At 65.2% G+C, this 54,873-nt stretch carries 58 protein-coding genes (2 of these 58 cut by a window edge); 30 read left to right on the top strand and 28 right to left on the bottom strand.

Annotated features, from left to right (window positions below):
• From U5A65_RS07630 to U5A65_RS07620, 3 genes are all read left to right on the top strand, one after another.
• A protein-coding gene (locus U5A65_RS07630) for a hypothetical protein (RefSeq protein WP_321934102.1) crosses the window boundary here: on the top strand, positions 1-54 show its end. The gene continues 108 nt to the left of window position 1, outside the view; the window shows 54 of its 162 coding nt (coding positions 109-162); its start codon lies beyond the left edge, outside the window; the stop codon is at positions 52-54.
• 256 nt (positions 55-310) lie between these two features.
• Entirely contained in the window at positions 311-742 is a 432-nt protein-coding gene (locus U5A65_RS07625; protein ID WP_321911447.1) for a DoxX family protein, read from the top strand.
• Between the two features lie 70 nt (positions 743-812).
• A complete protein-coding gene (locus U5A65_RS07620) occupies positions 813-1,082 on the top strand; it encodes a hypothetical protein (protein ID WP_321911446.1) in 270 nt (89 codons plus the stop codon).
• Between the two features lie 51 nt (positions 1,083-1,133).
• Here the strand turns inward: U5A65_RS07620 and U5A65_RS07615 are convergent, their stop codons facing one another.
• Complete coding sequence (locus U5A65_RS07615; protein ID WP_321945952.1) at positions 1,134-2,609, bottom strand: MFS transporter; 1,476 nt, start codon at positions 2,607-2,609, stop codon at positions 1,134-1,136.
• A gap of 136 nt (positions 2,610-2,745) precedes the next feature.
• Complete coding sequence (locus U5A65_RS07610) at positions 2,746-4,047, bottom strand: MFS transporter (RefSeq protein ID WP_321911442.1); 1,302 nt, start codon at positions 4,045-4,047, stop codon at positions 2,746-2,748.
• Between the two features lie 385 nt (positions 4,048-4,432).
• Between U5A65_RS07610 and U5A65_RS07605 the strand changes: the two genes are divergently transcribed.
• A complete protein-coding gene (locus U5A65_RS07605; protein ID WP_321911440.1) occupies positions 4,433-5,167 on the top strand; it encodes a response regulator transcription factor in 735 nt (244 codons plus the stop codon).
• A gap of 103 nt (positions 5,168-5,270) precedes the next feature.
• On the opposite strand, the gene U5A65_RS07600 is transcribed toward U5A65_RS07605, so the two are convergent.
• On the bottom strand, positions 5,271-5,540 hold the full coding sequence (locus U5A65_RS07600) for a hypothetical protein (protein WP_321911770.1): 270 nt from the start codon (positions 5,538-5,540) through the stop codon (positions 5,271-5,273).
• Positions 5,541-5,779: 239 nt separating this feature from the next.
• Positions 5,780-6,112: a hypothetical protein gene (locus tag U5A65_RS07595; RefSeq protein WP_321945951.1), complete on the bottom strand. Its 333-nt coding sequence runs from the start codon at positions 6,110-6,112 to the stop codon at positions 5,780-5,782.
• Between the two features lie 229 nt (positions 6,113-6,341).
• Here U5A65_RS07595 and U5A65_RS07590 point away from each other — a divergent pair, with 229 nt between their 5' ends.
• The gene (locus U5A65_RS07590; protein ID WP_321945950.1) at positions 6,342-9,512 is read left to right on the top strand and encodes a transglycosylase domain-containing protein; all 3,171 of its coding nucleotides are present in this window, start codon (positions 6,342-6,344) and stop codon (positions 9,510-9,512) included.
• 85 nt (positions 9,513-9,597) lie between these two features.
• Here the strand turns inward: U5A65_RS07590 and U5A65_RS07585 are convergent, their stop codons facing one another.
• Positions 9,598-10,140 (bottom strand): glycine zipper family protein, encoded by a 543-nt coding sequence (locus U5A65_RS07585; RefSeq protein WP_321911432.1) that lies wholly within the window; start codon positions 10,138-10,140, stop codon positions 9,598-9,600.
• A gap of 25 nt (positions 10,141-10,165) precedes the next feature.
• Positions 10,166-10,537: a hypothetical protein gene (locus tag U5A65_RS07580; protein WP_321934105.1), complete on the bottom strand. Its 372-nt coding sequence runs from the start codon at positions 10,535-10,537 to the stop codon at positions 10,166-10,168.
• A 419-nt stretch (positions 10,538-10,956) separates the two neighbouring features.
• Here U5A65_RS07580 and U5A65_RS07575 point away from each other — a divergent pair, with 419 nt between their 5' ends.
• The 6 genes from U5A65_RS07575 to U5A65_RS07550 all read left to right on the top strand — a co-directional run bounded on the left by U5A65_RS07575 (position 10,957) and on the right by U5A65_RS07550 (position 17,054).
• The gene (locus U5A65_RS07575; protein ID WP_321945949.1) at positions 10,957-11,421 is read left to right on the top strand and encodes a DUF2844 domain-containing protein; all 465 of its coding nucleotides are present in this window, start codon (positions 10,957-10,959) and stop codon (positions 11,419-11,421) included.
• A gap of 41 nt (positions 11,422-11,462) precedes the next feature.
• Positions 11,463-12,071 carry a DUF3443 family protein gene (locus tag U5A65_RS07570; RefSeq protein WP_321911429.1) on the top strand — a complete coding sequence of 203 codons (609 nt, stop codon included), beginning with the start codon at positions 11,463-11,465 and terminating at the stop codon, positions 12,069-12,071.
• Between the two features lie 402 nt (positions 12,072-12,473).
• Entirely contained in the window at positions 12,474-14,171 is a 1,698-nt protein-coding gene (locus U5A65_RS07565) for a methyl-accepting chemotaxis protein (protein ID WP_321945948.1), read from the top strand.
• A gap of 15 nt (positions 14,172-14,186) precedes the next feature.
• A complete protein-coding gene (locus U5A65_RS07560) occupies positions 14,187-15,029 on the top strand; it encodes a protein-glutamate O-methyltransferase CheR (protein ID WP_321911425.1) in 843 nt (280 codons plus the stop codon).
• Positions 15,013-15,567 (top strand): chemotaxis protein CheD, encoded by a 555-nt coding sequence (locus U5A65_RS07555; protein ID WP_321934110.1) that lies wholly within the window; start codon positions 15,013-15,015, stop codon positions 15,565-15,567. The genes U5A65_RS07560 and U5A65_RS07555 overlap by 17 nt, the downstream gene beginning before the upstream one ends.
• The gene (locus U5A65_RS07550) at positions 15,564-17,054 is read left to right on the top strand and encodes a chemotaxis protein CheW (RefSeq protein WP_321945947.1); all 1,491 of its coding nucleotides are present in this window, start codon (positions 15,564-15,566) and stop codon (positions 17,052-17,054) included. Before U5A65_RS07555 ends, U5A65_RS07550 begins: the two co-directional genes overlap by 4 nt.
• A gap of 35 nt (positions 17,055-17,089) precedes the next feature.
• On the opposite strand, the gene U5A65_RS07545 is transcribed toward U5A65_RS07550, so the two are convergent.
• Positions 17,090-17,815, bottom strand: a complete 726-nt coding sequence (locus tag U5A65_RS07545) for a TetR/AcrR family transcriptional regulator (protein ID WP_321945946.1) — start codon at positions 17,813-17,815, stop codon at positions 17,090-17,092.
• Between the two features lie 194 nt (positions 17,816-18,009).
• Between U5A65_RS07545 and U5A65_RS07540 the strand changes: the two genes are divergently transcribed.
• The 4 genes from U5A65_RS07540 to U5A65_RS07525 are packed head-to-tail and all read left to right on the top strand — an operon-like array spanning position 18,010 to position 23,685.
• Positions 18,010-19,191 carry an isovaleryl-CoA dehydrogenase gene (locus U5A65_RS07540; protein WP_158759228.1) on the top strand — a complete coding sequence of 394 codons (1,182 nt, stop codon included), beginning with the start codon at positions 18,010-18,012 and terminating at the stop codon, positions 19,189-19,191.
• 35 nt (positions 19,192-19,226) lie between these two features.
• Entirely contained in the window at positions 19,227-20,834 is a 1,608-nt protein-coding gene (locus U5A65_RS07535; protein WP_321911415.1) for a carboxyl transferase domain-containing protein, read from the top strand.
• A 19-nt stretch (positions 20,835-20,853) separates the two neighbouring features.
• Entirely contained in the window at positions 20,854-21,642 is a 789-nt protein-coding gene (locus tag U5A65_RS07530) for an enoyl-CoA hydratase/isomerase family protein (RefSeq protein ID WP_321945945.1), read from the top strand.
• Positions 21,643-21,675: 33 nt separating this feature from the next.
• Positions 21,676-23,685, top strand: coding sequence for an acetyl/propionyl/methylcrotonyl-CoA carboxylase subunit alpha (locus tag U5A65_RS07525; protein ID WP_321945944.1), 2,010 nt, complete (start codon positions 21,676-21,678; stop codon positions 23,683-23,685).
• A gap of 140 nt (positions 23,686-23,825) precedes the next feature.
• Here the strand turns inward: U5A65_RS07525 and U5A65_RS07520 are convergent, their stop codons facing one another.
• Both U5A65_RS07520 and U5A65_RS07515 read right to left on the bottom strand, forming a co-directional pair.
• Entirely contained in the window at positions 23,826-24,671 is an 846-nt protein-coding gene (locus U5A65_RS07520) for a helix-turn-helix transcriptional regulator (RefSeq protein WP_321945943.1), read from the bottom strand.
• A 37-nt stretch (positions 24,672-24,708) separates the two neighbouring features.
• Positions 24,709-25,266, bottom strand: coding sequence for a carboxymuconolactone decarboxylase family protein (locus U5A65_RS07515; RefSeq protein WP_321945942.1), 558 nt, complete (start codon positions 25,264-25,266; stop codon positions 24,709-24,711).
• Between the two features lie 334 nt (positions 25,267-25,600).
• On the opposite strand from U5A65_RS07515, the gene galU reads away from it, so the two are divergent.
• The 3 genes from galU (at position 25,601) to U5A65_RS07500 (ending at position 28,789) form a co-directional block, all read left to right on the top strand.
• Positions 25,601-26,545: a UTP--glucose-1-phosphate uridylyltransferase GalU gene (galU, locus tag U5A65_RS07510; protein ID WP_321911768.1), complete on the top strand. Its 945-nt coding sequence runs from the start codon at positions 25,601-25,603 to the stop codon at positions 26,543-26,545.
• A gap of 181 nt (positions 26,546-26,726) precedes the next feature.
• Positions 26,727-27,464: a response regulator gene (locus U5A65_RS07505; RefSeq protein ID WP_028202613.1), complete on the top strand. Its 738-nt coding sequence runs from the start codon at positions 26,727-26,729 to the stop codon at positions 27,462-27,464.
• Positions 27,461-28,789 (top strand): ATP-binding protein, encoded by a 1,329-nt coding sequence (locus U5A65_RS07500; RefSeq protein WP_321945941.1) that lies wholly within the window; start codon positions 27,461-27,463, stop codon positions 28,787-28,789. The genes U5A65_RS07505 and U5A65_RS07500 overlap by 4 nt, the downstream gene beginning before the upstream one ends.
• A 96-nt stretch (positions 28,790-28,885) precedes the next feature.
• On the opposite strand, the gene U5A65_RS07495 is transcribed toward U5A65_RS07500, so the two are convergent.
• Together U5A65_RS07495 and U5A65_RS07490 are read right to left on the bottom strand one after the other, a co-directional pair.
• Complete coding sequence (locus U5A65_RS07495) at positions 28,886-29,632, bottom strand: hypothetical protein (protein ID WP_321934118.1); 747 nt, start codon at positions 29,630-29,632, stop codon at positions 28,886-28,888.
• A gap of 276 nt (positions 29,633-29,908) precedes the next feature.
• Positions 29,909-30,385: a carboxymuconolactone decarboxylase family protein gene (locus tag U5A65_RS07490; RefSeq protein ID WP_321945940.1), complete on the bottom strand. Its 477-nt coding sequence runs from the start codon at positions 30,383-30,385 to the stop codon at positions 29,909-29,911.
• Between the two features lie 96 nt (positions 30,386-30,481).
• Between U5A65_RS07490 and U5A65_RS07485 the strand changes: the two genes are divergently transcribed.
• Complete coding sequence (locus U5A65_RS07485) at positions 30,482-30,958, top strand: MarR family transcriptional regulator (RefSeq protein ID WP_321945939.1); 477 nt, start codon at positions 30,482-30,484, stop codon at positions 30,956-30,958.
• Positions 30,959-30,961: 3 nt separating this feature from the next.
• Here the strand turns inward: U5A65_RS07485 and U5A65_RS07480 are convergent, their stop codons facing one another.
• The 7 genes from U5A65_RS07480 to U5A65_RS07450 all read right to left on the bottom strand — a co-directional run bounded on the left by U5A65_RS07480 (position 30,962) and on the right by U5A65_RS07450 (position 38,086).
• Positions 30,962-31,723 carry a CDP-diacylglycerol diphosphatase gene (locus tag U5A65_RS07480; RefSeq protein WP_321945938.1) on the bottom strand — a complete coding sequence of 254 codons (762 nt, stop codon included), beginning with the start codon at positions 31,721-31,723 and terminating at the stop codon, positions 30,962-30,964.
• Positions 31,724-32,001: 278 nt separating this feature from the next.
• Complete coding sequence (gene iaaH / locus U5A65_RS07475; RefSeq protein ID WP_321911398.1) at positions 32,002-33,456, bottom strand: indoleacetamide hydrolase; 1,455 nt, start codon at positions 33,454-33,456, stop codon at positions 32,002-32,004.
• A gap of 59 nt (positions 33,457-33,515) precedes the next feature.
• Positions 33,516-34,436, bottom strand: coding sequence for a ferritin-like domain-containing protein (locus tag U5A65_RS07470; protein WP_321911396.1), 921 nt, complete (start codon positions 34,434-34,436; stop codon positions 33,516-33,518).
• Between the two features lie 64 nt (positions 34,437-34,500).
• Positions 34,501-34,716, bottom strand: coding sequence for a transcriptional regulator (locus tag U5A65_RS07465; protein ID WP_321911394.1), 216 nt, complete (start codon positions 34,714-34,716; stop codon positions 34,501-34,503).
• Positions 34,717-35,094: 378 nt separating this feature from the next.
• Entirely contained in the window at positions 35,095-35,781 is a 687-nt protein-coding gene (locus U5A65_RS07460) for an NAD(P)H-dependent oxidoreductase (RefSeq protein WP_321934122.1), read from the bottom strand.
• 415 nt (positions 35,782-36,196) lie between these two features.
• The gene (locus tag U5A65_RS07455) at positions 36,197-36,529 is read right to left on the bottom strand and encodes a hypothetical protein (protein ID WP_321911390.1); all 333 of its coding nucleotides are present in this window, start codon (positions 36,527-36,529) and stop codon (positions 36,197-36,199) included.
• A gap of 258 nt (positions 36,530-36,787) precedes the next feature.
• On the bottom strand, positions 36,788-38,086 hold the full coding sequence (locus U5A65_RS07450; RefSeq protein WP_321946427.1) for a cyanate transporter: 1,299 nt from the start codon (positions 38,084-38,086) through the stop codon (positions 36,788-36,790).
• 205 nt (positions 38,087-38,291) lie between these two features.
• On the opposite strand from U5A65_RS07450, the gene U5A65_RS07445 reads away from it, so the two are divergent.
• Positions 38,292-39,017, top strand: coding sequence for a GntR family transcriptional regulator (locus U5A65_RS07445; protein WP_321945937.1), 726 nt, complete (start codon positions 38,292-38,294; stop codon positions 39,015-39,017).
• Positions 39,018-39,033: 16 nt separating this feature from the next.
• Here the strand turns inward: U5A65_RS07445 and U5A65_RS07440 are convergent, their stop codons facing one another.
• Both U5A65_RS07440 and U5A65_RS07435 read right to left on the bottom strand, forming a co-directional pair.
• Positions 39,034-39,246 carry a hypothetical protein gene (locus U5A65_RS07440; protein ID WP_321911388.1) on the bottom strand — a complete coding sequence of 71 codons (213 nt, stop codon included), beginning with the start codon at positions 39,244-39,246 and terminating at the stop codon, positions 39,034-39,036.
• Between the two features lie 104 nt (positions 39,247-39,350).
• On the bottom strand, positions 39,351-39,974 hold the full coding sequence (locus U5A65_RS07435) for a glutathione binding-like protein (protein ID WP_321934123.1): 624 nt from the start codon (positions 39,972-39,974) through the stop codon (positions 39,351-39,353).
• Positions 39,975-40,053: 79 nt separating this feature from the next.
• On the opposite strand from U5A65_RS07435, the gene U5A65_RS07430 reads away from it, so the two are divergent.
• The 4 genes from U5A65_RS07430 to U5A65_RS07415 all read left to right on the top strand — a co-directional run bounded on the left by U5A65_RS07430 (position 40,054) and on the right by U5A65_RS07415 (position 41,798).
• Positions 40,054-40,731 (top strand): TetR/AcrR family transcriptional regulator, encoded by a 678-nt coding sequence (locus U5A65_RS07430; RefSeq protein ID WP_321934124.1) that lies wholly within the window; start codon positions 40,054-40,056, stop codon positions 40,729-40,731.
• A gap of 115 nt (positions 40,732-40,846) precedes the next feature.
• On the top strand, positions 40,847-41,041 hold the full coding sequence (locus U5A65_RS07425; protein ID WP_321911383.1) for a DUF1653 domain-containing protein: 195 nt from the start codon (positions 40,847-40,849) through the stop codon (positions 41,039-41,041).
• A 45-nt stretch (positions 41,042-41,086) separates the two neighbouring features.
• Positions 41,087-41,281 carry a YqaE/Pmp3 family membrane protein gene (locus U5A65_RS07420; protein WP_028209664.1) on the top strand — a complete coding sequence of 65 codons (195 nt, stop codon included), beginning with the start codon at positions 41,087-41,089 and terminating at the stop codon, positions 41,279-41,281.
• A 127-nt stretch (positions 41,282-41,408) separates the two neighbouring features.
• A complete protein-coding gene (locus U5A65_RS07415; protein WP_321911381.1) occupies positions 41,409-41,798 on the top strand; it encodes a hypothetical protein in 390 nt (129 codons plus the stop codon).
• Between the two features lie 159 nt (positions 41,799-41,957).
• Here U5A65_RS07415 and U5A65_RS07410 read toward each other — a convergent pair whose 3' ends face one another.
• The gene (locus U5A65_RS07410) at positions 41,958-42,221 is read right to left on the bottom strand and encodes a DUF4148 domain-containing protein (protein ID WP_321934126.1); all 264 of its coding nucleotides are present in this window, start codon (positions 42,219-42,221) and stop codon (positions 41,958-41,960) included.
• Between the two features lie 388 nt (positions 42,222-42,609).
• Between U5A65_RS07410 and U5A65_RS07405 the strand changes: the two genes are divergently transcribed.
• Complete coding sequence (locus U5A65_RS07405; protein ID WP_321911377.1) at positions 42,610-42,897, top strand: DUF4148 domain-containing protein; 288 nt, start codon at positions 42,610-42,612, stop codon at positions 42,895-42,897.
• Between the two features lie 84 nt (positions 42,898-42,981).
• On the opposite strand, the gene U5A65_RS07400 is transcribed toward U5A65_RS07405, so the two are convergent.
• From U5A65_RS07400 to U5A65_RS07390, 3 genes are all read right to left on the bottom strand, one after another.
• Positions 42,982-43,308 carry a 2Fe-2S iron-sulfur cluster-binding protein gene (locus U5A65_RS07400; protein ID WP_321911375.1) on the bottom strand — a complete coding sequence of 109 codons (327 nt, stop codon included), beginning with the start codon at positions 43,306-43,308 and terminating at the stop codon, positions 42,982-42,984.
• Complete coding sequence (locus U5A65_RS07395; protein WP_321911374.1) at positions 43,305-44,435, bottom strand: VIT1/CCC1 transporter family protein; 1,131 nt, start codon at positions 44,433-44,435, stop codon at positions 43,305-43,307. Before U5A65_RS07395 ends, U5A65_RS07400 begins: the two co-directional genes overlap by 4 nt.
• 88 nt (positions 44,436-44,523) lie before the next feature.
• A complete protein-coding gene (locus U5A65_RS07390; RefSeq protein ID WP_321945936.1) occupies positions 44,524-46,491 on the bottom strand; it encodes a sigma-54-dependent Fis family transcriptional regulator in 1,968 nt (655 codons plus the stop codon).
• Positions 46,492-46,780: 289 nt separating this feature from the next.
• Between U5A65_RS07390 and U5A65_RS07385 the strand changes: the two genes are divergently transcribed.
• Together U5A65_RS07385 and U5A65_RS07380 are read left to right on the top strand one after the other, a co-directional pair.
• On the top strand, positions 46,781-47,002 hold the full coding sequence (locus U5A65_RS07385) for a DUF2964 family protein (protein WP_321945935.1): 222 nt from the start codon (positions 46,781-46,783) through the stop codon (positions 47,000-47,002).
• Positions 47,003-47,357: 355 nt separating this feature from the next.
• On the top strand, positions 47,358-47,648 hold the full coding sequence (locus U5A65_RS07380; RefSeq protein ID WP_321911371.1) for a DUF1488 domain-containing protein: 291 nt from the start codon (positions 47,358-47,360) through the stop codon (positions 47,646-47,648).
• A gap of 107 nt (positions 47,649-47,755) precedes the next feature.
• On the opposite strand, the gene U5A65_RS07375 is transcribed toward U5A65_RS07380, so the two are convergent.
• The 4 genes from U5A65_RS07375 to U5A65_RS07360 all read right to left on the bottom strand — a co-directional run bounded on the left by U5A65_RS07375 (position 47,756) and on the right by U5A65_RS07360 (position 51,480).
• On the bottom strand, positions 47,756-48,289 hold the full coding sequence (locus U5A65_RS07375; protein ID WP_321934128.1) for a cytochrome b: 534 nt from the start codon (positions 48,287-48,289) through the stop codon (positions 47,756-47,758).
• Between the two features lie 185 nt (positions 48,290-48,474).
• Positions 48,475-49,776, bottom strand: coding sequence for an NCS2 family permease (locus tag U5A65_RS07370; RefSeq protein ID WP_321911368.1), 1,302 nt, complete (start codon positions 49,774-49,776; stop codon positions 48,475-48,477).
• Between the two features lie 329 nt (positions 49,777-50,105).
• Positions 50,106-50,375 carry a DUF4148 domain-containing protein gene (locus tag U5A65_RS07365; RefSeq protein ID WP_321911366.1) on the bottom strand — a complete coding sequence of 90 codons (270 nt, stop codon included), beginning with the start codon at positions 50,373-50,375 and terminating at the stop codon, positions 50,106-50,108.
• Between the two features lie 73 nt (positions 50,376-50,448).
• Positions 50,449-51,480: an AraC family transcriptional regulator gene (locus U5A65_RS07360; protein ID WP_321911364.1), complete on the bottom strand. Its 1,032-nt coding sequence runs from the start codon at positions 51,478-51,480 to the stop codon at positions 50,449-50,451.
• A 192-nt stretch (positions 51,481-51,672) separates the two neighbouring features.
• Here U5A65_RS07360 and U5A65_RS07355 point away from each other — a divergent pair, with 192 nt between their 5' ends.
• The 3 genes from U5A65_RS07355 to U5A65_RS07345 all read left to right on the top strand — a co-directional run.
• Positions 51,673-52,806, top strand: a complete 1,134-nt coding sequence (locus U5A65_RS07355; RefSeq protein ID WP_321911362.1) for an acyl-CoA dehydrogenase — start codon at positions 51,673-51,675, stop codon at positions 52,804-52,806.
• 65 nt (positions 52,807-52,871) lie between these two features.
• Complete coding sequence (locus U5A65_RS07350) at positions 52,872-54,584, top strand: AMP-binding protein (protein WP_321945934.1); 1,713 nt, start codon at positions 52,872-52,874, stop codon at positions 54,582-54,584.
• 19 nt (positions 54,585-54,603) lie between these two features.
• Positions 54,604-54,873: the 5' portion of an enoyl-CoA hydratase gene (locus U5A65_RS07345; RefSeq protein ID WP_321934131.1), read on the top strand. The gene runs 516 nt beyond the window's last position; the window shows 270 of its 786 coding nt (coding positions 1-270); the start codon lies at positions 54,604-54,606; its stop codon lies off the right edge, out of view.

The raw sequence follows: 54,873 nt of genomic DNA, 5'->3' as shown, positions 1-54,873 counted from the left end.
CTGACTCGCTGGCTCGACGCGCATCGGCCGCACGGCATGCGCCACAAGCATTGAGCGTGCCAGCGCCGCGGTGTTTTGCGCGGGTTTGTGCGTTCGTGTCGTGGCATCGCGAGCGAATCGCCGCATTCGCTGCTACGTAAATTCCATAGCATTCCGAATCAATTGCCGGCCTGGTTTCCGGGTTCGTTTGCGTCGCTCCGGCGTACGGCACGCCCTGGCGCGTCACGCTTCGTCTGCCGTTCCCGTATCAATTCGAGGGAACTGACCGTGCGCCCTGTGGTCATTCCGATATTGCATACCGGAGCCCTCCATGACCCGTCCCGCCGATTCCTTCATCATCTTCATCGCCCGCATCGCGCTCGCCATTCTGTTTCTCTGGGGCGGTGCCATGAAGCTGCTGGGGTACGCGGGGTTCGTCGGCTACCTGCACTCGAAGGGCGTGCCGTATGCCTCGTATGGCGCAATCGTGGCGACCGTCATCGAACTGCTCGGCGGCATCGCGCTCGTGCTGGGCGTGCGCACACGCGCGGTTGCGTTCCTGCTGGCCCTGTACGCTATTGTCACGGCGATACTGGGCCATGACTTCTGGAACGTGACCCAGGCGGCGGCGCAGCAAGATGCGGTTATTCACTTCTGGAAAAACGTGGCGATCGCGGGCGGTTTCCTGTTGTTGAGCGTGACGGGCGCGGGACGTGCTTCCGTTGATGGCATGCGCGCGCCGCGCGGCGGCCTGCGAGGCTGACGCCTTTGTATGGCGAGGCGCGAGTGTCGAATCACAACCACCGGGCAACCGGGTGTAAAGGGAGCAGGCCTTGATACAGAACTTCGACTTCAACGTGGCAGGCAAGACCGGGCAGTTCTGCGCGAGTCTTGCGGAGGACGGCACGCGGCGCGTGTTCATCAGCTATGCGGATACCGCGAAGACGCTGGTGATTCTCGACGCCACCGGGATTCTCGGCGCGCTCAAGGCCGAGCTCGAAGAGCCCGACCAGCTGATTGCCCACGCCATCCGCAAGGCGCAGAGCGATGGCTTGATCGCCCGCGCGATCGACTCCGGCACGATCCAGGAGGCGTCGCTGTAATTTGGCGCCGCAGTGCGCCATCACAGCGCGTCACCCCAGCTCGCCATTGCATCAGCGCGATTCCGGCTCGTTCATCCGCGCAGGCGCGGCACGGCGCACGCGCGCATGCGCCGGATCGGTTTTCACGAACCAGGCGAGCCCGGCCGCCGTGAGCAGGAGCGCCGTCGAGACCGCCGTTTCCGCACGCAGGCCGGCCACCACCTGTGCCGCGAGCGCGCCGCCCGCGAGCGCACCGAACGCCGCCACTCCCACCGCACCGCCCGCCTGACGCGCCGTATTGAGCAGCGCCGAGGCCGTGCCCGCGCGCGCGGGTTCGACTGAGGAAAGCACGGCCGTCGTCATCGCAGGCACGGCGAGGCCCATGCCCGAGGGAATCAGCAGGAAGGCGAGCAGCACGAAGGCGAGCGGCGTCGCGGCGTCCACGCCGACCAGTAGCGCATAGCCCGCACCCGCGATCAGCGCGCCGACGATCATCGGCCGGCGCGTGCCGTAATGCGCCACCACATGGCCGCTCACGATATTCGAGAGCAGGAACCCGCCGGTGAGCGGAATGAACGCAAGGCCCGCCTGCAACGGCGTTTCGCCGCGCGCATGCTGCAGGTAAAGCGCGAGCACGAACACGGTGCCGTAATACGTGAGATTCACGCAGATACCGAACAGCACGGCCGCGCTGAACGTGCGGTTGCGCAGCATGGCGAGCGGCACCATGGGGTCGCGCGTGCGCGCTTCGAGCGCGACAAACGCCAAACCCGCTACGAACGCGAGCGCAAAGCCGCCAGCCACGGCCCAGTGCGCGAAGCCGAGCGGCCGCCATTCGATCACGGCGCCCGTAAAGGCCGTGAGCGCCACGATGGCGAGGAGCTGGCCGCGCACGTCGAGGCTGCGCGCGGCGGGCGCGCCGGCAGCGGTGGATTCGTGCTGGTGGCGGCGCGGCGCGGGAATCCACGCGAGCGTGGCCCACAGGCCGGCCGCGCACAGTGGCAGGTTGACGAGGAAAATGCTGCGCCAGCCGAACGCCGCGATCAGCAGGCCGCCCGCCACCGGGCCCGCGGCGATCGAGATGGCGCCCGCTGCGGTCCAGAAACCCACGGCGCGTGCCCTCAGCCCGCGGTCGTGGCGGCACGCTTCATTGAGCAACGCGAGCGAGTTGGGCAGCATGGCCGCCGCGCCCGCGCCCTGCACCGCGCGGGCGGCGATCAGCATGACCGGATTGGCCGCGAGCCCGCAGGCGAGCGAGGCGAACGCGAACACGACAAGACCGGCGGCGTAGAGGCGGCGCGCGCCGTAGCGCTCGCCGAGCACGCCGCCCGAGAGCATCAGCACCGCGAAGGCGAGCGTGTAGGCGTCGACGATCCATTGCAGGCCCGCGACGTTCGCATGGAGATCGGTTGCGACGCGCGCGAGCGCGATATTGACAATGGTCACGTCGAGCTGCGTGACGACGAACCCGATGCTGACGGTTGCGACGATACGCGTGAGCGCGGGCGTGAAATGGACGGGGGCGGGGGTGGGGTGTGAGGTATTCATGCGCCCATGGTAGGACGCTCGCCGGCTTCGACGTTTCAGCGCGAGGTGAATCGTCGAAGCCGCCGGAAAAATGGTGCCGGACCGGGCGGGCGCTCAGTGTGCGCTCAGCGTGCGTTCAGAGCGCCCGGCGGGGCATTTACGACTCCCGGTGCGGGTCCTTGAAGAACAGCGTGGTGATCGCGCCGAGCACACAGATCGCGGCCACGTAATAAGTGGGCGCGAGCGGTGCGGACTTCATCAGCAGTGCGACGACGATCGGCGTGAGGCCGCCGAACACGGCATACGCCACGTTGTACGAGAACGAGATGCCCGAGAAGCGCACCACGGGCGGGAACGCGTTCACCATCACATACGGCACCGCGCCGATCGTGCCGACCAGCAGCCCGCTCACCGCGTAGAGCGGCATGAGCATCGAACTGTCTACGGCGATCTGGCGGAACAGCACGTAGTACGAGATCGCGAGCGCAATGCCGCCAATGGCCAGCACGCGGCGCGCGCCGAAGCGGTCCGCGAGCGCGCCCGCGCTCACGCAGCCTACCGTGAGAAAGAGCGTGGCCACGCAGTTCGCCAGCAGCGACGTGGTGGCGTCGAGATGGAACTGCTTTTGCAGCAGCGGCGGCGTCATGAGGATCACGACGACGATGGCGGCCGACAGCATCCACGTGAGCAGCATCGAGACGATCACGGCGCGGCCGTGGTCGCGCAGCACGGCCTTGAGCGGAATTTCTTCGGCGAGCGACTTGCGCGCCTTCATTTCCGCGAACACGGGCGTTTCGTGCAGCCACTGGCGCAGATACACCGAGAACATGCCGAACAGCCCGCCGATCAGGAACGGAATGCGCCAGGCATACGCGGCGATGTCGCTCGGGGCGTAGTGATGATTGACGGCCGCGGCGATCAGCGAGCCGAGCAGGATGCCGAACGTGAGGCCCGCCGTGAGCGTGCCGCACGCATAGCCGATATGGCGGCGCGGCACGTGCTCGGAAACGAACACCCACGCGCCCGGCACCTCGCCGCCCACGGCTGCGCCTTGCAGCACGCGCAGCGCGAGCAGCAGCACGGGCGCGAGCACGCCGATCGAAGCAAAGGTGGGCAGGCAGCCCATGGCGAGCGTGGGCAGCGCCATCAGCAGCACGGAGAGCGTGAACATGCGCTTGCGGCCGAGCAGGTCGCCGAAATGCGCCATGACAATGCCGCCGAGCGGGCGCGCGAGGTAGCCCGCCGCGAAGATGCCGAAGGTCTGCAGCTGGCGCAGCCAGTCGGGAATCGTTGCGGGGAAGAACAACTGGCCGATAGCCGGCGCGAAGAACACGAAGATGATGAAGTCGTAGAACTCGAGGGCGCCGCCAAGCGCGGCGAGCCCGAGCGTCTTGTAGTCGCTGCGGGTGAGCGCGCGCGCAGCGGCAGGCGTGCGCACGCCAATGTCTGTTGCTTGCATTTCCGAAAAACCAGGATGTTGTTATGTACGACGTTGCATGTAGCGCGTGAAGAACGCGTGCGGACGTCCGTGATGGCCGAATTTGCCTGGTGCGCGCGTGGCGCGGGGGCGGCGGTCGTCGGATAGGCGGGCGCAAGGGTGGGGGCACGGCAACAGCGCGTCCGCGCGGGTGGGCGGACGTGCCGACGAGTTCAGGCCAGCCGGAGATTCTACAGGAAGCTTGCCGGCCGCCAGACGCGGGCCTGGCCTGCGTCCGTCAGAGCGCGCATGGGCGGCTGTGGGAAAGCGCTGCGGCCGATTGGATTTCGGACTCGTCCGATGGGCAGTTTTTGCACATCTCCACAAAATTGCACGCTTCGATAGTCGATTCATAAAAGGACCCACTATGCGCATCGCGATTTTCCAGCGCGACGCTGCCCATCGCCAGCAACTCGAGCGCGTGTTGACGCAATGCGGTCACGCCTGCGTTCAGTTCAGCGACGCGCTCACACTGGCGAGGACGCTGGCCGCATCGACGGTCGACATGCTCGTGCTCGACTGGCAGGGCTCGCAGGTTGCCGGCGCCGAGTTGCTGAGAACGTTGCGGGCGGTGAACGGCAGTCAGATTCCGGTACTTTTCGTCTCGGAAGACGCGTCCGACGAGAGCGTGGTGCGCGCGTTTTCGGTTGGCGCAGACGACTATGTGGGCCTGCCAGTGTGCCCTTCGGTGCTGCGCGCGCGCGTGAACGCGCTCTTGCGCCGCGCGTTTCCCGACCGCTACGAGAATATGACGATCGACGCGGGTCCCTATCACTTCGATATGCGGCGTCAGGCTGTCAGCGTGCATCGCAAGCCCGTGGAGCTTTCGACTACGCAATACCGGCTCGCCGCGCTGTTCTTTTCGAACATCGGCCGGGTGCTCTCGCGCGATCATATTTACGCGATGGTGTGGGGGCGCGAGTTGCATACGCTGACCCGCACGATCGACAGCCACGTGTCGCGCCTGCGTCTGCTGCTGGAGATCGAGACGCCGAACGGCTTCCGGCTCCAGCCGGTATACAAGAGCGGCTACCGGCTACTGCGCTTGCAGGACGAAAATGAGGCGTTCGCCGCCGAAAATGAGGAGCTCGAGCCGGCTTGAGGCGACGCGCGCACCGTTATGCGGTTCGGCAAAAAAAACGGCGGCACGCAATGCGTGTCGCCGTCTTTTTTGTTCGACGTGTCCGGTGCGGCGCGCGGCAACCTCAGCGCGCGAGGCCGAGTCCTTGCAGCACGGCGTTGCCTTCCGACGTGAGGCGGATGCGCGCGTCACCGGCGGCGTCCTGCACCTGCTCGACGAGGCCGGCTTCCTTGAGCATGGGAATTTCCGGTTTGGCGTGCGCATCGATCGGCGCATGCAGCAGCAACAGGAGGGTCGCAAGCTCGTGGTGGCTGAGCAAACGGCGCAACAAGGTGCGGCGAACGGGCTTCGCACCGGGCGCTGCCTCGCTGTTGACCTGACTCGTCGTCTGGATCTGCGGATCTTGCTGTTTCACGGAACCTCCTGCTGCATGCGTTTCTTCTGAGTGAAGCGATGATGCGCACGAAGACTTAAGCGATTCTTAAAACGCCTGGCGAAAATGTGTCAGCGCGCTACACAGCGCGCATGAATGTAAAAGGCTGTAATAGACGGGCGTCAAACTGCGAAAAAGCGCAAAAAGGCGCTTTCGGCACGCGCACGTCGCGGCTGCGGCGCAAGCCGCCCGTCAAATGCTCAAGGCGCGCAGGTTTTGCTCGCGCCCTCGATCCACAGGTTCGAGGCGTGGCGTTTGCCGGCGTAATAGCGGTAGGTCGTCGCGCCGTTGTCGGTGCGAACCTTGATGACGTTCGAGTCGCCGAACTCGAGCATCTGGCCTTGCGGCAGCGGCGAGGTGCTAAAGCTGGCGCCGTGACGCTGGGCTTCCACGGTCAGGCACGAGATCACGTCCTGGACCGACCGGTTGGTTGTGGAATCGATGACCGGCTGACCCGCGTCCGGGTTGCTCTGAAACCACGCGCACGCGCCGAGCGTGAGCGAAAGGGCAAGGGGCACGGCAAGCTTCTTCATATTTCCCGGTATCCAACCAAATAGTCAGTCAATCATTATATCGGGAGCATCTCCCGTGCCACGGGGCTCGCGCAAAATGCCGCAAAACTGTCACGCACCGGGCATAGGTGTTGCGGCAGTGCGACGAGCGTGCGGAGCCCTACATAGCGGCACGCAAGATCCTACGGAGAGAGATAGACTATCTGAGGGGTGCCGCCTGGAAATCTGACGTGACGTCAGGAGAATACGCATGAACCGCCCATCGGTACGCTTTCCTGTTCGCGCCGCTGGCGCTGGCTCACTTTTCAGGTGGGTCAAGTGGGGATTCGTCGTCGCGTTTCTGGCCGCCCTCGTCATCATCGCGCGCATCGTGCAGATCGAAATCGATACGTCGCGTCTGCAGGCGCGCTACCTTTCCGAACTCACGCGTGACATAGGCTATACGGTCGAGAACGGGCCGAGCCACAGCATCCGCTTTCCCACCACGAACGGGCCGTACGACGTGCGGCTCGGTTATGCGCAATTGCCCACCTTCGCGAACCGGCTTGCGGAACGCGGTTTCGCGATCGCGGCGCAGGCGCGCGATTCGGATCGCATGCTCGCCGTGGCCGACCAGGGGCTTTTCCTGCCCTTCGAAGAAAAGGATCAGGCCGGGATCGTGCTGCGCGACGCGTCGGGTGCGACACTGTTCCATACGCGTTATCCGCAGCGCGCCTACGAGAATTTCGACGCGGTGCCGCCCGTGGTGCGCGACTCGCTGCTTTTCATCGAGGACAAGTACCTGCTGGCCCCGGATCAGCCGAACCGCAACCCGGCCATCGACTGGGGGCGTTTTAGCCGCGCGCTCGTCGACCAGGGGGCGCGCCTCGTGAACCGGCATCAGCAAACGCCGGGCGGCAGCACGCTCGCCACGCAGATCGAGAAGTTCCGGCATTCGTCGGGCGGCCGTACCTCGACGCCGCCGGAGAAGCTGCGCCAGATCGCGTCCGCTTCGCTGCGCGCTTACCTGGACGGCCCGCAGACCATGCCTGCGCGCCAGCAGATTCTCGTGCACTACCTGAATTCGGTGCCGCTCTCCGCCAAGCCGGGTGTGGGTGAAGTCAACGGTCTTGGCGACGGCCTCGCCGCCTGGTATGGGCGCGACTTCCGCGACGTCAACCGGATCCTGCGCGCACCGCTCACGCCCGAGTCGCTCGACACGCAGGCGCTGGCGTTCCGCCAGGTGCTCTCGCTGCTGATCGCCCAGCGCGCGCCTTCGTATTTCCTGCAAAAGAACAACGACGCGCTCGCGAAACTGACCGACAGCTACATCCGCCTGCTTGGCGCCGGCGGCGTGATTACGCCCGCGTTGCGCGACGCCGCGCTCGCCACGCAACTCTCGCTCGACCGCTCGAAGCCGTCGCAGCGCGCGCCGGTGTCATTCATGGAGCGCAAGGCGGTGCTGACGCTGCGCACTCAACTCATGCAGGCGCTCGGACTGAAGACGCTTTATGACCTCGACCGCCTCGATCTCACCGCCACGGCTACGCTCGTCGACAGCGTGCAGCAGGCCGTGGGCGAGCGCCTTGCCGACGCCGCGACGAAGGACGGCGCGCGCCAGGCGGGTCTGGTCGGCTTCGAGATGCTGCGCCCCTCCGACGATCCTTCGAAGATCGCGTATAGCTTCACGCTGTTCGAGCGCAGCAACGGCGAAAACCTCGTGCGCGTGCAAACGGACAGCGTGAACCAGCCATTCGACATCAATTCGGGTGCGCGGCTGAATCTGGGGTCGACAGCGAAGCTGCGCACGCTCGTGACGTATCTGCAGATCGTGAGCGCACTGCACGCGCGGTACGCGGCCGATGACGTGAAGTCGTTGCGCGCGATGCTGCCGCAAATCGATCCGAGCGACGCGCTCACGCGCTGGGCCGTCGACTATCTCTCGAAAACGTCCGACCGCTCGCTGCATGCCATGCTCGAAGCGGCCGTGGAGCGCAAGTATTCGGCCAACCCGGGCGAGACGTTCTACACCGGCGGCGGCGCGCAGAGCTTCAACAATTTCGAGTCGAGCGACAACGCACAGATTCTCACGGTGCACCGCGCGTTCCAGCATTCGGTGAATCTGGTGTTCGTGCGGCTCATGCGCGACATCGTTCACTACGAGATGATCCAGACTTCGGGGCCGCCCGCGCAGTGGCTCGACGACCCGGCCGTGCGCACGCGCTTTCTCACGCAGTTCGCCGACGGTGAAAGCCAGGTCTACATGAAGCGCTTCTACACGCGCTACGCGGGCAAGAGCAACGACGAAGCGCTGGCGATTTTGCTGCAGCACACGCGCAAGGGCCCGGCGCGCATTGCGACCGTGCTGCGCAGCGCGAAGCCCGACGGCCAGTTGCCATGGTTCGACGCACAGATGCGCGCGCAACTCAAGAACACGAAGTTCCAGTGGCTCGACGACGAAGACCTCGCGCGCTACTACGACAAGTACGCAATCGACAAATTCAACCTCAACGATCGTGGCTATATTGCGGGCATTCACCCGCTCGAACTGTGGTTGCTGAATTACTTGCGCACGCACCCGGATGCGACGCTCGCGCAGGTCCAGGAAGCGAGCCGCGACACGCGACTTTATACCTACTCGTGGCTCTTCAAGACGAAGTACCACGCCACGCAGAACCGGCGCATTCGCCACATGATCGAACTGCGCGCCTATGACGCGATCGGCAAGTCCTGGCGCTCGCTCGGTTATCCGTTCGACAGCATCACGCCTTCGTATGGCGCGGCGATCGGCGCGTCGGGCGACCGGCCCGCGGCGCTCGCGCAGCTCATCGGCCTCATATCGAGCAACGGCGAAAAGCTGCCGACGCATAGTTTCGAGTCGCTCGACTTTGCACGCGGCACACCCTATGAGACGCACTTCGTGCATGCGTCCACGCCGCCGCAAGCGCTGGTTTCGCCCGAGATTTCGCAGGTGGTGCGCGAGTTGCTGACGGCGGTGGTGGAGGGCGGCACGGCCAAGCGCCTTGCCGAGGGCATGACGCTCCCCGACGGCAAGACGCTGCCGGTCTACGGCAAGACCGGCACCGGCGACCAGCGCTTCAACGTGTACGCGCCGGGCGCGCGGCTGATCGAATCGCGCAAGGTGAACCGCAGCGCGACCTTCGTGTTCGTGATCGGCAACCGCTTCTACGGCACGCTCACGGCATGGGTGCACGAGCCTTATGCGGCGCGCTACACGTTCACGAGCGCGCTGTCCGTGCAACTGCTGAAGTCGCTTGCGCCTGTGTTGCAGCCGCTGCTCGAATCGAGGCCCGCCTCGGACGGCGATGCGAAACCCGATCCCGTGCACGCCGCACAGCAGATGACGCTGATCGACCCGCAATCGGGTGAAATGCACCGTGTGGTGTGGAACGGCAAGGCGCTCGAGCTCGATTCGCACTGAATCGGGCGATTCGGCATCCAAAGCAAAACGCGGGGCTTGGCGCATGCGCCAAGTCCCGCGTTCTTTTTATGCGGTCAATACCGCTTCAATAGCCGCTAGGCGGCGGAGGCGCCGACCCCGGCGGGGGCGGCGGCAAATAGCGGGGCGCTGTCTGGAATTGCTGCTGCGGCGCCTGGAACTGCTGGGGTTGCGACATCGTCATGTTGCCGGGCGCTGGTATGCGGTTGCCGGTGGCGTACATGCATTGCAGATAGGCGTAGTCGTAGCGGCGCTGCACGTCCCACGCGGAGCCCTGGGCGTTGCCCATGCCGACCGCGCTGCCGGCAAGCAGGCCCGCGCCCGCGCCGATGGCCGCCCCCTGGCCCCCGCCGAATGCCGCGCCCGCGGCCGCGCCGAGCGCCGTGCCCACCACGGCGCTGCCGAGGCCTGCGCCGGTCGCCGCCTGGTTCGCGGTGACGCCGCCTACCTGCTGGAAGGCGAATTGGCGGCAATTCGCGTCGTCGGCGCGGAACTGGTCGAAGGTTTTGCCTGTGCCGGGCAAGGCCATCACGCTCGGCCCCGTGGGCGTCACGGCGCATGCGCTCAGGAGCCCCGCGGCGGCGAGTAGCGCGAGATACGTGTATTTCATTTGCGGCTCGATATCGTCAAGGTGGTCAGTTCGAAGGCGCCGGCTGGGCGGGAACCGCGCGCCAGCCCGACGAGCATTGCTTTACATACGGATAGTAGGTTCTCGACTCGTCGCAGTAGTACCAGGTGTCGGCGTTTGCCTGCTGCTCGCCCACTGCATCGCCGGGGCCCGGCTGCGGGTCCATCGGGGCGCCGGCTTGCCCCTGCTCGATGTAGTCGGGCGCCTGTGGCGGCGCGACGATGACGGGCGGCGCGTAGTAGTACGGTACGGGCGCGACCGGGTAGTAATACGGCACACCGCCGCCGATGAACACGCCGACGCGCGCCGCCTGTGCTACCCCGCATACGCCGACAAGCGCGGCCGCTGCGGCCCCGAGAAACAGTTTCGACCTTCTCACACACGATCTCCAGAAACGGGCAGGCTGGGGCAACGGCGCGCGCCAGCCAATTATCGAACGCTAAGACATCGGCGGAACCAATGCAATTACGCGAGTTGCGCCGATTTTTCGAGTTGTTACAAACGCTGGCAGGTTTATGGGGCGCGAAGCTCTCCCGGAGCGCAAACGGCGTGCAACGGCTGGCTTCGTGGCCCATGTTTCACGCAAATGCCCGCAGCGAGGGGCGAGCGCGCGCCGCCCGGCTGTAACAATTGGATATCGATCTTCTTGCAGCTTGCGCCCTGCCGTGGCCATCAACAAATCGAAAAAGCCATTTCGATTTTCTGAATGCAGGTCCTTCGTTGGATTGACATAGACTTCCCGCGCCTCACTGCTGCAGCGCGCCGCTGTGCGTTCACATAATTAATAAGGACTGCGACATGAGGAAAAATCTTACTTGTCTTGTCACGATGTCGCTGCTGTCCGCGTCGCCGGCGTGGGCCGCGCTGGGGGGGACACCCACCTACGCCGGAGTGCGTAGCGTGCCCGACGTCCGTCTCATGGCAGCCGGCAAGTCGGCCGTCGCCCGCTACACCGTCAATACCTCGACCCTTGCCAATGGCGCGACGATTCGCGAATACCTCGATGCGAAAGGCATCGTCTTCGCGCTCTCGTGGCGCGGCCCGCGTGTGGGATCGCTCGAAACGCTGCTCGGCAGCTATTTCCCCGCGTGGCAGAAAGGACTCGCCAGCGCCCACGCCGCGCGCGGCGGCGGCTATGGACCGGTCGCATTGCGCGAGGACGATCTCGTCGTGGAGTCGGGTGGTCATATGGGTGCGCTGACAGGTCGAGCCTGGCTGCCACCGGCGCTGCCGCAGGGCTTCAGCACGGACGAAATCCAGTAAGGCAACGGGGAGACGCAACGAAAAGAATCACGTGGATCTCGGTGCTCGTACTGAGCTTCGTCCTGACTGCTTGCGGCGGAGGCGGTGGGGGCGGGGACATCATCAATCCCGTCGCGCTGTTTCCCATCGACAACAATGGCGTCATTGTCGATATGCCCGCGGTCTCGTCGCTTGGCGCGAGCGCGGTGGACGGCACGCTCACGTTCGGCATCGACACCCAGGCGAACAACCCGTTGAGCGGCGCCGGCGCGACGGTTCTGGCCACGGACAGCTACGGCAACTTTGTCGCGAAGTACAGCGGCTCGACGGCAGTCGCCGGATTCATCGATTCCGGATCGAACGCGACGTTCTTCGATGACCGCTCGATCATGCAATACAACGGATTCTTCGCGCCGCCAGTCGACTGGACGCGCAATGTCGTGCTGAACGATTCCACTGGTGTGAGCGACAACGTGACGGTGAATATCGGCAACGCGTTCGCGCTACTCGCTTCCAGCAATTTCGCCTTCAACAACCTCACGGCTTACATGGCTCAAACGGTCGATCTCGGCCTGCCGTTCTTCCTGGGCCGGCGCGTCTACTACGGGATCGACGGCGCACGTTCCGCTGGCGGTGGGAAGGGTCCCTATGTGGCATACATGAATCGCTAGTTGCACGCGGCGACTTTAAAAGCGAAAGCGCACTGTAAAGTGCGCTTTTTTTATTACTCAATAACTGAGGAAATGGGAACTAAAACGTTTTCAGTATTGATTGCATGAAATGGCGTTTCAATTACCAATTTTTCATTAAATGAATATTGGAATTGAAGCAGCTGTATCTCATGAAAAAAATATCGCGCGATGGCTAACGTGGGGCCGAACGAAAACGTTTGCCTTAGCACAAACCCCTGGTCAAGTTAACCAGATAGTGAGCCGATAAAACACGGGTAAGAGATGCAGCATCGAGGCGCCACGAGCGCCAAATAAAAAATCCGAGAGAAATCGCCCGAACCTGACGGCGGCACGCCGCAATCCGATTTGCATCGAAAGCGAACCCAATACGAGGGCAGGACCATGGAACAATCGACACCGGATCGTCAGATCGAATTACGCGAATTAAGCGCAGTCAATGCAGCGCTAAATCGTGTTCAGGCAGTCATTGAATTCGACCTTCAAGGCACCATTCTTCACGCCAATGAGAATTTCCTCGCGACGCTCGGCTATACGCTCGAGGAAGTGCGTGGCAAGCATCACCGGATGTTCTGCGATCCTGATTATGTGCGTACCGAGGCTTATCGGCAGTTCTGGGACCGGCTTGGCCGCGGCGAGTTCGACCGCGGCGAATACCGGCGCGTAGGGCGCGGCGGCCGCGAGATCTGGATCAACGCGTCATACAACCCGGTGATCGACGAAAACGGCCGGCCCTACAAGGTCATCAAGTTCGCCACCGATATCACCGCCGCCAAGCAGCAGCACGCGGAATACGAAGGGCGTCTGCGCGCCATCGACAAGGCCCAGGCCGTGATCGAGTTCGACACGGGCGGTGTCGTGCTGCACGCGAACCAGAACTTCCTCGACACGCTCGGCTATCGTCTCGAAGAGATTCTCGGCAAGCATCACCGCACGTTCTGCGAGGAGGCGTACGCGGCCAGCCCCGACTATCGCGAGTTCTGGGCCAAGCTCAATCGCGGCGAGTTCGACGCGGGACGTTACAAGCGCATCGCCAAGGGCGGCCGCGTGGTGTGGATCCAGGCGACCTATAACCCGATCTTCGACGTGAATGGCCGGCTCTACAAAGTCATCAAGTTCGCCAACGACGTGAGCGCCCAGGTCGAGCTGGAAGAGAGCGTGCAGCGCCGCGCGCAGGACGATCAGCGCAAGGTCGAGAAGCTGCTCGGCGTGGTGAGTCGCGCGGCCGCCGGCGACCTCACGGGCGACGTCGAGGTCACCGGCGAGGAGCCGATCGACCAGCTGGCCGCCGGCATCAAGGGCATGATGAGCGACCTCGCGGGCGTGATCGGCAAGGTGGTCGAATCGGCGGGCACCTTCAAGGACTCTTCGCAGGACATCGCCGCGCGCGCGGACACCGTGGCGAGCGGCGCACAACTGCTCGGCGCGACGGTCGAGGAAATGAACGCATCGATCGAAGAACTCACGGCCTCCATCAACTCGATCGCCGACAACTCACGGGGCGCCGACCAGCTCGCCAAGGACACGCAACAGGAAGCGGAGCGCGGCGCGAAGGCCGTGACGCGATCGATCGAGGCGATGGAGTTGATCAACCGCTCGTCGGAGGATATCGGCGAGATCATCAAGGTGATTGGCGAGATCGCCAGCCAGACCAATCTGCTCGCGTTCAACGCGGCGATCGAAGCGGCGCGCGCGGGCGAGCACGGCCTCGGCTTCTCCGTGGTCGCCGATGAAGTGCGCAAGCTGGCGGAACGCTCTTCGCAAGCGACGAAGGAAATCTCGAAGCTCATCAACGAGTCGGTGAAACGCGTTGCGCAGGGCAGCGAAATTTCGAAGCAGGCGGGCGAAGCGTTCGAGAAGATCGTGGCCGGCGTGAGCCGCACGACCCAGGCCATTTCGGAAATCTCCTGCGGCGCGGACGAGCAGCTCATTGCGGCCCGCGAGGTGAGCGCCGCGATTCAGCAGGTAGCCGAGGAAACCGAGAAGTCGGCGGGTGCATGCGACACGATCGCGCGCGCGGCGGCGTCGCTCAAGGGCGGGGCGGTGGGTCTCGACACGACGGTGGCGCGCTTCGTGGTGTGAAGTCTGGAGGTTGCAGTGGATATCGATCAGGATGCCGAATTGTCGGTGCGTAACGCGCTGTTCGAGAAGGTGCGCCGGCATACCGGCATCGCGATGAACGAGCGCAAGTGGACCATGCTCAAGGGCCGCTTGCGCCGCCGCATCATGACGCTCGGGCTGCCCGACTATGGCGATTATTTGCGCTTGCTCGACGGCAGCTCGGACGAGGTGCGCGACTTCATCGATCTCGTCACGACGAACGAAACGTCGTTCTTTCGCACGCCCCGCATCTGGGAGTATCTGGCGGGCGAATTCCTGCCGCGATGGGCAGCACAGCGCAAGGGCGAGCCCTTGCGCGTCTGGTCGGCTGCAGCGTCGAGTGGCGAGGAGGCGTGGACAACGGCCATGCTCTGCGAGGAGTTGCGCTTGCTGCATCCCTCGCTACGCTATGCGATCGTCGGCACCGATATCTCCGACGGCATTCTTGCGAGTGCACGCGCCGGACACTATGCCGGCCGCAGCATGGAGAGCCTGCGCCAGCAGCGGCCGGAACTCGTGCAGCGGTATTTCCGCAGCGACGCGGCGGGCATCAGCGTGAACGAGGCCTTGCGCACGCACGTGAGCTTTCGCCGTCACAACCTCTACGACGTGCCGCGCGATCTCGGCCAGTTCGATCTGGTCCTGTTGCGCAATGTCCTGATCTATTTCGATCTCGAAGGCCAGAAGGCCGTGCTCGCCAACGTGCGGCGGGCGATGCGGCCGGGCGCCGTGCTGATCGTGGGCGAGTCCGAATCGCTGAGCCGCGTCGCAGCGGGATTCGTCTTCGAACAGCCGCTCATCTATCGCAACGAGGTACGTGAACATGAGCATCCAGCGTGACGTGCAGGTGCGAATGTGTGAAATCGCCGTGAGCAGCGGCGAGGAAGGGAAAATCCTGCGCGCGACGCTGGGGTCGTGCGTGGGCATCGGGCTCCTGTGGCGCTCGCGCGCGACATACGGGTTAGCCCATTGTCTGTTGCCCGAGCCCACGGGAGGCGCACGGGTCGCCGGTGCTCCGCAGGCCGGCAATGGCGCGAAGTACGTGATCGAAGCGTTGCCGAAACTGCTCGCCATGATGCACGCCCACGAGGCCCGCGAAGGCGATATCGAGGCTGTGCTCGCGGGGGGCGCGAACATGATGCACCATCGCACGACAATTCACGAACCGATCGGAGAGCTAAACGTTCGTATTGCGCGCCAGATGCTGGCCGACGCGCGGCTGAAACTCGTGCATGTCGACGTGGGCGGCGAGTGCGGTCGCCAGCTGAGCATCGACTGCGAGCAGCATCACTATGCTGTGCGCCACTTCTCGCGCTCGCTCGAGCCGAAGTCCTCTGCGATGCCCTCGCAGTTGCCGGAACAAGGAGTCACTCGATGAGTCTACGCACGCTTGCAGCCGGCCCGAACGTGGAACTGTACGGCTCGTTCCATCTGGCGGGCACCGAACTGGCGCTGCCGGTGTCCGCCTTGCAGGAGGTCGTCAATCCGCCCGAGACGCTCACAGCGATCCCGCTTGCACCGTCGTATTTGCTCGGGCTTTTCAACCTGCGCGGCACGCTGATTCCCGTGGTCGATCTGCGGCAGCTGCTGCGTTTGAACGCCGAGAGCACGAGCGCGGCGCGCAAGGTCGCCATTGTCGAATCCGGCGGCGTACGCGTAGGGCTGCTGTTCGACGCGACGGGCGAAATTTTGCGTGTGCCGCGCGAGCAGGTCATCACGCTCGACGTGCCCGAGGGCAGCCCGCCCATGGCGATTGGCGCGGTGCTCAAGCTCGACGGCGGCGAGCGCATTCTGCAGGTGCTCGCGCCCGCGGTGCTGCTCAGTTTGCGCGACATGCCGCAGCTCGCGCAAACGGCGCCGCGCGCGGCCGAGCGGCGTGCGCACCAGGGGCAACGCCGCCAGAATGTGTCGTTCAAGGTGGGCGCCACGGCGCTCGCGCTGCCGATGGACGCGATCCAGGAAATTATCCGCGTGCCGGCCTTGCAGCAGTCGCCGCTCGCCAACGAGGTATGCATCGGCATGCTGAACCTGCGCGGCGCGACGATTCCCGTGCTCGATTTCAGCGCGCTGCTGGGCTTCGCGCGCGCGAGCGGCGACGAGGCGCGTGTGGACGAGCGGCGCATTGTCGTGCTTCATCGCAACGACCTGCATTTCGGCATGCTGGTGGACGAAGTGGCGAGCATCGTTGCATACCGCGAAGAAGACCTGCTGCCCATGCCGGCTTACGGCGGCAATGCGCAGCGCTCGCTGTTCGCGGGTTATCTGGCGGCCGAAGAAGATGGCGCGGGCGTGCTGCTCATGAACGCCGACGCGCTGTTTGCCAACGAGCGTGTCGTGGCGCTCGCGGCGGGTCATCGCGATCTGTATCGCAACGCTCTGACGCAGGCGGCGCAAAAGCGCGGTGCAGGCACGCGGCAAACGCTCGTTACGTTCCGCATCGGCCAGTTGATCGGCGTGCGCATCGCCCAGTTGCGCGAGGTAATCGACTATCGCGACGACATCGTGCATACGCCGGGGCTGCCCGGCGTCGTGCGCGGCATGCTCAACCTGCGCGGCGTGCTCGTGACCGTGATCGACGTGCGCGCGATGTACGGCATGCCGCCGTATGAGGATCTCGCGCGCGCGAAGGTGCTGATTGTCGAATACGAGCGTGAAAAATACGGACTGCTTGTCGATTCGGTCGAAGATATCGTGACGCTGACCGGTTCGGCCCAGCTCGCGTTGCCGCAGTCGTTCACGCGCAGCGAAGGCGCGTGCGTGCGCAACGACATGCGCGAAGCCGTGGAACTGCCGGGCAAGGGCACGCTGATGCTGCTCGACCCCGCTTCGCTATGCGCGCGCGTGGCCGACGAAGCGGCGGTTTGATGGCTGGCCAACCTGTGTGCGAAGCGGCGCGCCGGCTAGCGCGCGGCGCGTTCGCGCTCGAGCCGGCGCACCGCTTCACCCACGTCCTGGCTGAATTGCGCTAGCGCGGCGAGTTCGAGGTTGGGCGGCTGCAGGGCCGACCAGAGCGCATCCACGAGCCGTTCGGCCGTGGCGTCGATGTCCGTGCGGCGGTTGGCGAGCGTCGCGTCCCACAGCACGTGCTCCATGGGCCCGAACACCAGAGAACGCAGCAGCCGCAGCGGCAGGTCGTTGCGGATCTGGCCGTTTTCCTGGCCGCGCGCGAGCACCCGCATGAGCGGCGCCGTGTAGCGGCGCTGCATTTCCGTGAGCGCGTCGCTCAGATCGTGGTGGCGCGTGCGGCCTTCCGAGAGCACCAGTTCGCAGATGCCGGTGCCGCTCTCCAGCATCAACTGCAGATGCATGCGCACGATGAATGCAAACTGCTGGCGCACGGTGCCGTCGCGCGGCAGGCCGCCTTCGATCGCGGCGATCGATTCGTCATACCAGTCGCCGATCACGCGCGCGCACAACTCCCGTTTGCCCCGAAAGTAACTGAACACCGTTGCCTCGGACACACCGAGGCGCTGGGCGATCTCGGCCGTGGTGGCGCGTGCGTACCCTTTTTCCGAGAACACCTCGCGACCCGCTTGCAGGATTTCCCGCACGCGCTGCTGCGACTTGCGGCCCGCCGGCTGGCGGCGCGAGGCGGGCAGGACGGCTTTCCGGGCAACGGCTTCCATGTTGAGCTTGATTCAATTTACGTCAGGGTGGAATTCATTATCTACGAAAGAATCGCCGCCAGACAAGGAAATTTCATCTGCATGACAACTTGAGCGTCACTCAGAAATACCTATTGACGTTAACGTAAATGTGGCGTGAAATGGGCGTCCATGGGGCGAAGCACCGCCCGGACCGAGATTCTCTGGAGACACACATGAGCAACGTACCCGGTTTGCAGTTCCCGCTTGGCGAAGAAGTCGAAATGCTGCGCGACAGCATCGCCGGCTTTGCGGCGAAGGAAATCGCGCCGCGCGCGGGCGAAATCGACCGCACCGACCAGTTCCCGATGGACCTCTGGCGCAAGTTCGGCGACCTGGGCGTGCTCGGCATGACGGTTTCGGAGGAATACGGCGGCGCGAACATGGGCTACACGGCTCACATGGTCGCGATGGAGGAAATCTCGCGCGCGTCCGCCTCGGTCGGCCTGTCATACGGTGCGCATTCGAACCTGTGCGTGAACCAGATTCATCGCAACGGCACCGAGGCGCAAAAGCGCAAGTACCTGCCGAAGCTCGTTTCGGGCGAACACATCGGCGCGCTCGCCATGAGCGAGCCGAACGCGGGTTCGGACGTCGTGAGCATGAAGCTGCGCGCGGAAAAGAAGGGCGACCGCTACGTGCTCAACGGCACGAAGATGTGGATCACCAACGGCCCGGATTGCGACACGCTGGTGGTCTATGCGAAAACCGACCCCGAAGCAGGGTCGCGCGGCATTACGGCGTTCATCGTCGAGAAAGGCATGAAGGGCTTTTCGGTTGCGCAGAAGCTCGACAAGCTCGGCATGCGCGGCTCGCATACGGGCGAACTAGTGTTCCAGGACGTGGAAGTGCCCGAAGAGAACATCCTGGGCCAGCTCAACGGTGGCGTGAAGGTGCTGATGAGCGGCCTCGACTACGAGCGCGCCGTGCTTGCGGGCGGCCCCACGGGCATCATGGCCGCGGTCATGGACGCCGTGGTGCCGTACATCCACGACCGCAAGCAGTTCGGCCAGGCCATCGGCGAATTCCAGCTCATTCAGGGCAAGGTTGCCGATCTCTACACGACGTACCAGGCGTGCCGCGCATATCTCTACGCAGTGGGCCGCCAGCTCGACACGCTCGGCAAGGACCACGTGCGCCAGGTGCGCAAGGACTGCGCGGGTGTGATTCTCTACACCGCGGAAAAGGCCACGTGGATGGCGGGCGAAGCCATTCAGATTCTCGGCGGCAATGGTTATATCAACGAGTATCCGGTGGGGCGTCTCTGGCGCGACGCGAAGCTCTACGAAATCGGCGCGGGCACGAGCGAGATTCGCCGCATGTTGATCGGCCGCGAGCTGTTCGCGGAAACGATGTAATCCCAGGCAACTCAGGTTAATCAAGGGAGGACGGGATGCCGGTCATCGAATCGAAGCTCAATCCGCGCTCGGAAGACTTCAAGGCCAATACCGCGGCACTCGAAGCGCTCGTCGCGGACCTGCGCGAGAAGATCCAGAAGCTTTCGCTCGGCGGCGGCGAGGCCGCGCGCGACAAGCACCTCTCGCGCGGCAAACTGCTGCCGCGCGATCGCATTGCGCAACTGCTCGATCCGGGCACGCCGTTTCTGGAGTTCTCGCAACTCGCGGCTTACGGCATGTACAACGACGACGCGCCGGGCGCGGGCATCATCACGGGCATTGGCCGCATTGCCGGCCAGGAGTGCGTGATCGTTTGCAACGACGCCACGGTGAAGGGCGGCACGTACTATCCGGTCACGGTGAAGAAGCACGTGCGCGCACAGGAAATCGCGCAGGAAAACAACCTGCCGTGCGTGTATCTCGTCGATTCGGGCGGCGCCAACCTGCCGAACCAGGACGAGGTGTTCCCGGACCGCGATCACTTCGGCCGCATTTTCTACAACCAGGCGAATCTGTCTTCGCAGGGTATTCCGCAGATCGCCGTGGTGATGGGCTCGTGCACGGCTGGCGGCGCCTATGTGCCGGCCATGAGCGACGAGTCGATCATCGTGAAGAACCAGGGCACGATTTTCCTTGGCGGCCCGCCGCTCGTAAAGGCGGCGACGGGCGAGGAAGTGAGCGCCGAGGACCTGGGCGGCGGCGACGTCCATACGCGTCTTTCCGGCGTGGTCGACCATCTCGCGCAGAACGACGCCCACGCGCTGGCGATTGCGCGTTCGATCGTCGGCAATCTGAACCGCACGAAAACGCCGCCTGTTGTGCTGCGCGAACCGCTGCCGCCGCGCTTCGACGCGAAAAGCCTCTACGGCGTGATTCCCGTCGATACGCGCAAGCCGTTCGACGTGCGCGAGGTGATCGCCCGCATCGTCGACGACTCGGCTTTCGACGAGTTCAAGGCACGCTACGGCACCACGCTCGTGACCGGCTTCGCGCACATCTGGGGCCACCCGGTCGGCATCATCGCGAACAACGGCATTCTGTTCTCCGAATCGGCGCTGAAGGGCACGCACTTCATTGAGCTGTGCTGCCAGCGCAAGATTCCGCTCGTGTTCCTGCAGAACATCACGGGCTTCATGGTGGGCCGCAAGTACGAGAACGAAGGTATTGCGCGCAACGGCGCGAAGATGGTGACGGCGGTGGCCACGGCCAAGGTGCCGAAATTCACGGTCATCATTGGCGGCTCGTTCGGCGCAGGCAATTACGGCATGTGCGGCCGCGCGTATTCGCCGCGTTTCCTGTGGATGTGGCCGAACGCGCGCATTTCGGTGATGGGCGGCGAGCAGGCCGCATCCGTGCTCGCCACGGTGCGCCGCGACGGCATCGAAGCGAAGGGCGGCACGTGGAGCGCCGAAGAAGAAAATGCATTCAAGCAGCCGATTCGCGATCAATACGAGGTGCAGGGCCATCCGTACTACGCGAGCGCACGCCTTTGGGACGACGGCGTGATCGACCCGGCGCAAACGCGCGACGTGCTCGGCCTCGGCCTTTCCGCCACGATGAATGCGCCGATCGAAGAGACGCGCTTCGGCGTGTTCCGCATGTGATGCATTGAGGACGAGAACCATGCAATACGAAACGCTCACCGTAGACATCGTCGGGCACGTGGCGACTGTCACGCTCAATCGCCCGGACGTGCGTAACGCGTTCAACGAGACGATGATCGCGGACGTCACGGCGGCATTCACGGCGCTCGGCGCTCACGACAACGTGCGCGCGATCGTGCTCGCCGGCAATGGCAAGGCCTTTTGCGCAGGCGCGGACCTGAACTGGATGCGCAAGATGGCCGGCTATTCCGACGAGGAGAATCGCGCCGACGCCATGCGTCTCGCGCAAATGCTCTCGGCGGTCTATCGCTGCCCGAAGCCGGTCGTCGCACGCGTGCATGGCGACGCCTATGCGGGCGGCATGGGTCTCGTTTGCGCGGCGGATATCGTCGTAGCCGTGGAAACCGCACACTTCTGCCTTTCCGAAGCGCGCCTCGGCCTCATGCCCGCCACGATCGCGCCTTACGTGATCCGCGCGCTTGGCGAGCAGGCATCGCGCCGCTACTTCGTCACCGCCGAAGCCTTCGACTGCGCCACCGCGCAGCGGCTTGGCCTCGTGAGCGAAGCCGTGAGTGCGCAAGCACTCGACGCGACGGTGCAACGCATTACCGAAACGCTTTGCACGAACAGCCCGAACGCCGTGCGCGAGTGCAAGCAGCTCGTGCAGGACGTCGCGGGCCAAACGATCGACAACGCGTTGATCGAAGACACCGCCGTTCGTATCGCGCGTATTCGCGCGAGCGAGCAGGGGCGCGACGGCGTCTCGTCGTTCCTTGAAAAGCGCACGCCGCGCTGGCGCGATCAATAAGGCAAGAAGCAGGAAACGAAGCGAGGACAGCACATGTTCAACAAAATCCTGATCGCCAACCGCGGCGAGATCGCATGCCGGGTTGCGGCTACGTGCAGGCGGCTCGGCGTGAAGAGCGTGGCCGTGTACTCGGACGCCGACGCGAACGCCAAGCACGTCGCGGCCTGCGACGAAGCCGTGCATATCGGCGAAGCGGCCGCCGCGCAAAGCTATCTGCGCTTTGAGCGCATTATCGAAGCCGCACGCGCCACGGGCGCTCAGGCCATTCACCCCGGCTATGGATTTCTTTCGGAGAACGAAGACTTTGCCCGCGCATGCGAAGCAGCGGGCATCGCCTTTATCGGGCCGCCGGTCGAGGCAATCGCCGCCATGGGCTCGAAGGCGGCAGCGAAGGCGCTGATGCATGCGGCGGCCGTGCCGCTCGTGCCGGGCTATCACGGCGACGACCAGGACCCCGCGCTCCTGCAGCGCGAGGCGGATGCAATGGGCTACCCCGTGCTGCTCAAAGCAAGCGCGGGCGGCGGCGGCAAGGGCATGCGCGTGGTCGAGCGCAGCGAGGACTTCGCGGCGGCGCTCGCTTCGTGCAAGCGCGAGGCGGCAAGCAGCTTCGGCAACGATCGCGTGTTGATCGAGAAGTACCTCACGCGGCCGCGCCACGTTGAAGTACAAGTGTTCGCCGACAAGCACGGCGGCGCGGTCTACCTGTTCGATCGCGACTGCTCGGTGCAGCGCCGTCACCAGAAAGTGCTCGAAGAGGCGCCCGCGCCGGGCCTGGCCGACAACGTGCGCCGCGCCATGGGCGAGGCGGCCGTGGCCGCGGCGCGTGCGGTCCATTACGAGGGTGCGGGCACCGTCGAATTCATCATGACGGGCGCCGACTTCTACTTCATGGAGATGAACACGCGCCTGCAGGTCGAGCACCCCGTGACGGAAATGATCACGGGCCTCGACCTCGTTGAATGGCAATTGCGCGTGGCCGCGGGCGAGCCGCTGCCGCTCGGGCAGTCGCAGCTTTCGATCACGGGCCATGCACTCGAAGCGCGCATTTACGCGGAAAACCCGGCGCGCGGCTTCCTGCCCTCCACAGGCACGCTCAAGCATCTGCGCATGCCCGAGGGCGTTGAGTTCCGGCTCGGCGACGCGGGTCAGCGCGCGAGCGTGCGCATCGACAGCGGCGTGCGTGAGGGTGACACCATTACGCCGTTCTACGATCCGATGATCGCCAAGCTGATCGTGCACGGCGCGACGCGTGACGACGCACTGGCACGCATGGAGCGTGCTCTCGAAGCGTGCGAGGTGGTGGGGCCGCATACGAACGTCGAGTTTCTGCACCGGCTCGTGACCTGTGAGCCGTTTGCGAGCGCCGATCTCGACACGGGCCTGATCGAGCGCAACCACGACGCCTTGTTCTCGCCGCAGCAGAAGCCGGTTCGCGAAGCGCTTGCGCTCGCGTGCGCGGCGCTGCTTGGCCGCGAGGGTGGGCTGACGACGGGCACGTCGCCGTGGCAGTCGCTTTCGCATTGGCGCTTGAATAGCGGCTTTTCGCAATCGCTTGCGTGGCGCGACGTCGAAAGCGACACGGCGTTCGCCGTGGCGCATACGCATGACGGGAGCGAACAGACGCTAGCCTATGCGGGCCACACGGCGCGTTACACGTGGTGGCGCGGCGACGGCGCGGACGAATACGGCGCGACCATCGGCGACAAGCACGTAAAGGGTCGCGTATTCATCGACGGCGACGTGTTTCATGTGTTCTGCCTCGGCACGGCAATGGCGTTCGAGTGGCAGAACCTGCTCGCGCACGCCGCCGACGCGGAGCACGGGGAGGGCCGCCTGACCGCGCCCATGCCGGGCAAGGTGATCGCCGTGCTGGTGGAGCCGGGCGCCGTGGTCGAAAAAGGCACGCCGCTCATCGTCATGGAAGCGATGAAGATGGAGCACACGATCGGCGCACCGGCGGCTGGTAAGGTGACCGAAGTTTTGTACGGCGTAGGCGACCAGGTGGCGGACGGTGCGCAATTGCTCGTGCTCGAAGCCGCTTGACGATGCTTGATGAGAGTTGACTGGCTGGGCCAATGAGTTCTTTCCGGTTTCCCTGTAGCCGGAGAACGACGTGAGAGTTTTACCCTGGGGCGCTCTGTTATAGCGGAGCGCCCTTTTTTTCGCTTGCGGCCAGGAACCGCTCAGCGTTGCTTCGCATGCGTCGCAAGCAGTTCCCGATGCCGCGCTTCGGTGTCGTCGTCGGCTGGGAACATGCATTCAAGGCGCAATTCCTGAGCGGCGACGTTTTGCGGCGCGCCCACGCTTGTCACCATCGAAAAATAGCGAAGCACGCTGCCGTTGCTGATGAAACTCAGTGGAATGACTGGCATGCCAGGCGTGCTGCTCGATCCGTGATGCGCTTTCCAGTCGCCCGGCACGCCGGGATATGCAAGCAATTCATCGAGAAGCATACGGGTTTCGTCGTCGATCACGCGGCCAACCGCTTCGCGATAGACACGCTGCAGCAGGCTTCGCGATACGTTCTCCCAGTCGACAAGGAAGGGGCGTAGGCCCTGAGGATCGAACATCAAATGCAACATGTTGCGCCGGCCCGTGCGCGCCGCCATGTCGATGAAGTGGCCGAAGAAGCGCGGCGCGGCGTCGTTGGTCATCAGCACGTTCCAGTGCCGGTCCATGACGATGGCCGGAAACGGATCGTGCTGGCGAATCACGCGCTCCAACGCCCGCACGACGTGCTGCATTTCCTGTGCGTTCCAGGGCGCTTCCGAATAAACGGGCGCGTAGCCGGCGGCGAGCAGCAGGGCGTTGCGCTCGCGCAGCGGCACATCGAGTGTCTGTGCCAGGGCAAGCAGCGTGTCACGGCCCGGCACGCTGCGCCCGCTTTCGATAAAGCTGATCTGCCGCTGGGAGATTCCCGCATCCAGTGACAGATCGAGTTGACTCACGCCACGCGCATCCCGCCAATAGCGCAGCAGGGTGCCGAGTTCGCTTTGCGTCGCGTGTGGGACGGCTCGCGTGGCGTTCATCAGTTCTCCGTAGTTGAAGTGAACCACGATAGCGGACTCACGCCGCGTTCGCACGCCAGGCAAATGGCTCGAACTGCGCTTCGAGCGCCGGGTGTGTCACGCTCGCGACGTAGTTCGTGATGGCCGATGCGGCGACCACCGCGATGACCTCCAGCGTCTGCTCGGCGCTGAACCCTGCATCGAGAAACCGCTGCTGGTCTTCGCCGGAGATACGGCCGCGCTTTTCGATCAGCGTGCGCGCAAGCGTCGACAAGGCAGCGAGTTGCGCGTCGGCCGGCGGGCGGCCGTGGCGCATCGCTTCGACGTCGGCGCGACTGACGCCTTCCTTCAAGGCTAGCGCCGTGTGAAACGCAACGGGCCATTCGGCTGCATTCGTGACCGCATTGGTGAGCAGCAGTGTCTGGATCTGCGGCTCGCTCAGGCTGCTCGAGTGGACACGCTGGAACACGCTGAAAAAGCCGCCGATCAGCACCGGCGAGTTGGCCATCTTCGCCGCGATGTTCGGGATCATGCCGAACGTCTGCTGCAGTTGCTGGAGCACGGGCTGCGATTGCGCGGGTGCGGACTCGATCGTGTGTTGAGGATAGGTGGACATGCTGACTCCTGGGTGTTGGGCGTCACCCGATTGGCGACGCGACAGCCGAAGAGTAGAAGCGACGGCGCGCCGCGCCAATTACATGCCATGTAATAGCGGCGCTGCAGTGAATCGCGAACTTTGGCGTGCAGGGCGTGGCCGCGTTTTCGAGCGCGCATTTTTCAGGAAAACAGTGCGATCATGTGTGCAGGCTTTTCGGCAGACCTTTCAGGTCGAACCCTGGGACGCCTGCTGCCGAGCCGACTCCCCACTCGGGGAGATGCGGGGTCGGAGTGCAAATCTTCTGCAACCCACCATGGCCATACCACCGCTCTACCAGACAGGTGAGGTCATCATGCTTGGTGTTCGTAAAGCTGTGTTCCCGGTGGCGGGAATCGATATGAGCTTTCTGCCGGCAACGAAGGCGAGCCCGAAGGAAATGCTGCCCGTTATCGACAAACCGCTCATTCAATACGCTGTTGAAGAAGCAATAGCCGCAGGCATTACGGAACTGATATTCGTCACGGGCCGCGGTAAGCGTGTCATCGAGGATCATTTCGACAAGTCCTACGAGGTCGAACATCGGCTGAGGGCGCGAGGCAAGCAGAATCTCGTCGAGCTCGTGCAGGACATCAAGCCGGCCAACGTCGAGTGCATCTACGTTCGGCAAGCCGAGCCGCTTGGTCTTGGCCACGCCATACTCTGCGCAGAAAAGCTCATTGGCGACGAGCCGTTTGCAATCGTGCTCGCTGACGATCTGCTCGATGGAACGCCCCCGGTTCTCGCGCAGATGGTGCATATATTCAGCCACTACGATTCCTCGGTTCTCGCCGTCGAGGAATTCGATTCGCGAGAGTCCACGACGCACGGCGTGATCGATGGCCGCCATTGGGACGAACGCGTGATCAGCGTCAGCCGCATCATCGAGAAGCCTTCGCCCGAACTGGCGCCGTCGAGCTTCGGCGTTGCCGGACGCTATGTGCTCATGCCAAGCATCTTCGCGCATTTGCGTTCGGTGAAGCCCGACTTGAATGGCGAGATCCAACTCACGCCCGCCATCCATTCAATGCGCGAGGGGGAGCAGGTGCTGGCCTACGAGTTCGTTGGCAAGCGCTATGACTGCGGCACCAAGCTCGGCTATGTTCAGGCGACGGTTGATTTCGCCCTGCGGCATGCGGAGTTGCACGAGACCTTCGACGCATGGCTGCGTGAGCGCGTTGGCGCGTTGCAACTGGGTGCGTGGGCACCGGTTCCGATGCTCAACCAACTGGCTCCGGGCGTGCAGGAACTCGCGCACTGAAGTCATGCCAGGTTGCATAGGAGAATTGAACGATCCGTGCGAACGTGCAGGCTCCATTGCAGGGTTTCATGCTATCTGGATGAAACCCGATGATTCCGCCCTTTTTCAAAGGTGATGCGAGGAAAGGAAAGGTAAGAAACGTTGCAAGGTTCCGCCCGCCCCGCTGCTTTAAAATCGCGGCATGAACCCCAGCGTCCTCATTGTCGACGACGATCCCGTCGTGCGCGACCTGCTGAGCCGTTTTCTGCGCTCGCATAACTTCGATACGGCCGTGCTGCACGACGGCGTCCACCTCCAGCGCCGCCTCGAGCGCGAACGTCCGTCCATCGTGGTGCTGGACATCATGATGCCCGAGACCGACGGCCTCGAGGCCATCGCCGCTCTGCGCGCGGCCGGCGACGACATTCCTGTGATTTTCGTTACGGCGCGCGGCGCGGTGAGCGATCGCATTCGCGGGCTTTCGCTGGGCGCGGACGACTATTTGCCAAAGCCTTTCGATCCGCACGAACTGCTCGTGCGCATTCAGAACATTCTGCGCCGGCGCGGCCCGTCCACCGCGAGCGCGCCGGAAGCGCGCCGGCGCTACCGGTTCGGCGACTTCGAACTCGATTTCACGATGCGCACGCTCTCCTGCGGCGACACGCAAATCCCCTTGCGGGAAAGCGAATTCGCGCTGCTGAAGGTATTCGCCACGCATCCCTACAAAGTGCTTTCGCGCACGCTGATCCACGATATCGTGCACCGCGACGAGCGCGAGTTTCACGAACGCAGCCTCGACGTGCCGATCTGGCGCCTGCGCCGCGTGATCGAGGCCGATCCGTCCAATCCGCGCCACATTCAAACGGTGCGCGGCAAGGGCTATGTATTCGTGCCGGATCCCGCGAATTATTCGGAGGCGCACGGCGCAGCAATTCAGTGAGAAGTCCGTTGAATACGCTGTTCGGGCGCATGGCGTTGCTCTCGACGGCGGTTTTGCTTTCCATGCAGCTTGGCTGGTTTTTGCTGCTTGCCCGCCAGCCGCCGCGCCATGAAGTCGACGGTTTCGCACGCGGCGTGCTGCTCGCGCTGCGCGTGGCCAGCGAGGAGCACGTCGGTGGCGGCACAGTGCCGCCACCCGTGCATCTTGGCGGCTCTCTCGAGCCGCCGAAGGACGGCGACCTGAGCGCCGTGCTGCGCGTGCACCGCGTGCCGGTGTGGAACGTGCCCAAGGCCGTTCACTTGCACGAACCGACGCGCCGGCCGCTAGTCGACTTGACGCGCCATCTACGCGAGCAATTGCCGCCCGGCACGCAGTTCGCCGTGGACGATGGGCGGCCGCCGCAACTATGGGTACGCTTTCCGGGCAGCACGACCTGGGTCGTCGTGCCCGTCGATATTCCGCCGCCGCCGCGCTTTGTCATCGAAGGAATCTCGATGCTGCTGGCAGCGCTTACGCTGTCCTTCCTCGCTGCCTGGCAGATCCAGAAACCGCTTGCGAGTCTCGCGCAGGCGGCGCGCCGGTTCGGCACGGGTGAGCGCATTGCGCCGCTCGAAGGCAAGGGGCCACGCGAACTGCGCGATGTGAGCACGTCGTTCAACGACATGATGCGCTGTGTGAACGAGGCCGAAGACGACCGCGTGGTGATGCTGAGCGGCATTGCGCATGATCTGAAGACCCCGCTTACCCGGCTGAAACTGCGTGCGACGCTGATGGCCGAGGAGTCGGAGCGCAATGGCATGCTGCGCGACGTCGACTCGCTCACCCACATCGTCCAGCAGTTTCTGGAGTTCGCGCAACAGTCGCCCGACGCGGGCAGGCTGCTGAGCGTCGATGGCTTTCTGCAAAGCCAGTTTGGCAATCCTGACGAAATCGAGGGCGGCAACGGACCGCTATTCGTGCTCGATTTGCGCGCGGGCCCCCGGTTCAAGCTGCCGCAGGTGACGTTGGACCGGCTCGTCACGAATCTGGTCGACAACGCGCTTGAGTATGGCGCACCGCCGGTCGAAATTTCGACGGCGATCGAAAACGGATCGTGCTGGATAAGCGTGCGCGATCACGGCGCAGGTATCGAGCCCGAGCGGATTCCGGCGGCCATGAGGCCGTTCGTACGTCTGAGTGCAGCGCGTGGCGGCGAAGGCCATTGCGGTCTCGGGCTGGCCATCGTCGCGCGGCTCGCGCGCGACTGCGGCGGCCATTGCGACGTCGAGAACCATCCCGAAGGCGGCCTGCTCGTGCAGCTCAGCTTTCCCGTCACTCACACCTGACACGCCCACACGAAAAAAGCGCGCCGAGCCCTCGCGGACCGGCGCGCAAACAAACGTACCAACGCTTGAAAAGCGGGCGCTTGTGGACGGATTGGGTCAGGCCGTCGTGCTCACGAACAGGCCGCTCGCGGCGCCCGAGCCCTGCTGTTGCAGGTTGCTGGCGAGCGTCGTGAGGAATTGCTGAAGCTCGGACGTCGTGTCGCTTGTGGAACTGCTCGACGATGCGCCCATGGCCGTCAAGAGGTTCTGGAAGTCGGACGTCAGTTCGCTGTCCGAACTGCTGCCGCTCGATGTGCTGCTTGACGCGCTCGAATCGGAGGACGTGCTGCTCGAAGCCGAGGAAGCCGAAGTAAGCGACTGCGCAAGGTTCGAGATCGCCGAGGCCAGATCGTTACCGTAGCCGCCCGCCGACGAGGGCGGCGGAGGCGGCAGCGGAGGCATCATCGCGGCTGCGCTGCTCGTATCGCTCGACGCGGACGACGTGCTGGAACTCGAAGAACTCGAAGCCGCGCTCGTCGCAGACGCAGCGCTTGCCGACGAAACCGTGCTGCTGTCGCTGCTGTCGTCCGTGCCCGTCACGGTGGCGCCGCTTTGTTGCGCGGCCGCCTGGAACAGCGCGCCGAGGAATTGCTGAAGCGCGGCGGCCAGTGCATCGGGCGAAGTGGCCGACGTGCTCGACGTCGAAGCGGTGGCGCTCGACGACGAATCTGAACTGCTGGTGCTAGCGGAAGCACTGGCCGTGCTGTCGGTCGTGAAGCCGAGCGATGAGAGCGCCGAGGCGATGGCGGCAACGAGCGGATTGACGTTGTTAGAGTCCGACGAGGCGTCCGAGGACATGGGCATGCCCGGCGTCTGGCTGGTGCTTGTGGTTTGTCCGTCTGCCTGGTAAGCCGCCCAGGTGGAATACAGCGAGTTTGAGTTGGATAACGCGCTTATCGACATGTTTAACCCCCCGGTAAATGTGCGATATGGTCGATGCTCGACCGAGATGGCTGGTCAGGCCACTCAGTTGGCGCAATCGTATGTCGCCTTTCGCCGCAGGGGGCGGCTTTGTAATTGGAGGAAAGAGTTCTGGTAAGAATCTCGCGCAATCCTTACCTTACCTTTCCTTGGCGGCAATCAGGCCGCTTCGTCGCGCACCGGCGGCGCAAAACGCAGCGCCACAGCAATGCGGTTCCACGCATTGATATTCGCCACGGCGGCGGTCAAGAACGCCATCTGTTCGCCGGGAAATTGTCGCGCGACTTCTTCGTAAAGTGCATCGCTCACGCCTTCATGGAGCTTCGCGCTCAGCGCCTCGGTGTAGGCCAGCGCGGCGCGCTCGCGCTCGCTGAAGCACTCCGGCGCCTCGTGCCACGCGGCCACGAGATCGAGCTTGACGCGCGGCACGGCTTTTTCGCGCGCAATGTTGAGGTGATACTGAATGCAGAAGGCACAGCCGTTGATTTGCGAGGCGCGGATTTTCAGCAACTCGGTGAGCGGCTTTTCGAGCCCGGAAGCATCGACCGCCTTGCTCATGGCGGAGAGCGCGGTGGCCACGGGAGCGGCGTCGCGCACGAAAGCTTCATAAGCAATACGGGTGGAAGCGCTGGACATGACTGGACCTCGCGAAGTTTGACAGTTAATATCAGAGCACGAACATAATATTCGAACTCTGACATTATGCGCAAGACTGCGAAGAAAGACCCGGCTATGAAGAGGGGCGAGCCCGTGAGCGCCATTCCGGAGGTCGGTGAGGGCAAGCGCGGCGAGGCGGGCTATTTCGGCTACCTGCTGCGCCAGGCGGGTGCGGCGCACCGTTTGCGCATGGAACGCGCGCTCGACGATATCGGCATTACGCCGCCGCAGTTCGTCGTGCTGACGCTGCTGGTCGCGTACCCCGGCATTTCGGGCGCCGATCTCGCGAGGCTCGCGGCGCTCACGCCGCAAACGGTGAGTGTGATCGTCGCGAATCTCGAACGCGGCGGCGCAATCGTGCGTCGGCCGCACGCGGCGCATGGGCGCATTCAGCAGATCGACGTGACCGACGAGGGCGAGGCGCTGCTCAAGCAGTGCCGCTCGCGTGTGAAGAAGCTGGAGGCGCGCATGGCCGCGGGCTTCACGGCCGAAGAAGAGCAGGTGATACGGCGCTGGTTAGTGAGCGTCGCGCGCGAGGACGACGCCGGCTAAGTGTTACTGCGAGGCGCTTTTCTCCTGCGCGAGACTGCACGAATGGTCGAGCAGGCCTTCCGCCGTTCCTGTTCCGCCATCGACATCGAGCCCGCTGTTCACGACGAGCCAGCCGTTGCGCTGCGCATCGGGGCCTGCGCCCGTCACGAGTATCGTCTGCACGGCCATGGTCTGTTTCGGGCTGAGATCGCGCTCGACTACGCGGAACGGGTTGTTACGGTCCGAGAGGCTCGTCACGCGCGTAACACGGTAGCGCGAGCCGTCGAGCGTCGTCCAGCGCCATGTGCCCGGCGCGATGTCGCCATACGGCGCGAGCGCTTTCGTAATGTCGGGGCGCATGCAATCGACGTGAATGTGCAGTTGATTCTGCGTGCGGCGCTCCGAGGAGTTGATCTCCAGGCCGAGCTGGTTGCCGGCGAGCGGCATGCCGAGTTTCGCTTCCACAAAGCGTCCGGCTCCCCATGCGCCTACCCAGTATTCCGGCGCGCCGCCGTAAAGAATCTCCGGGCTTTCGATGCCGGCCACGCGGTCAGTGGGAATCACGAGATATTGCGCGCGGCCTGCGATGTCCTTGAGCACGGCATAGCGTTTCTGGAAGTCGACGGTGGTGCAGGGGCCGGGCTGGCCCTTGTCGCGCATGTTCGGCACGCACTGGCCGCCCACGACTTTCCAGAGACCGTTGGAGTCGACCGCGGAGAGGCGTACGCAGGCGCCCGTGGCGGCGAGCGCAACGACTGCCGCCGTGGCCGCGGCAAGGCGGGACATCCGTATGAAAGGGGCAAGGCGCAGGGATCGCATTGGCACGAAGGGTCTGGATTCATTCGATCAAACGCGCCGCGGTGCGAGCCTGCTCACGTCGCGGCGCGACGCAGCGCGCAGTGTAGCGCAATGCCCGTGACAGTCACGAGGCTCGCGGCGACGAGCAGCGCGATCACTGAGTTTTGCGCAACGAATCCGGTGTTCATTCGACGTGCCTCGCGATCCAACACGTGAGGAACGACGCCACAAAGGCCACGACGAACTCGCCAGGTTGCGTCGTCGCCTCAAATTTCAGGCGCAGGCAGCGTCCCCAGAATCGCTTCGAACGCGAGACCGATCGCGAGCAGCCTGCGGTCGCCGCCAGCCGGTCCGTCGAGTTCGAGACCGACTGGCAAGCGCGCATCGATTAGGCCCGCCGGGAGCGCGAGGCCCGGAATGCCGGCGTTGCTCGCGGGATCGGTGTTGCGCAGATACGCCTCCAGTTCGTCGATCGGCGCCGCGCCGTCGATCGACACGCGAGACGAACCGTTCAGCTCGTCGATCGGCACGGCGGCGAGCCGCGTCGTGGGAAAGAGCAGCGCGTCGAGGCCGCTTGCGGAGAAGGTCTGTGCATAGAGCTGCTGCAGGCGCGGCCGCCACACGGTCATCGCGCCGTGGTAGTCGCCGCCGCGCGCGTCGGCGAGCACGGCGTCGTAGGCCGCGCGCACGTCGGGGCTCGCAATACGCGCGGCGACCTCGGCCACGGTTTGCGCGGGCGCGTGGTTCGCAACGAGCCACGCGGCGAGATCGTCGATGGGCTCGTGCAGCGCGATCGCGTAGCTCACGCGGTCGTTCAGCGCGAGCAGTTCGCGCATTTCGACAGGCACGAGCGTGACGCCCGCAGCTTCGAGCTTCGCGAGCGCTACGCGCGCCACATCTTCGAGCGCGGTTTCGAGGCCTTCCCACAGCGGCGCGGGCAGGCCAACACGCAGATTCGGCACGGCGGCAGGCGAGAGCGGACCGTGCCCCGTGATCACGGCGTCGAGCAGCGCGACATCGGCTACGGTGCGTCCCATCGGCCCGACCGTGTCGCGCGTATGGCTGATCGGCACGACGGCTTGCGGGTCGTGATAGCGGCGTTGCGTGCCGCCGTCGCCCACGCTCGGGCGCAAACCGACGATGCCGCACAGCGCGGCGGGAATGCGCGTGGAGCCGCCCGTGTCAGTGCCCAGTCCCGCGGGCACGATGCGCGCCGCGATGGCGGCCGCCGTGCCGCCTGACGAGCCGCCAGGAATTCGTTCGGGATCCCAGGGGTTGCGCACGGGCCCGGCATGCGGCGCGAGATTCGTGCTGGTGATGCCGAACGCAAGCTCGTGCATGTTGGCTTTGCCGAGCACGATTGCGCCGGCGTCGACGAGGCGCTGCACCGATGGCGCGTGACGCGCGGGCAGGAAGCCTTCGAGCGCGGGCGTGCCCGCAGAGGTTTGCAGACCGCGCGTATTGATGTTGTCCTTCACGGCCACGGGCAGCCCCGCAAGCGGCAGACGCGCACGCTCGCCTGGCGCTAGCGCGTCGATACGTTGTGCGGCGGCGAGCGCGCCTTCCACGTCGAGCACGGTGAACGCGTTGAGGTTGGAGAGCGCTTGTGCGCGCGCGAGCAACGTGGCGACGTAGTCGGCGGCCTTCAGTTGTCCTGCGTGGATGGCCTCGACGGCTTGCGTCGCGCTCAGTTCCAGTTGCTGGTCGACAGTCCAGGTCATGCGGCGTTCTCCTCGTGCGGCCATGTGGCCATGCACACAGCGCGTGAGACGTTGTGGCGCTACTTCTTCAGCAAGCGTAGCGCGAAGCGTGCGAGCGTGGGCACGAGCGTTGGCCGCAACAGGCGCGCGTCGTAGCCGCTCATGCGCGCGTCGTTTTCCTCGAGGCAGAGTTCGATCATTTCGCGCGGTTCGAGCGAGTCGCCCAGCACCTCGCGGTTCGCGGGCAGGAAATTCGAGTCGCGCGCGTTGCCGCTGGCGTCGATACCTCGAGCGATAGCGAGCCGCTCCCACACCAGCATGAACCAGATAGCGGCTACGCGCACGGAGTGCCACGGCCTGCGCCACCAGGGCATGGTCTTGCGATACCACGCCACCCAGTTCACGAAGAAGAGGATATGACGCGCCTCTTCCTGGATCACGGGCTCGAAGGTTTCGACGAGGTCTGCCGGAAAAAAGCCCGAGCGCTGCGCCGAGCGAAACAGGCCGAACGCGAAGAAGCTGTCGATGCACTCGCTATAGCCGGTGAACATCCACGCCCATTCCGCTTTTTTGGGCGGCGGGTACGCGGGTTCCGGCGCAAGTTCGATGCCATAGGCCTGCACGAGGTGCGAGAGCACGACCTTGTGGCGCGCCTCTTCGGCGGCGTCCATTTCGATCGCTTCGCGCAGCAGCGGGTCGTTCAGGGTTTGCGCGTAAGTCTTCACGCGAATCGAGGCGCGGCCCTCGGTTTGCACCGCGATGTCCCAGATCGGCAGCGACGTGAGCCGCCCGAGCGCGTCGGGTTCGAGCTTGGGCCAGTCGAGCACGGCGGGCCGATAAGGATCGTGGGTGTCGAGCAGCATCCGGCAGAACATCTTGCGGTGTTCGTCCGATCCGATTTTGATGGGCCCTGGCGTGGCGTGAGTCCAGTGCCGCAACGCGGCGTCCTGCTCGGAGATGAAGGCTGCGCCTTCGTCCGGATGCGTCAGGGTTTCGGACATGGGCATCGAAATTTGAACGGGGTATGACTCCTATTCTGTCACAACCGTAAGGAAGCAGGCGCGCTCACGCGCAGTGGCGCTGCTGGTCGATCCACATGCGCGCCCAGCGGCAGGCGTAGGCGAGTGCGTGTCTTTCTTCGAAGAAGTAATCGAGTGCGTCGAACGAATACTGCGCGCCCGGCTGCGTGCCAATGGTGAGATTGGCGGCGAAAAGGCCGTTCGGGAGTTGCTGCGCGCTGGGGGCGACGACGTAGCCTTTGTAGCGTAGTGGAGTGTTCATGGCCGCGCTTCCTGCTGATCGACTGCTGATTTGCTCGGGTTCTCTTCCTGGGTGGCGCGTGTATTTGCAGCCACTCGCTGTGCCGACACGGACCAGCGTACGAGCCGCCGCGTGTCGATGGAACCAATCATTCGTCGCAAGCAAATCAAGTGCGGCCTGGGACGGTCAGCAGAATGATCCGGATGAGGCGAGGGGTGAATCCGGCTTCAATGTGGACCGGACGAAATGCGCAGTCTGTGGGATGGCGCACGCGATGCGCGCCACGCGACATGCGCAATGTGGGTTAGGGAACGTTTCCCGTCCCGCGCGCGCAGCGGCGCGCGGGTGGGCAGGCCGCAGAGCCCGGTTAGTGCGTCAGCTAGCGTTTCAGTTAGTGCTTCAGACAGCGAGGCTCAGGCGCTTTTCGGTGCGCGCAGCGTTGGCGGCCTGTGTGCTCCCAACGCCGTTCACGGCGCTCGCAACCGGCGCCGCTTGCTGGCCCTGAGTGCCGAACGCGAGCGCGAACTGCGCCGCCTGACGGCCGACCGTCGCGAGCTGTTCGGCGACCTTCGCGTCGGAGCACTGCTGTGCACTCTCGAAGCGCGTCTCGAGCGTGTTGATGCCTGCGCCGAACGGCGTGGGCCAGCCGCGCAGCGCGTGCACGATCGAGCGCAGCGAGGTCAGCACGGAACCCGCGGCCTGCCAGCCATAGGCCGTGACGATGCAGCCCACGGCACGGCCGTCCAGGTACGGGCGATGGTCGGCGCGCAGTTCTTCGAGCGTGTCGAGTGCGTTCTTCACGAGCCCGGAAACGCCGCCGTGATAGCCCGGCGTCGCGATGATGACGGCGTCGGCGGCGCGCACGGCTTCGATCAGCTCGAGCTGGGCGTCGGTGCGAGTGGGGTCTTCGGGCGCATAGTGCGGCAGCGTGTGCAGGAACGTGCCGCCGAACAATTGCGTGCGCGCGCCGGCTTCTTCGGCGCCGCGCAGCGCGAAAGCAAGCGCGCGCTCGGTCGACGAAGCGGCGCGGGTGGTGCCGCCAATGCCCACGACGAGCGGGCGGCGTTGCGAATCGGAAAGGCTCAAGGGGACTCCCTCAAATGCGATGAGGCCTGGCTCGCGCGTGATCGGGCAACGCGGCCACGAAACCTGGAAAGGGTCATCTTAGAGAGCGCGCCGCGCGGCGCGAAACGACTTTTTGTTCTAACCATATGCCGGCAGCGCTACGTTGCGCTGCGCCATGCGGCCCGAAATGCATATGCCAAACCATTGGTTGGACGCGCGGCGGGCCATGGCTAAGATGAACCCGTCTCCTCCATGACATCTCCTTGACATGGGATTCGGCCCCGCACTTCTCCGGTGACGGGGCTGTTTTTTTTCTGGAGTCGGGAAGGAGTGGCGCTTCGAGGGGTTCGAGGCCGGGATCGCGGCAGATTCGCGCCGCGCTGAATGTCGTGCTATGTGCTGCTCGGTGTGCTGCTCAATACGGCCGGGCGCCAGATCAAACCGTGAGCACGTTGCCGTCGGGGCCGATTTGCGGCGGAATTTCCGGCAAGGTTCCGTTGCCAGGCGCGGTGCGCGCGGGCGCACCCGGCGTGGCCGGCAGCGTGGGCGCGGGCTCGCGCACAGCCGGTTCGGCGACCTTGCGTGTGGTGAGCTTGTCGGCGGAGGCGAGTTTGTGCTTCGTGCCGTGATGCGCCTTCTTGCCGGCATTGGCCGCATGCGCCGAGGGCGTGCGCGCTTCCGGCGGATTCCAGATCTCGATGTAGTGTTCCCCGGCGAGCGCGGTGGACGCGAGGACGCCCAGCAAGGTCCCCGTGATGAAGAATCGCACGTCGTGTTCTCCGTTTCGATGTACAGGCCGGGGCCGCGCCATGCAGCAAGGTGCGATGGGGCGGCGCAAACTGGTACGGCGCCGGTACGGCGACCGGGCGGCACGAACGGCCGGCTGCCACGCACTGTACATTCATACAGGCGCTTATGCAAACGTTTCACGACGTGCCGCGGGCGATCTGTTGCATGGGCGCGCCGCAGCCCGGCGGGGCGCCCATGCGGGCTTGTGCCGGTGCTGAATCTGAGGTGTGCGCTCGGCTCAGGCGTCGAGTGCGGCCCGGTTTTGGGCAACTGCGCCGTCCGCCGTCGATGCAGGCGCGGCCGGGCCGTGAGCGCCGAGCCAGCGCCCGTAGCTGCGCGGCGAGAACGCGAGCGTGAGCACGATCATTGCGCTGATCGATACAGCGAGCATGATCCACGCGCCCGTAAAGCCGCCCGTGAGGTCGCGCACGCGCCCGGCCACGATGGGGGCGAGCGCGGCGATCACGAAGCCCAGACCCTGAACGAAGGCAACGAGTCGCGCGGCCACGCGATGGTCGGCCGAATGGTCGAGGGCGGTGACGAGCGTGACCGAGAACACGCCGCCGAGCCCCGCGCCGGCCGCCGCGACCCACAACAGCGGCGCGGCCTCGGGCCACGCGGCGAGGCCGATCACGCCGAACAGTTGGGCGCACAGCCCCAGAACGAGCCACGGTCGCCGGTCCGTGAACGCTGCTGCGGCAAGCGGCAGGAGCAGCGCGCTGGCGGCCTGGAACACGGTCATCGCGGCGAGCAGCGAACCGCTCGCTTCCACGCTCGCGCCGTGCTGCTGATAGTAGGCGGGCAGCCACGCGACGAGACTCGTGTAGCCGCCGTTGACGAGCCCGAAATGCAGTCCGAGCGTCCACGCCCGGCGCTTGCGCCAGACCGGCACCGTTGCCGCTTTGACATGCTCCGGCGAGGGCGCAGCGGCGGTCTGCTGTGCGCGGCGGTCGCCGCCGCTCCCGCTGTTCAGCGTCCACCAGGTCGCGAGCGCGGTCAGCGCGGGCAGAGACCACACGGCGAGCCCCGCATGCCACGAGCCGCTGATGCGCGCGACGAGCGGGCTCAGGCTCGCGCCGAGCCCGCCGCCGCCCATGATCGACGCCGAGAACAGGCCCATTGCGAGCGGCACCCGCGCGGCGAAGCGTTGCTTCATGACGGCGGGCAGCAGCGCCTGGATGGCCGCAACGCCCGCACCGGCTGCCGCCGCCGTGAGCATGAGCGCGCCGCCGCTGGCGGCGAACGCGCGGGCCGCGCATGCCGCGGCGATCGCCACGAGCCCGAGTGCGACGCCGCGCGTCTCGCCAAGCCGGCGCGCGAGCAGGCTGGCGCCGAACGCACCGAGCCCCATCGCGACGACGGGCAGGCTCGTGAGTAGCGAAGCGCCGAAGAAACTCAGGCCGGTGTCGTGGCGAATGGTCGTCATGAGCGGGCTGATCGAGGTGAGCAGCGGCCGCAGATTCAGGCCGATGGCGACGATCGCGGCATACCACGCAAGCACGCTGGCCGACTCGCCGGACGGCGTCTGGGGGCGAATGGAGCGGTTTTGAGGGTTCAATGCGGTCAACCTTTTTACTACCGTATGGTTGACCATTATACAAAAAAATTGTCAACAATCGGCCGATGCCGGCTATCTCCGGCATGGGGGATCGAGTATGGGAGCGGGTCTGTATCGCCGCGTCATCCCGCTCGCTACAATGCGACCTGACCCAGCTGCCTGACCTACATAGCGCGCGTTTTTCATGGCCCAATCCTCCCGCCTCGCTTCGCCCCGCGACACCGACGAACCGTCCGACGTCGAAGCGCATGTCTACGCGTCGATTTCTTCCGCGCTGCTGGAGGGCAAGCTCGCGCCGGGCCAGCAACTGGTGGAGCGCGAACTCGCGGCGGCGTTCGGCTGCACGCGCGGCGCGCTGCGCAAGGTGTTGGCGCGCCTTGGCTACGAGGGCAAGCTCGTACTCGAACCCAATCGCGGCGCATTCGTTCCGTCGCCTTCGGAGGACGACATCCGCGCCGTGTACCGCGCGCGCCAGGTGGCCGAAGCGGGCGTGATGGTGAGCTTGTGCGGCAAGCTCGACGCCGCGATGCGGCGCAAGCTCGCGGCCCATGTGCGCAGCGAGAAAAAGGCGTTGCGCGAGGCACGCGTGGACGACGCGGTGCGCCTCGCGGGGCGGTTTCATCTGCTGCTGACCGAGCAGGCGGGCGGCGCCGCGCTCGTGGATGCGCTGGCGCAACTGGTCGCGAAAACGGAACTCTACAAGGCGTTGTTCGATCCGTCGAAGGCGTCAATGTGTGCGCCCGACGAGCACGCGCAGATCATCGAAGCGCTCGAAGCGGGAGACCTGGCAGCGGCGCTCGCCACGATGCGCGCGCATCTGGCCGAGCTGGAAGAGCGGGTGGTGCAGCAGGCGCGTGCGCGCGCCGGGCGCGATCTCAAGGCGGTATTCGCCGATCTCGCAAACGGTTGAGCCTTCAGGGCAAGCGTCAGCCTCCGCCTACGCGCCGGCGCAGTTCCTTCGAAGCCGCGAGCGGAATGCGCGCGTCGTCCCATGTGGCGAGCCATTCGACCTCTTTCGCGGCGAACACCTGGCCGTGATTGCGCAGCGCGTACTGCAATGAATCGATGACGTGATTGCGGATGATTTCGGGCGTATGCGGGTCGTCGAGGACGATGCGCAACGCTTCGAGCGTGGCCATTGTGCGGCTCCGGCGAATGTGGCAACCGCAACGTTATCTCACGACAAAAATGCACGCCAAAAAAAGCGCTTGCCGGGCGGCAAAAAAGGCCCGGCAAGCGCGCCTCAGTGCCGCGTGCGCTTGAAGATCTCATACTCCTCCGCGAAAGCCCGCGCAACGGCGGGCCGCTCGCGCACGCGTTGCGCATAGGTCGCAATGGCCGGCCATTGCGACACATCGATGCCCACGTACGGCGCCCAGTTCAGCACGGTCACGAGATAGGCGTCCGCCACGCTGAAGGCGTCGAGCAGGAACGTGCGCGATTCGAGGTGATGCGCGAGCAGGTCGAAGCGGCGCGCGATCTTGCCGCGCGCATAGTCCTTGACGGCTTCGTCCACGTCCTTGGCGAGCAGCGGCACGAACACGGCCTTATGCAACTCGGTACCGATAAAGCCCAGCCAGTGATGCAGATGCGCGCGCTCGCGTGTGCCCGCTGGCGGGGCGAGCCGCGCCTCGGGAAAGCGGTCGGCCACCCACGGCAGCACTGCCGAGTTTTCGGTGAGTGTCCAGCCGTCGTCCTCGCGCAGCACCGGCACCTGTCCGAGTGGGTTGACGGCGAAGAAGTCACCGCCTTCGGCGAGCTGCTTCGTGAGCGTATCGACCTGAACGTAGCGTGCTTGTGCGCCTGCCTCGTAGAGCGCGATGCGCGTGGCGAGCGAGCACGCCAGCGGGGCGAAATACAGATCCATCGTCATCCTCCCTTGCGGTTTTTTCGGGTTCTGTGAGTTTTGTACTATAGTGAACAAAAATCGACGATCCAATATTTCTATGCAATCCAGTACAAAAAAGGATAGCCGCCCGCGTGGACGCCCGCGCGCCTACGATCCGGAGGAGGCGCTTGCCCGCGTGCGTGATACGTTCTGGCGCAATGGCTACACAGGCACATCGCTCGACGACCTGAGCGAGGCGACCGGCATGAACCGGCCGAGCCTGTATGGCGCGTTCGGCGACAAGCACGCGCTCTATCTGCAAACCATGGAGCGCTACGTGGAGGCGGGGCGCGTGGCGATGGAGTCCGCGCTCGACAGCGCGTTGCCGCTGCGCGAGGCGCTGATGCGCGTATTCGACGGCGCGCTCGGCTGGTATTTGCCGGCGCACGACGCGGCGCGCGGCTGCCTGCTGATCGGCACGGCGGCGGTGGAAGCCGTCAACGACGACGCGGTACGCGAGCGTCTTGCCGCGGGCTTGCGCACATTCGACAAGGCCTTCGAGCGGCGCCTGCGCGCAGCGCTCGCGCAAGGCGAGCTACAGCCCAGTGCCAGCGCGCCGATGCTTGCGCGTCTCGCGTCGGCGGTATTGCACAGCATGGCGCTGCGCGCGCGGGCCGGCGATTCGCGGGCCTCGCTGCGCGCCATGGCAGTGGCGGGCGTTGCGCTGATCTGCGGCGAAGCGCCCGCTGCGATCGATGCGACCGCTGCGCGCGCGGCGCGGCGGCGCACGAAGTGATATCACGCTGAGCGCCGTTTGACGGCGCCTGCGGCACGGGTCCGTACGCCGCTTTCCCTTGTTACACTGGCACGGTCGCGCAGGGACGGCTTGCGCACTCGAAGAGGGGAAGACGATGGTGCGCTACAGGCACTACAAGGGTGGCATTTACGAACTGGTATGCGAGGCGACGCTCGAATCGGATCCTTCCGTCACGATGGTCGTGTATCGCGCGGCGAACGGTACGATCTGGACGCGACCCGCAACGGTGTTCTTCGAACTCGTCGAGCACGAAGGCGGGCTTGTACCGCGCTTTGCGCCCGTCAACTGATTCTTTCCAGACTCGTCTTTTTCCACGCTTAAGAGGTTTTGCCGAATGCGTTTACTGATTGCGCTGATCCTGCCCTGGCTCCTGTTCTTCACCATTGGGCGTCCGATTGCGGGCATCGTCTGCCTGATCCTGCAGATCACGTTGATCGGCTGGATTCCCGCTGCGATCTGGGCCGTGTACTCGCTCAGCCAGTACAAGACAGACCGGAAAATAGAGGACGCACTCGGCCGCCGCGGCTAAATTTCGCACTCAGCGCCTATGCGCCGTGCAGCGGCGCGTTGCCGGTTACAACGGTAATCCATGCTCACAATTCAATAAGAACTTAATGCTGGTTTTTCTTTCTTACAAATAGAAAGGAGGATCAGCAATGTTCAAGTTCGTTCTCACAGCAGGGGCCATCGCGCTCCTTGCCGGGTGTGCGGTTGCCCCCGGCTACGACTACGGCTACGGCGGCTATGGCCAGCCGTACTCCACCGGGTATTACAGCGGCTACGCGCCGGGCTATGCGCCGGCATATGGCAGCGTCAATATCGGCGTCTGGGGCGGTGGCGGCGGTCGCGATTATCACGGCGGCGGCGGTGGCTGGCACGGTGGTGGTCCGGGTGGTCCTGGTGGTCACGGCGGCGGACACGGTGCACCCTGGGGCCCGCCGCCCGGTGGTGGTCATGGAGGCGGCCCCGGCGGCGGCCATGGCGGCGGAGGCCACGGCGGAGGTGGTGGCGGTCACGGCGGCGGCGGTCCGGGCGGCGGCCGGTGACGCAGGCTTGCCGCTCGCACAGGCGGACTCCAGGGCGCCGCCATGATCCGCCCCGAGCAGGAAACCGCTTTCAAAACGCATCAGGCCCGCCACTCTCACGAGGGCGGGCCTGATGCTTTGCACGGGAACCCGGCGTCACAGCCGGGGTTGCCGCGAAACTTACTGGCTCGACTGCGACGTACCGCTCGTCGAAGGGCCGTACGCCGTCGCGCGCTGTGCCGCGACCTTGGCTTCGGCAGCCTGAATGTTTTCCGGGTAGTGCATCCAGTCGCTCGGATCGTAGCCGGCGGCGCGCAGTTGCGCGAGATCGGCGCGAACTTCGGCGCGGGTCACGGGTTGTTGCTCGGGTTGTGCCTGCGCGAATGCGGCAGCGGGCACGGCGACGATGGCGGCAAGCACGGCTGCCTTAAGAAACGACTTCATGACTGACCTCCGATATCTTTTGTGAAGAGCCATCGCATCGGCGCGGCCCATGTCGACAATGTATGCGGGCTGAGGGTCAGGGTAAATACTTAGAAGACGAATTCAGTGTTCTCCTCGCGACAACAATCGGGTTCGAAATCTTCAGAAGTATTGCGCCACGCGCGTGCAATCGGCCGAGCAGGCCGCAGACTAGCTGGCCCTAAAACCTTACCGATTATTGCGAAATCTGTAATTCCAATTCGCCTGAAACAGTCTGTATCCGGCGGGGCCGCTTGCCTAGAATCCACTCACAGCCAGCCGTTGCGGCGATTGCAGCGAGCCGGCCGAGCACGACACGATGTGCACCGTCATTGCGCATCGACGTTAAAAAATTTCGGAGGTTGTGATCATGAAGTCGCTTCTCAAGGCTGTTGCGCTTACCGTAGCTCTCGCTGCTCCGCTGGCCGCTTTCGCCCAGGCCGATCAAGGTCTGACCCGGGAGCAAGTGCGCGAGCAACTCGTCGAATTCCAGCAAACGAGCCGCAACCAGGGCGCAGTGGCCGCCCAGGCAACCGCGCCGGTCGCACAGACCGATGGCTCGTTCGGCGGCGTGAGCACGTCGTCGGCAGCGGGTGCCCGCTATGTGTCGGAAGCGGCGCGCACGGGTCCGCAATCGGTGTACTTCGGCGGTCAGTAAGTCCGTCGGCAGTCAGCAGATAAAAAACGGCCCGCGAGTTTGCTTCGCGGGCCGCTTCGCATTTGCGCTCCCCGTTCACTGCCGCTACATCTCTTCTGCCTCCGGCACGTCGAGCACGAGATCCGTGCGCGCGACGGCCACGCAGGTCAGCACATAGCCCTCGGCTTTTTCTTCGCGGCTCAATCCGGGCCACTCGATCGTGAAGCTCACTTCGCCGCTCACCACGCGGCACAGGCAGGCGCGGCAGGTGCCGTTGCGGCACATGCGCGGCAGGCGGATGCCTTCGAACGCCGCCGCTTCGAGCAAACTCAGTTCGGGTGGCGCTTCGAAGCTGCGCCCGAGCGGCTCCACGCGAACGACGGGCACGCGTGGCGGCCCGTCCTGCAAGCCTTCGTGGCTCGTGTCGTTCATGAAATCGATACCCCCAGCAGCCGCCCCGCGCCTGCGGTGAACGCCGCCGCGGCGAGCCCGATCACGATCTGCCGCAGCGCCGAGAACGTTGCGCTGCGCCCGTTGAAGAGCGACGTGAACACGCCGACAAGGGCAAGCCCGCACGCGCTCAGCGCGACCGACTGCGCGATGGCCGTGACGCCGTGCGCCCACAGGAACGGGGCCGTCGGAAACGCCGCGCCGAGCGAAAAGAGGCAAAACGATACAGCGGCGGCCGACCACGGATTGCCGCCCAGTTCCTTCGGGTCGATGCCCAGTTCCTCGCGCGCGAGCGTATTGAGCGCCTCGTCCTTGTTGCGCATGATCTGGGCGGCCACGCGGCGTGCTTCTTCGGGTTCGACACCCTTCGCCTCATAGATGAGCGCAAGCTCGTGGCGCTCGGCGTCGGGCGTATGTTCGAGCTCGTCGGCTTCCTTCGCGAGTTGCGTGCGCGCCAGCTCGCGCGCGTTGGTCACCGAGAGCCATTCGCCGAGCGCCATGGAGCAGGCGCCGGCCACGAGGCCCGCGAGCCCCGTGAGCAAGATCGTGCGATTAGCGCTGCCCGCGCCCGCCACACCCATGATCAGGCAGAAGTTCGAGACGAGCCCGTCGTTCGCACCGAGGACCGCTGCACGCAGGTCGTTGCCCGACGTCGCGCTCTTGTGCCACGACTCGGCCGCGCCGATCGTCTCGCCATGGCCGTGTTCCGGTTCGCGCTTTTTTGCGACGATCGCCTGCACGATGGCGGCGTGCTGCTGTTCCTGCGCGGAAAGCGTCTCGGCGCCGGGTTCGTGCGCGTAGCGGTCGCGGTCGGCGTATTCGGCGGCGGCGACCGTGGGCAGCACGAGCGAAGGACCAAAGGTGCGCGTGAGCGCTTGCAGCAGGCGAGTTTTTGCGCTGCGCCGGTGCGGCCGGGGTGTGACGCCGTTAGCCGCGAGCTTGTCGCGCCAGACGCTCGCGTGCTCGCGCTCGGACGCGGCGAGTTCGGCGAAGATGCGGCGGCGTTCTTCGTCTTTCTCTACTGCGGATAGCGTGTCGTAGACGGCCGCGCTGTCGAGTTCGTCGGCGAGATTGCGCCGGAAGCGGTTGATTTCCTGAGCGGAGGCCATGGGGCGCGATGCGTAATGCGATCCACCAAGCTTACCCTGGCGCCGCTGCGGCCAGAAGCCGCGCTTCGAGCCGGTTTGACCTGTGTGCTCAGCGGCGCTGTCGCAAATGCCGATAGACCGTGTTGCGCGCGAGCCCAAGTTCGCGAGCCGCCGCCGAAACATTGCCGCTATGGCGCGCGAGGGTCTCTTCGATGAGCCTCGACTGCCAGACGGACAGGCGCGCGGGCCCGCGCTCTGTGTCGCTCGCCTCGCAATCGGCCGTGGCATCGCCGGACGGCTGCGCGCATTCGCTCGCGGGGTCGCAATCGTGCATGAGGTCTTCGGGCAGATGCTCCATGTCGATTGCGTCTTCGCCTTCGGCCATGATCGCCGCCGTGCGCAGCGTGCTGGCGAGCTGACGCAGATTGCCCGGCCAGCGGCAGCGCGCAAAGCATGCCCGCACAGCCGGCGTGAGGTGCATGGGCGCGCCCGGCACCTCGCGCCGCACGATCTCGAGCATGCGGGCGACGAGCGCGTCGAGGTCGGTGCGCTCCGCGAGCGACGGCAGCGTGACGACGAGGCCGTTGATGCGGTAGTAGAGATCCTCGCGGAATGTCCCTTCGGCGATCATCGCGCGCAGATCGCGGTGCGTCGCGCAGACGATGCGCAAATCCACCGGCACCGCACGCGTACCGCCGAGCGGCACGACGGCGCGCTCCTGCAACACGCGCATGAGCCGTACCTGTTGCGCGAGCGGCATGTCGCCGATCTCGTCGAGAAAGAGCGTGCCGCCATGCGCCTGCGCGATCTTGCCGGCGCTGCCGCGGCGCTTCGCGCCCGTGAACGCGCCGTCCTCGTAGCCGAACAGTTCCGCTTCGATCAGCGTGTCGGGCAGCGCCGCGCAGTTGAGCGCGACAAACGGCCCGTCGCGGCGCGGCGAATCGCGATGCAGCGCCCGCGCGAGCCATTCCTTGCCGGTGCCGGTGCGCCCGAGCACGAGCACGGCGATGTCGCGTCCGCGCACGCGCGCCACGCGCTGCAGCGCTGCGGCGAGCCGCTCGTCGCCCGTATCGAGTTCGGCGAGCGTGGGCTGCGGTGTCGTGTCGGCGTTGGGCGCTTTCGCCTGGGCGGGCGCAGGTGCGAATGGCGCGCGGGACACTTCAGGCACGGCGCTTCGCGCAAGCGTCGCGACGCCCGACATGGCGGCGCCGGGCGTGGCGCGCGCGATCACGCGCACGCCGCTTGGCAGCGCGAGTGTGAGCGGGTCGCCGCTTGCGCGCATGACCTGCTGCATGAACGCCGCAAATGGCTGGCCGAAGAGCGCCGCGAACTCGCGCTGCTGCAGTTCGGCGAGCGGCGCGCCGAACTGGAACAGAGCGCTGCGGTTGGCGCACAGCAGCGTGCCGTCGGCTGAGAAGGCGGCCAATCCTTCGTACAGCGTACCAATGAACTCCGCGCGCGCATGAAACTGGAGCCGGATGGCATCGGCGAATTCGGTGTTGAACAGATGGTTCTCGATCATCTGCGCCGACATGCGCACGAGTGCGAGCGTGTGCTTGTGAAAGCCGCGCGACTCGCCGCTCACGTCAAGCGCGCCGAGCGTGCGCCCGTATGGATCTGCGATCGGCGCACACGAGCAGGTGAGGATGTGATTGGCGCGCAGAAAGTGCTCGCCCGCATGCACCGTGGTCGGCTGGCCTTCGACGAGCGCCGTGCCGATCGCATTCGTGCCGCGATGTTGCTCGGCCCACGACACGCCCGGGCGCAGCGCCACGCGCTGCGCTTTCTCGACGAAGTCGCTGTCGGCAAAGCTGTGGAGGATCACGCCGTTGCGGTCGGTGAGCAGCACCATGCTCTGCGTATCGACGATCTGCGCGTGCAAGGCGTCCATCACGGGACGCGCCTGGTGATAGAGCGTGCGGTTCGTGTCGATCAGCTCGCGCAGGTCCGCGGCGGCCAGTGCGTCGAATTCGGGCGCTTCGGTGGCGCGCAGTCCGAGTGCGCGCGAGCGCGCGTGAGCCTGCGCGATGGCGTCCGCGCGGGCCGCGTCGTGCGGCGTGACGGGGCGTCGGGTCACTCGTGTCTCCAGTCGTTTTGGGCGCTACGCTGCGTCGCAGCATGACACATGCACGTCAGCTGCGCGTGCGGCGCCTCTGGGGCAGTTCATGGTACAGGATCTGCGGCGGCTGCCAATCCGGGTTGAAGCCGGGTTGAAGCGGCGGCGCGCCAAAGCAACTGCGCCTTGAGTTTCCTCGCGTGAGTGCCATGATGAAGGTGAGGGCGCATTCGCGTCGCGTCCCCAGCGGCGGGCGTTTCTGGCCACTGCGGTTGGCAACCGCGCCGCCTGCTTCGTAGCGGAGTTCGTCATGGTGCACGGCGAATTGAGGATCGTGGTGGCGGTGCTTGCCACGTTCGTTGCGCTCTTTGGCCTCGGGTATGCGATCGATGGACTGATCTTCGACGAGAACAACGTCGTGCTGTCCGGAATGCTGACCGTGGCCCTTGGGATCGTCGCGTTCGTGGTGATGCTCACCTTGCACCCAAAAGACCTCGAACATCTCGATCACCCCCGGCATCGCGAATCCTGACGCGCCCGAGCGGCGTGCATGGTGCGATGCGGCAACCGGCGCAGCGCGTTGGCGCAGGGCCGGGAGGAGGATGTTTGTGCGCGCAACGGCAGCTGCGAATGCTGCATTTGCAAAACAGGGAGCAAAGCAAGGTGCAAACAAGGGCCACGCTGGCTATTTCAGGCGTGTGACAACGTCGACCTTGCGGGCGGCGGGAAGTCGTCTAAAGTGAATCCAATCAACCTGCGCGAACGCGTGGTTCGCGGGGGTTGGTGTTGATCCGCGCATGCCGGATCGGGGTGTGCCCAGACACCAGGTTGGGGCAGCCCGGGAAGGTTGAACGCGGCCTTTTCACCCTCCACCAAAGGCGACTCCCATGCAGATCATGTTTCCGAATGAGGTGCCCGAATACTCGGGCCCAGACCTGACTTTGGCGTTTCCGGCGATGATCGATGGCGAGCGGGTGGAGTGTCTGATCACGGCGGCGGCGCTGGAAGACCACTTCGGAGCGGCCTCGCCGCGTGCCGAAGACATGCTCAGCGCGTTCGACCATCATCGCGACCGCATCGAGGCTTGCGCGCGCCGATTGCTCTCCGAAACACGTGCGCAGTGTCTTGTGCTGCGCAGCGGCTACGTGCGTTTCGTGCAGGCGCACGGTACCGCGTAGTCGATGCAAAAGCGCGACGCAAAAGCGCCCGCAAGAAGCGGGCGCCTTCCGTTCAACTGAATTGATTGCCGCGCCCCTCGGGGCGCGGCTTCGTTTAGCGCGCGCCACTAGATCATGCGGCGCAGGGTGTTGTCGCGGAACACGACGTGATGCGCGATGGCCGCGAGCGCGTGCAGGCCGATCACCCAGTAGAACAGATTGCCGATCAGCACGTGCGCGTCCTTGAGGAACTGGCGTGCGGCCGGATCGGGGCCAACGAGTGTGATCTGCAGATCGAGTCCCGCGAGCGTAACCGGATGACCGCCTGTGTTGATCATCAGAATGCCGAGGAGCGGCTGCACGAAGATGAACAGGTAGAGCGCGAGATGCACGAGGCGCGAGAGAAACGACAGCAAAGCGTTCGAGTCGATGTCCGCGGGCGCGCCGCGCCACAAACGCCACGCAAGGCGCAGCACCGCGAGCGCGAGCACGAGCGTGCCCGCCCAGAAGTGCACGTTGCTCCAGAACGCGCGGCTGTCCGTGCCCTTGGGGCCGCGCACCTCGATCGCGAGATAGGCGAGCGCGACGAGTACGAAGATGGCCCAGTGAAAGAAGATGGCGGGCTTCGTATAGCGTTCGGTTGCGGCGGGGTACGTTGCCACGTGGCGGCTCCTTTATGCGGGGAATCTGGCGATGGTTCCCTATGATAAGGAGGACGCCCCGTGCGGGGGCAGCTACGCGGCCGGGAAGTTTGATGCTGCGGGGTGGCGGCGGCGAAAAAGTGGCGAGTTGCCGGCGAACGGGCCGAACAAGCAAAAAGGGTGGCACTCAGCCACCCTTTTGTGTTTTATGCGTTGCCGAGATAGAAGTACCGGAACAGGAACACGGCGGCGATGATCCACACGATCAGCTTCACGTCGCGCACGCGGCCCGTGAGGAGCTTCAGGCCCGCATACGAGATGAAGCCGAACGCCACGCCATTGGCGATCGAGTAGGTGAACGGCATGGCGAGCGCCGTGAGGGCGGCGGGCACGACCTCGGTCGCGTCGTCCCAGGGCAGATCGGCGAGTTCGCGCAGCATCAGGCACGAGACGTACAGCAGCGCCGGCGCCGTGGCGTAGCCCGGCACGACGCCCGCGAGCGGCGCAACGAACAGGCACGCGAGGAACAGCACGGCAACCGTCAGCGCGGTCATGCCGGTGCGGCCGCCCGCCTGCACGCCCGAGGCGCTTTCGATATACGCCGTGGTCGACGAGGTGCCGAGCACCGAGCCCGCGAGAATCGCGGTGCTATCGGCGAGCAGCGCGCGGTTCAGGCGGTGCATCTTGCCGTGCACGAGCAGGCCCGCGCGGTTGGCCACGCCCATCAGCGTGCCGGTCGCATCGAACAGTTCGACGAGGAAGAACACGAGCACGACGTTGAGGATGCCCGTGGAAAGCGCGGTCTTGATGTCGAGTTGCGCGAACGTCGGCGCGATCGAAGGCGGCGGGGAGAAGATGCCGTGGAACTGGTTGCCGCCGAAGAAGAACGACAAGACCGTGACGCCCACGATGCCGATCAGGATCGCGCCGCGCACCTTCAACACGTCGAGTGTGACGATCGCAAAGAAGCCGATGATCGCGAGGATCGTATGCGGGTCGTGCAGGTTGCCGAGTTCGACGAGCGTGGCCGGGCTGCCGACCACCACACCCGACGTCTTGAGCGAGATGATCGCGAGGAAGAGGCCGATACCCGCGGTGATCGACACGCGAATCGAATGCGGAATGCCATTGACGATGGCTTCGCGCACGCGCAGCAGCGTGACGATGAAGAACAGGCACCCGGAGATGAACACCGCGCCGAGCGCGGCTTGCCAGGTGAAGCCCATGCCCTTCACGACCGTATAGGCGAAATACGCGTTCAGGCCCATGCCGGGCGCGAGCGCGATGGGGTAGTTCGCGTAGAGGCCCATGACGAGCGAAGCGAGCGCCGCGACGAGACAGGTGGCGACGAATACGCTTTCCTTCGGCATGCCGGCGTCGCCGAGGATGGCCGGGTTCACGAAGATGATGTAAGCCATCGTGAGGAAAGTGGTGAAACCGGCGAGCAGTTCGGTGCGCAGGTTGGTGCCTGCTTCTTCGAAACCGAAATAGCGTTTGATGGCGTCCATGAAGATCGGGCCCTTGAGAGTCGAGCGGGTTGTTCGCTGCTTGTTGGTGTGGTGTCTTGCGTGTAGCGGGCGCCGGCAGGTCGTCGGCATGCCCATGCACGCGCCTGCCTTGGTGCGTGGCTACGGGCGCGATTGTAAACAATTGTCTGTCGAGCGCAGAAAAGCCGTTGTGAGCGTGGAACACGTACAACAGCGCGCGTTGCGTCAGCAAGCGGGGGCGAGGGCGGCGAATGCGCCCGTGGTGGCAGGAAATCGGCGCAACGGCTCGCGGGCGCCGGGCGTTGCGTGTCCCGGTGCCGGTTCACTGCGGCCGTACTGCCATCAAGCGATTACTGCGTCATTTGACCGGCGGGAGCGCCATATCCGCCACGCGCCGCGCGTCGCTGCGCGACGATCGCGCCCGCACGTTGAGCGTTTTCCGGATAGTCGATCCAATCGAGCGGGTCGTAGCCCGCCTGCCGCCATTCAACCAGATCCGCACGGACCTGGGCGCGAGTGAGCGGTTGCGAGGGATCGTACGGTTGGGCCACCGCCGCAGCCGACGCGAAGCAGCACGCTGCGGCAACGATGCCGAGCGCTACACGCGGAAGGGAGTTCATGGCAAGGCCTTTCGTATTAGGGATATCCCTGAAATTATAGGCGCTATCTTGATAACCGAAAGGTGGATCGAGGCTATCGCTTGCTGCCGCGGGAGCGGGCCGCGCGGAAGTCGGTCGGGCGCTGTCCGGTCCATTTGCGGAACGCCCGGTGAAACGCGCTCGGCTCTGCAAACCCGACCGCCGCCGCGACGTCGGCGACCGAGCGGCCCGGCTCCTGCAGCGCCGCGATCGCAAGGTCGCGGCGCAACTCGTCCTTGATCGACTGGCAGCTGTGGCCCTCCTGGCTCAAGCGCCGGCGCAGCGTGGCGGGCGCCACGTTCAGGCGTTGCGCGATGGCATCGGCATCGGGCCAGGCGGCGACAGGCAGTGCGCGCAGCGCACGCCGCACGCGCGCCGCGAACGAGCCCGGATTGCGGTACTTCACGACGAAGTTGCCCGGCGCGTTGCGCAGAAACGCGCGCGCCGAGCTGGCGGTCTGGATCACGGGCAGCTCGAGAAAGCCGGGTGCGAATTCGAACCACGTGGCCGGCTGGTCGAACGTCATGTCGTCGCAGAGCATGAGCTGGTATTCGTGCGCGGCGTGCGGCTGCGGGCAGCGAAAGCGCGCGCAGAGAAGCGGAATGCGCCGCCCAACGAGCCAGCACACGAGTCCGTAGACAAGGATGAACCAGGTGGCATACGCGAAGAGGGTGGGCGCGGGTTTGCCCGCGCGATGCGAGAGCGTGACGCGCACGCGCGTGGCGTCGATGTCGATCTCGCCTGCCAGGTCGTCGAGCACGAGCCGCATGAAGTGCACGGCGCGCTGCAGCGCCTGGCGGCCGGTGCTGGCGCCAAGCGCCGAGTGCGTCATGGCGATGAAACTGCCGCTTTTCATCGCGTGCGAGTCCTGGCCGAAGAATTCGTCGTCGAGCGCGCGCGCGATACCCGACCACAACTGGCCGTATTGCGCCGCGCTCACGCGGGCCTCGGGTGCGCGCAGCACAGCCGGCGCGATGCCGGCGGCCTCGGTGAGCGGCGCGATTTCGAGTCCGCCCGCGCGCGCCAGCGCGAGCGTCTCGTTCACGAGGCTCATCGAGATTGTGCCTTTTTCGCTCAGTGTATGCATTCGCGTTGGTTGCAAGGAGCCGCCTGCTGATGGGTTGTCGCAGCCAGTATGGTAAATCCGATCAACGACTTTGAGCGTGACGGGCATCGAATACGGTCGCCTGCGTGCCTACACTTTTCGCAAGCCTTGCAGCCGGGGCCGCATCGCGCCACAGTGGAAGGCAAGCGCAAGAGACACAGGAAGGGGACACACATGGACGAGTTCTACACCGACGACCAGCGCATGATTCGCGACGCCGCGCGCGACTTCGCAAGCGAGCAGCTGGCGCCGAACGCGGCGCAATGGGACCGCGACGGCAAGCTGCCCGACGAGGTCGTCAAGCAACTGGGTGAACTGGGCTTTCTCGGCATGATCGTGCCGCAGGAGCAGGGCGGTTCGTACACCGACTACGTGGCCTACGCGCTCGCCATGGAAGAGATCGCGGCGGGCTGCGCCTCGTGCGCGACGCTCGTCAGCGTGCACAACTCGGTGGGCTGCGGGCCGATCCTGCAGTTCGGCACCGACGTGCAAAAGGACCGCTGGCTCGGCAAGCTCGCAAGCGGCGAGCTGATCGGCGCGTTCTGTCTGACCGAGCCGCAGGCGGGCTCCGAGGCGAACAACCTGCGCACGCGCGCCGAACTGCGCGACGGCAAGTGGGTGCTCAACGGCAACAAGCAGTTTGTGACCAACGGCTCGCGCGCGAATATCGCCATCGTGTTCGCCGTGACCGATCCCGACGCGGGCAAGCGCGGCATTTCCGCGTTCATCGTGCCGACCGATACGCCGGGCTTCAACGTCGGGCCGCACGAGAAGAAGATGGGCATCCGTGCTTCGGACACCTGCCCGATTTCGCTCGTGGACTGTGCGATTCCCGAAGCGAACCTGCTCGGCCAGCGCGGCGAAGGATTGAAGATCGCATTGGCGAATCTCGAAGGCGGACGCATTGGCATTGCCGCGCAGGCGCTCGGCATCGCACGCGCGGCCTTCGACGCGGCGCGCACCTATGCGCACGAACGCGTGCAGTTCGGCGAACCGATCATCAAGCATCAGAGCGTGGCGAACATGCTCGCGGACATGCATACGCGCATCAACGCCGCGCGCCATCTCGTGCATCACGCGGCGCGGCTGCGCTCGCTTGGCAAGCCGTGTCTTTCCGAGGCTTCGCAGGCCAAGCTTTACGCTTCAGAAATGGCCGAGGAAGTGTGTTCGCACGCCATTCAGATCCACGGCGGCTATGGCTTTCTGAACGACTATCCGGTGGAGCGCCACTATCGCGATGCACGCATCACGCAGATTTACGAAGGCACGAGCGAAGTGCAACGGATGGTGATTGCTCGACAGCTTTAATCAGTAGTAGAAGTGGCGAATCAAAAATAAGCGCGCGTACGCGCCGATGAAATAAGGAGACGACGATGACCGGGTTCACCCCTTCCGCGCAGGCCTTCATCGACGCACGCGAATTGCTGCTGCGTCACCGCACCGACTACGTACGCGCTTACGACGAGTTCGCGTGGCCGAAGCTCGACACGTTCAACTGGGCGCTCGACTACTTCGACGTGATGGCGCGCGGCAACGACAACCCGGCGCTCTGGATCGTCGACGACCTCGCGAACGGCGGCACGCGCTATTCGTTCGCGCAGATGTCCGAGCGCTCGTCGCGCATGGCGAACTTCCTGCGTGAGCAGGGCGTGGTGCGCGGCGACCGCTTGCTGTTGATGCTGCCCAATCGCGTCGAACTCTGGGACGTGATGCTGGCGGCAATGAAGCTCGGCGCGATCGTGCTGCCCGCGACGACGCAGCTCTCGCCCGACGACGTGCGCGAGCGCGTGGAAACGGGCGGCGCGGGCTACGTCGTGGTGGACGCCGCCGAACTCGGCAAATTCGATGCGCTCGACAAAAGCGTGAAGCGTATCGCGGTTGGCGCGGCGCCCAATGCCTGCGAAGGCTGGATCGATCTCTCGCGTGCGTACGAAGCGAGCGCCGCCTTCGAACCCGACGGCCCGACGCGCGCCACCGACCCGCTCCTGCTCTATTTCACCTCGGGCACGACCTCGAAGCCCAAGCTCGTCGAGCACACGCACGAAAGCTACCCCGTAGGCCACCTTTCGACGATGTACTGGATCGGCCTCATGCCGGGCGACATCCACTGGAACATCAGTTCGCCGGGCTGGGCCAAACATGCGTGGAGTTGCTTCTTCGCGCCGTGGAATGCGCAGGCGTGCGTGTTCGTCTACAACTACGCGCGCTTCGTGCCGAAAGACACGCTCGCCGCGCTCGTGCAATGCGGCGTGACCACGCTGTGCGCGCCGCCCACGGTGTGGCGCATGCTCGTGCAGGAGCCGCTCGCAACGTATGCGGTGAAGCTGCGTGAGATCGTGGGCGCGGGCGAGCCGCTGAACCCCGAGGTCATCGAGCGCGTGCGTCACGCGTGGGGCATCACGATCCGCGACGGCTACGGCCAGACCGAAACGACCTGCCAGATCGGCAATTCGCCGGGCCAGCCCGTGGTGGCGGGCTCGATGGGGCGCCCGCTGCCGGGCTATCGCGTGGAACTCGTCGATGCCGACGACCATCCCGCGAGCGAAGGCGAGATCGCTCTGCCGCTCCTGCACCGTCCGCTCGGCCTCATGACGGGCTACGCGAACAACGCGAAAGCGAGCGAATACGCCATGCGCAACGACTACTACCATACGTCCGACGTGGCGCTGCGCCGTGACGATGGTTACTACGTCTACGTGGGCCGCGCCGACGATGTGTTCAAGTCGTCCGATTACCGCCTGAGCCCGTTCGAACTGGAGAGCGTGCTGATCGAGCATGAAGCGATCGCCGAAGCGGCAGTTGTGCCGAGTCCGGACGAACTGCGCCTTTCCGTGCCGAAGGCGTTCGTCATCGTGCGCCAGGGTTTCGAAGCGGGCCCCGAACTCGCACGAGAGGTGTTCCGCTTCTCGCGCGAAAAGCTCGCGCCGTACAAGCGCATTCGCCGCCTGCAGTTCAGCGACTTGCCCAAGACCATCTCGGGCAAGATTCGCCGCGTGGAACTGCGCCGCCGCGAAATGGAGCGCGGCGCCGAACCCGCGCGCCAGCCCGACGAGTACTGGGAAGAGGATTTCCCCGAGCTGCGCTGATATCCACACGGAGTCCGAAATGATCGAATTCGAGTACGCGCACGAAGGCGCGGTGGCCCTGCTCACGCTTTCGCGGCCACCGGCGAATGCCTTCACGGTCGACGGCTTACGTCAGCTGCAGCAGGTCATCGAAGCGTTCGACCGCGAACCACAGGTACGCGCCATCGTCATCACTGGCAGCGGGCCGAAGTTTTTCAGCGCGGGCGCCGACCTCAATGCCTTCGCCAATGGCGATCGCGAGGTCGCGCGCACCGCGGCGAGCGCGTTCGGCGCGGCATTCGAGGCGCTG

Source organism: Paraburkholderia sp. J10-1 (assembly GCF_905220165.1).
Classification (GTDB): domain Bacteria; phylum Pseudomonadota; class Gammaproteobacteria; order Burkholderiales; family Burkholderiaceae; genus Paraburkholderia.
This window is presented reverse-complemented; position numbering and strand designations above follow the sequence as displayed.

Excerpts from the sequence above, each read along its gene's own strand:
- U5A65_RS07625 (WP_321911447.1), top strand. The coding sequence starts at position 311 with ATGACCCGTCCCGCCGATTCCTTCATCATCTTCATCGCCCGCATCGCG.
- U5A65_RS07615 (WP_321945952.1), bottom strand. The coding sequence starts at position 2,609 with ATGAATACCTCACACCCCACCCCCGCCCCCGTCCATTTCACGCCCGCG.
- U5A65_RS07610 (WP_321911442.1), bottom strand. The coding sequence starts at position 4,047 with ATGCAAGCAACAGACATTGGCGTGCGCACGCCTGCCGCTGCGCGCGCG.
- U5A65_RS07605 (WP_321911440.1), top strand. The coding sequence starts at position 4,433 with ATGCGCATCGCGATTTTCCAGCGCGACGCTGCCCATCGCCAGCAACTC.
- U5A65_RS07595 (WP_321945951.1), bottom strand. The coding sequence starts at position 6,112 with ATGAAGAAGCTTGCCGTGCCCCTTGCCCTTTCGCTCACGCTCGGCGCG.
- U5A65_RS07590 (WP_321945950.1), top strand. The coding sequence starts at position 6,342 with ATGAACCGCCCATCGGTACGCTTTCCTGTTCGCGCCGCTGGCGCTGGC.
- U5A65_RS07585 (WP_321911432.1), bottom strand. The coding sequence starts at position 10,140 with ATGAAATACACGTATCTCGCGCTACTCGCCGCCGCGGGGCTCCTGAGC.
- U5A65_RS07575 (WP_321945949.1), top strand. The coding sequence starts at position 10,957 with ATGAGGAAAAATCTTACTTGTCTTGTCACGATGTCGCTGCTGTCCGCG.
- U5A65_RS07565 (WP_321945948.1), top strand. The coding sequence starts at position 12,474 with ATGGAACAATCGACACCGGATCGTCAGATCGAATTACGCGAATTAAGC.
- U5A65_RS07555 (WP_321934110.1), top strand. The coding sequence starts at position 15,013 with ATGAGCATCCAGCGTGACGTGCAGGTGCGAATGTGTGAAATCGCCGTG.
- U5A65_RS07550 (WP_321945947.1), top strand. The coding sequence starts at position 15,564 with ATGAGTCTACGCACGCTTGCAGCCGGCCCGAACGTGGAACTGTACGGC.
- U5A65_RS07545 (WP_321945946.1), bottom strand. The coding sequence starts at position 17,815 with ATGGAAGCCGTTGCCCGGAAAGCCGTCCTGCCCGCCTCGCGCCGCCAG.
- U5A65_RS07540 (WP_158759228.1), top strand. The coding sequence starts at position 18,010 with ATGAGCAACGTACCCGGTTTGCAGTTCCCGCTTGGCGAAGAAGTCGAA.
- U5A65_RS07535 (WP_321911415.1), top strand. The coding sequence starts at position 19,227 with ATGCCGGTCATCGAATCGAAGCTCAATCCGCGCTCGGAAGACTTCAAG.
- U5A65_RS07530 (WP_321945945.1), top strand. The coding sequence starts at position 20,854 with ATGCAATACGAAACGCTCACCGTAGACATCGTCGGGCACGTGGCGACT.
- U5A65_RS07525 (WP_321945944.1), top strand. The coding sequence starts at position 21,676 with ATGTTCAACAAAATCCTGATCGCCAACCGCGGCGAGATCGCATGCCGG.
- U5A65_RS07520 (WP_321945943.1), bottom strand. The coding sequence starts at position 24,671 with ATGAACGCCACGCGAGCCGTCCCACACGCGACGCAAAGCGAACTCGGC.
- U5A65_RS07515 (WP_321945942.1), bottom strand. The coding sequence starts at position 25,266 with ATGTCCACCTATCCTCAACACACGATCGAGTCCGCACCCGCGCAATCG.
- galU (WP_321911768.1), top strand. The coding sequence starts at position 25,601 with ATGCTTGGTGTTCGTAAAGCTGTGTTCCCGGTGGCGGGAATCGATATG.
- U5A65_RS07505 (WP_028202613.1), top strand. The coding sequence starts at position 26,727 with ATGAACCCCAGCGTCCTCATTGTCGACGACGATCCCGTCGTGCGCGAC.
- U5A65_RS07495 (WP_321934118.1), bottom strand. The coding sequence starts at position 29,632 with ATGCCCATGTCCTCGGACGCCTCGTCGGACTCTAACAACGTCAATCCG.
- U5A65_RS07490 (WP_321945940.1), bottom strand. The coding sequence starts at position 30,385 with ATGTCCAGCGCTTCCACCCGTATTGCTTATGAAGCTTTCGTGCGCGAC.
- U5A65_RS07485 (WP_321945939.1), top strand. The coding sequence starts at position 30,482 with ATGAAGAGGGGCGAGCCCGTGAGCGCCATTCCGGAGGTCGGTGAGGGC.
- U5A65_RS07480 (WP_321945938.1), bottom strand. The coding sequence starts at position 31,723 with ATGTCCCGCCTTGCCGCGGCCACGGCGGCAGTCGTTGCGCTCGCCGCC.
- iaaH (WP_321911398.1), bottom strand. The coding sequence starts at position 33,456 with ATGACCTGGACTGTCGACCAGCAACTGGAACTGAGCGCGACGCAAGCC.
- U5A65_RS07470 (WP_321911396.1), bottom strand. The coding sequence starts at position 34,436 with ATGTCCGAAACCCTGACGCATCCGGACGAAGGCGCAGCCTTCATCTCC.
- U5A65_RS07465 (WP_321911394.1), bottom strand. The coding sequence starts at position 34,716 with ATGAACACTCCACTACGCTACAAAGGCTACGTCGTCGCCCCCAGCGCG.
- U5A65_RS07445 (WP_321945937.1), top strand. The coding sequence starts at position 38,292 with ATGGCCCAATCCTCCCGCCTCGCTTCGCCCCGCGACACCGACGAACCG.
- U5A65_RS07440 (WP_321911388.1), bottom strand. The coding sequence starts at position 39,246 with ATGGCCACGCTCGAAGCGTTGCGCATCGTCCTCGACGACCCGCATACG.
- U5A65_RS07435 (WP_321934123.1), bottom strand. The coding sequence starts at position 39,974 with ATGGATCTGTATTTCGCCCCGCTGGCGTGCTCGCTCGCCACGCGCATC.
- U5A65_RS07430 (WP_321934124.1), top strand. The coding sequence starts at position 40,054 with ATGCAATCCAGTACAAAAAAGGATAGCCGCCCGCGTGGACGCCCGCGC.
- U5A65_RS07425 (WP_321911383.1), top strand. The coding sequence starts at position 40,847 with ATGGTGCGCTACAGGCACTACAAGGGTGGCATTTACGAACTGGTATGC.
- U5A65_RS07420 (WP_028209664.1), top strand. The coding sequence starts at position 41,087 with ATGCGTTTACTGATTGCGCTGATCCTGCCCTGGCTCCTGTTCTTCACC.
- U5A65_RS07415 (WP_321911381.1), top strand. The coding sequence starts at position 41,409 with ATGTTCAAGTTCGTTCTCACAGCAGGGGCCATCGCGCTCCTTGCCGGG.
- U5A65_RS07410 (WP_321934126.1), bottom strand. The coding sequence starts at position 42,221 with ATGAAGTCGTTTCTTAAGGCAGCCGTGCTTGCCGCCATCGTCGCCGTG.
- U5A65_RS07405 (WP_321911377.1), top strand. The coding sequence starts at position 42,610 with ATGAAGTCGCTTCTCAAGGCTGTTGCGCTTACCGTAGCTCTCGCTGCT.
- U5A65_RS07400 (WP_321911375.1), bottom strand. The coding sequence starts at position 43,308 with ATGAACGACACGAGCCACGAAGGCTTGCAGGACGGGCCGCCACGCGTG.
- U5A65_RS07395 (WP_321911374.1), bottom strand. The coding sequence starts at position 44,435 with ATGGCCTCCGCTCAGGAAATCAACCGCTTCCGGCGCAATCTCGCCGAC.
- U5A65_RS07385 (WP_321945935.1), top strand. The coding sequence starts at position 46,781 with ATGGTGCACGGCGAATTGAGGATCGTGGTGGCGGTGCTTGCCACGTTC.
- U5A65_RS07380 (WP_321911371.1), top strand. The coding sequence starts at position 47,358 with ATGCAGATCATGTTTCCGAATGAGGTGCCCGAATACTCGGGCCCAGAC.
- U5A65_RS07370 (WP_321911368.1), bottom strand. The coding sequence starts at position 49,776 with ATGGACGCCATCAAACGCTATTTCGGTTTCGAAGAAGCAGGCACCAAC.
- U5A65_RS07365 (WP_321911366.1), bottom strand. The coding sequence starts at position 50,375 with ATGAACTCCCTTCCGCGTGTAGCGCTCGGCATCGTTGCCGCAGCGTGC.
- U5A65_RS07360 (WP_321911364.1), bottom strand. The coding sequence starts at position 51,480 with ATGCATACACTGAGCGAAAAAGGCACAATCTCGATGAGCCTCGTGAAC.
- U5A65_RS07355 (WP_321911362.1), top strand. The coding sequence starts at position 51,673 with ATGGACGAGTTCTACACCGACGACCAGCGCATGATTCGCGACGCCGCG.
- U5A65_RS07350 (WP_321945934.1), top strand. The coding sequence starts at position 52,872 with ATGACCGGGTTCACCCCTTCCGCGCAGGCCTTCATCGACGCACGCGAA.